Source organism: Paenibacillus aestuarii (assembly GCF_027789125.1).
In the GTDB taxonomy this organism is placed as follows: Bacteria; Bacillota; Bacilli; order Paenibacillales; family NBRC-103111; genus Paenibacillus_E; species Paenibacillus_E aestuarii.
Map to the genome: position 1 here is coordinate 115,344 of NZ_JAQFVF010000020.1, position 57,671 is coordinate 173,014.

The 57,671-nt window shown below is 46.9% G+C and carries 60 protein-coding genes (2 of these 60 cut by a window edge); 59 read left to right on the plus strand and 1 reads right to left on the minus strand.

The features are described 5' to 3' along the window. The 3 genes in view from O9139_RS06205 to O9139_RS06215 are tightly spaced (each overlapping or abutting the next) and all read left to right on the plus strand, a layout consistent with a single transcriptional unit that may run on beyond the window. Positions 1–316, plus strand: partial view of a serine/threonine-protein kinase gene (locus O9139_RS06205; protein WP_270878587.1) — the final stretch only. Its footprint begins 1,547 nt before the window's first position; only the last 316 of its 1,863 coding nucleotides appear in the window; its start codon lies beyond the left edge, outside the window; it ends in the stop codon at positions 314–316. After that, positions 313–636 (plus strand): EscU/YscU/HrcU family type III secretion system export apparatus switch protein, encoded by a 324-nt coding sequence (locus O9139_RS06210; RefSeq protein WP_270878588.1) that lies wholly within the window; start codon positions 313–315, stop codon positions 634–636. The genes O9139_RS06205 and O9139_RS06210 overlap by 4 nt, the downstream gene beginning before the upstream one ends. Then, positions 633–1,025 (plus strand): YraN family protein, encoded by a 393-nt coding sequence (locus O9139_RS06215; RefSeq protein WP_270878589.1) that lies wholly within the window; start codon positions 633–635, stop codon positions 1,023–1,025. The genes O9139_RS06210 and O9139_RS06215 overlap by 4 nt, the downstream gene beginning before the upstream one ends. Before the next feature lie 43 nt (positions 1,026–1,068). Here the strand turns inward: O9139_RS06215 and O9139_RS06220 are convergent, their stop codons facing one another. Continuing rightward, positions 1,069–2,637, minus strand: a complete 1,569-nt coding sequence (locus O9139_RS06220) for a YifB family Mg chelatase-like AAA ATPase (protein WP_270878590.1) — start codon at positions 2,635–2,637, stop codon at positions 1,069–1,071. A gap of 184 nt (positions 2,638–2,821) precedes the next feature. On the opposite strand from O9139_RS06220, the gene O9139_RS06225 reads away from it, so the two are divergent. The 56 genes from O9139_RS06225 to O9139_RS06500 all read left to right on the plus strand — a co-directional run. Beyond that, the gene (locus tag O9139_RS06225; RefSeq protein WP_270878591.1) at positions 2,822–3,079 is read left to right on the plus strand and encodes a hypothetical protein; all 258 of its coding nucleotides are present in this window, start codon (positions 2,822–2,824) and stop codon (positions 3,077–3,079) included. Positions 3,080–3,355: 276 nt separating this feature from the next. After that, positions 3,356–4,516, plus strand: coding sequence for an ADP-forming succinate--CoA ligase subunit beta (gene sucC, locus O9139_RS06230; RefSeq protein ID WP_270878592.1), 1,161 nt, complete (start codon positions 3,356–3,358; stop codon positions 4,514–4,516). Positions 4,517–4,564: 48 nt separating this feature from the next. Further along, the gene (gene sucD / locus O9139_RS06235; RefSeq protein WP_270878593.1) at positions 4,565–5,497 is read left to right on the plus strand and encodes a succinate--CoA ligase subunit alpha; all 933 of its coding nucleotides are present in this window, start codon (positions 4,565–4,567) and stop codon (positions 5,495–5,497) included. A gap of 115 nt (positions 5,498–5,612) precedes the next feature. After that, a complete protein-coding gene (dprA, locus tag O9139_RS06240; RefSeq protein WP_270878594.1) occupies positions 5,613–6,704 on the plus strand; it encodes a DNA-processing protein DprA in 1,092 nt (363 codons plus the stop codon). Positions 6,705–6,773: 69 nt separating this feature from the next. Further along, positions 6,774–8,876, plus strand: a complete 2,103-nt coding sequence (topA, locus tag O9139_RS06245) for a type I DNA topoisomerase (RefSeq protein ID WP_270878595.1) — start codon at positions 6,774–6,776, stop codon at positions 8,874–8,876. 13 nt (positions 8,877–8,889) lie between these two features. Next, a complete protein-coding gene (gene trmFO / locus O9139_RS06250; RefSeq protein WP_270878596.1) occupies positions 8,890–10,191 on the plus strand; it encodes an FADH(2)-oxidizing methylenetetrahydrofolate--tRNA-(uracil(54)-C(5))-methyltransferase TrmFO in 1,302 nt (433 codons plus the stop codon). 232 nt (positions 10,192–10,423) lie between these two features. Next, positions 10,424–10,978, plus strand: a complete 555-nt coding sequence (gene hslV / locus O9139_RS06255) for an ATP-dependent protease subunit HslV (protein ID WP_270878597.1) — start codon at positions 10,424–10,426, stop codon at positions 10,976–10,978. Between the two features lie 78 nt (positions 10,979–11,056). Continuing rightward, a complete protein-coding gene (gene hslU / locus O9139_RS06260) occupies positions 11,057–12,454 on the plus strand; it encodes an ATP-dependent protease ATPase subunit HslU (RefSeq protein WP_270878598.1) in 1,398 nt (465 codons plus the stop codon). A 38-nt stretch (positions 12,455–12,492) separates the two neighbouring features. Then, positions 12,493–13,278, plus strand: coding sequence for a GTP-sensing pleiotropic transcriptional regulator CodY (gene codY, locus O9139_RS06265; protein WP_270878599.1), 786 nt, complete (start codon positions 12,493–12,495; stop codon positions 13,276–13,278). 239 nt (positions 13,279–13,517) lie between these two features. After that, complete coding sequence (flgB, locus tag O9139_RS06270; RefSeq protein WP_270878600.1) at positions 13,518–13,925, plus strand: flagellar basal body rod protein FlgB; 408 nt, start codon at positions 13,518–13,520, stop codon at positions 13,923–13,925. A gap of 6 nt (positions 13,926–13,931) precedes the next feature. Continuing rightward, positions 13,932–14,381, plus strand: coding sequence for a flagellar basal body rod protein FlgC (gene flgC, locus O9139_RS06275; protein WP_270878601.1), 450 nt, complete (start codon positions 13,932–13,934; stop codon positions 14,379–14,381). Between the two features lie 19 nt (positions 14,382–14,400). Next, on the plus strand, positions 14,401–14,709 hold the full coding sequence (gene fliE, locus O9139_RS06280; protein WP_270878602.1) for a flagellar hook-basal body complex protein FliE: 309 nt from the start codon (positions 14,401–14,403) through the stop codon (positions 14,707–14,709). Positions 14,710–14,752: 43 nt separating this feature from the next. Beyond that, positions 14,753–16,336 carry a flagellar basal-body MS-ring/collar protein FliF gene (fliF, locus tag O9139_RS06285; protein ID WP_270878603.1) on the plus strand — a complete coding sequence of 528 codons (1,584 nt, stop codon included), beginning with the start codon at positions 14,753–14,755 and terminating at the stop codon, positions 16,334–16,336. Positions 16,337–16,348: 12 nt separating this feature from the next. Then, positions 16,349–17,365, plus strand: coding sequence for a flagellar motor switch protein FliG (gene fliG / locus O9139_RS06290; protein WP_270878604.1), 1,017 nt, complete (start codon positions 16,349–16,351; stop codon positions 17,363–17,365). Beyond that, complete coding sequence (locus tag O9139_RS06295) at positions 17,358–18,191, plus strand: FliH/SctL family protein (protein WP_270878605.1); 834 nt, start codon at positions 17,358–17,360, stop codon at positions 18,189–18,191. Before fliG ends, O9139_RS06295 begins: the two co-directional genes overlap by 8 nt. After that, positions 18,191–19,516, plus strand: a complete 1,326-nt coding sequence (gene fliI, locus O9139_RS06300) for a flagellar protein export ATPase FliI (protein WP_270878606.1) — start codon at positions 18,191–18,193, stop codon at positions 19,514–19,516. Before O9139_RS06295 ends, fliI begins: the two co-directional genes overlap by 1 nt. A 9-nt stretch (positions 19,517–19,525) precedes the next feature. Next, a complete protein-coding gene (gene fliJ / locus O9139_RS06305; protein ID WP_270878607.1) occupies positions 19,526–19,969 on the plus strand; it encodes a flagellar export protein FliJ in 444 nt (147 codons plus the stop codon). A 22-nt stretch (positions 19,970–19,991) separates the two neighbouring features. Further along, a complete protein-coding gene (locus tag O9139_RS06310) occupies positions 19,992–20,915 on the plus strand; it encodes a MotE family protein (protein WP_270878608.1) in 924 nt (307 codons plus the stop codon). A 24-nt stretch (positions 20,916–20,939) separates the two neighbouring features. Beyond that, positions 20,940–22,418, plus strand: coding sequence for a flagellar hook-length control protein FliK (locus O9139_RS06315; protein WP_270878609.1), 1,479 nt, complete (start codon positions 20,940–20,942; stop codon positions 22,416–22,418). Positions 22,419–22,459: 41 nt separating this feature from the next. Beyond that, complete coding sequence (locus O9139_RS06320) at positions 22,460–22,903, plus strand: flagellar hook capping FlgD N-terminal domain-containing protein (protein ID WP_270878610.1); 444 nt, start codon at positions 22,460–22,462, stop codon at positions 22,901–22,903. Further along, positions 22,900–23,289, plus strand: coding sequence for a TIGR02530 family flagellar biosynthesis protein (locus O9139_RS06325; protein WP_270878611.1), 390 nt, complete (start codon positions 22,900–22,902; stop codon positions 23,287–23,289). The genes O9139_RS06320 and O9139_RS06325 overlap by 4 nt, the downstream gene beginning before the upstream one ends. Positions 23,290–23,380: 91 nt before the next feature. Beyond that, on the plus strand, positions 23,381–24,199 hold the full coding sequence (flgG, locus tag O9139_RS06330) for a flagellar basal body rod protein FlgG (protein WP_270878612.1): 819 nt from the start codon (positions 23,381–23,383) through the stop codon (positions 24,197–24,199). 60 nt (positions 24,200–24,259) lie between these two features. Beyond that, positions 24,260–24,481 carry a flagellar FlbD family protein gene (locus O9139_RS06335; protein ID WP_270878613.1) on the plus strand — a complete coding sequence of 74 codons (222 nt, stop codon included), beginning with the start codon at positions 24,260–24,262 and terminating at the stop codon, positions 24,479–24,481. Next, positions 24,481–24,966 (plus strand): flagellar basal body-associated FliL family protein, encoded by a 486-nt coding sequence (locus O9139_RS06340; RefSeq protein ID WP_270878614.1) that lies wholly within the window; start codon positions 24,481–24,483, stop codon positions 24,964–24,966. Before O9139_RS06335 ends, O9139_RS06340 begins: the two co-directional genes overlap by 1 nt. Before the next feature lie 35 nt (positions 24,967–25,001). Beyond that, entirely contained in the window at positions 25,002–26,000 is a 999-nt protein-coding gene (gene fliM, locus O9139_RS06345) for a flagellar motor switch protein FliM (protein ID WP_270878615.1), read from the plus strand. After that, positions 25,990–27,279: a flagellar motor switch phosphatase FliY gene (gene fliY / locus O9139_RS06350; protein WP_270878616.1), complete on the plus strand. Its 1,290-nt coding sequence runs from the start codon at positions 25,990–25,992 to the stop codon at positions 27,277–27,279. Before fliM ends, fliY begins: the two co-directional genes overlap by 11 nt. 27 nt (positions 27,280–27,306) lie before the next feature. Further along, positions 27,307–27,669: a response regulator gene (locus O9139_RS06355; RefSeq protein WP_270878617.1), complete on the plus strand. Its 363-nt coding sequence runs from the start codon at positions 27,307–27,309 to the stop codon at positions 27,667–27,669. Positions 27,670–27,720: 51 nt separating this feature from the next. Then, a complete protein-coding gene (locus O9139_RS06360; RefSeq protein ID WP_270878618.1) occupies positions 27,721–28,350 on the plus strand; it encodes a flagellar biosynthetic protein FliO in 630 nt (209 codons plus the stop codon). A gap of 44 nt (positions 28,351–28,394) precedes the next feature. Next, complete coding sequence (gene fliP, locus O9139_RS06365; protein ID WP_377524306.1) at positions 28,395–29,120, plus strand: flagellar type III secretion system pore protein FliP; 726 nt, start codon at positions 28,395–28,397, stop codon at positions 29,118–29,120. Between the two features lie 22 nt (positions 29,121–29,142). Next, positions 29,143–29,412, plus strand: a complete 270-nt coding sequence (fliQ, locus tag O9139_RS06370) for a flagellar biosynthesis protein FliQ (protein WP_270878620.1) — start codon at positions 29,143–29,145, stop codon at positions 29,410–29,412. Between the two features lie 12 nt (positions 29,413–29,424). After that, positions 29,425–30,222: a flagellar biosynthetic protein FliR gene (fliR, locus tag O9139_RS06375; protein WP_270878621.1), complete on the plus strand. Its 798-nt coding sequence runs from the start codon at positions 29,425–29,427 to the stop codon at positions 30,220–30,222. A gap of 16 nt (positions 30,223–30,238) precedes the next feature. Continuing rightward, positions 30,239–31,333 carry a flagellar biosynthesis protein FlhB gene (gene flhB / locus O9139_RS06380; RefSeq protein ID WP_270878622.1) on the plus strand — a complete coding sequence of 365 codons (1,095 nt, stop codon included), beginning with the start codon at positions 30,239–30,241 and terminating at the stop codon, positions 31,331–31,333. 44 nt (positions 31,334–31,377) lie between these two features. After that, complete coding sequence (gene flhA / locus O9139_RS06385; protein WP_270878623.1) at positions 31,378–33,411, plus strand: flagellar biosynthesis protein FlhA; 2,034 nt, start codon at positions 31,378–31,380, stop codon at positions 33,409–33,411. Further along, the gene (gene flhF / locus O9139_RS06390; protein ID WP_270878624.1) at positions 33,408–34,760 is read left to right on the plus strand and encodes a flagellar biosynthesis protein FlhF; all 1,353 of its coding nucleotides are present in this window, start codon (positions 33,408–33,410) and stop codon (positions 34,758–34,760) included. The genes flhA and flhF overlap by 4 nt, the downstream gene beginning before the upstream one ends. Beyond that, positions 34,753–35,625, plus strand: a complete 873-nt coding sequence (locus O9139_RS06395; protein WP_270878625.1) for a MinD/ParA family protein — start codon at positions 34,753–34,755, stop codon at positions 35,623–35,625. The genes flhF and O9139_RS06395 overlap by 8 nt, the downstream gene beginning before the upstream one ends. 42 nt (positions 35,626–35,667) lie before the next feature. Then, positions 35,668–36,774: a protein-glutamate methylesterase/protein-glutamine glutaminase gene (locus O9139_RS06400; RefSeq protein ID WP_270878626.1), complete on the plus strand. Its 1,107-nt coding sequence runs from the start codon at positions 35,668–35,670 to the stop codon at positions 36,772–36,774. 53 nt (positions 36,775–36,827) lie between these two features. After that, positions 36,828–38,906, plus strand: coding sequence for a chemotaxis protein CheA (locus O9139_RS06405; RefSeq protein ID WP_270878627.1), 2,079 nt, complete (start codon positions 36,828–36,830; stop codon positions 38,904–38,906). Between the two features lie 29 nt (positions 38,907–38,935). After that, positions 38,936–39,397 carry a chemotaxis protein CheW gene (locus tag O9139_RS06410; protein ID WP_270878628.1) on the plus strand — a complete coding sequence of 154 codons (462 nt, stop codon included), beginning with the start codon at positions 38,936–38,938 and terminating at the stop codon, positions 39,395–39,397. Positions 39,398–39,430: 33 nt separating this feature from the next. Next, complete coding sequence (locus O9139_RS06415; RefSeq protein WP_377524308.1) at positions 39,431–40,018, plus strand: chemotaxis protein CheC; 588 nt, start codon at positions 39,431–39,433, stop codon at positions 40,016–40,018. Then, a complete protein-coding gene (locus O9139_RS06420; protein WP_270878630.1) occupies positions 40,015–40,509 on the plus strand; it encodes a chemotaxis protein CheD in 495 nt (164 codons plus the stop codon). The genes O9139_RS06415 and O9139_RS06420 overlap by 4 nt, the downstream gene beginning before the upstream one ends. A gap of 3 nt (positions 40,510–40,512) precedes the next feature. After that, positions 40,513–40,941: a hypothetical protein gene (locus tag O9139_RS06425; protein WP_270878631.1), complete on the plus strand. Its 429-nt coding sequence runs from the start codon at positions 40,513–40,515 to the stop codon at positions 40,939–40,941. A 19-nt stretch (positions 40,942–40,960) separates the two neighbouring features. Next, positions 40,961–41,749 (plus strand): FliA/WhiG family RNA polymerase sigma factor, encoded by a 789-nt coding sequence (locus O9139_RS06430; protein ID WP_270878632.1) that lies wholly within the window; start codon positions 40,961–40,963, stop codon positions 41,747–41,749. Positions 41,750–41,778: 29 nt separating this feature from the next. Next, positions 41,779–43,188: a DUF342 domain-containing protein gene (locus tag O9139_RS06435; RefSeq protein ID WP_270878633.1), complete on the plus strand. Its 1,410-nt coding sequence runs from the start codon at positions 41,779–41,781 to the stop codon at positions 43,186–43,188. A 20-nt stretch (positions 43,189–43,208) separates the two neighbouring features. After that, the gene (locus O9139_RS06440; RefSeq protein ID WP_270878634.1) at positions 43,209–43,553 is read left to right on the plus strand and encodes a hypothetical protein; all 345 of its coding nucleotides are present in this window, start codon (positions 43,209–43,211) and stop codon (positions 43,551–43,553) included. Between the two features lie 39 nt (positions 43,554–43,592). Continuing rightward, entirely contained in the window at positions 43,593–44,210 is a 618-nt protein-coding gene (locus O9139_RS06445) for a hypothetical protein (protein ID WP_270878635.1), read from the plus strand. Further along, positions 44,203–44,718 carry a hypothetical protein gene (locus tag O9139_RS06450; RefSeq protein WP_270878636.1) on the plus strand — a complete coding sequence of 172 codons (516 nt, stop codon included), beginning with the start codon at positions 44,203–44,205 and terminating at the stop codon, positions 44,716–44,718. Before O9139_RS06445 ends, O9139_RS06450 begins: the two co-directional genes overlap by 8 nt. A gap of 274 nt (positions 44,719–44,992) precedes the next feature. Further along, positions 44,993–45,691 carry a 30S ribosomal protein S2 gene (gene rpsB / locus O9139_RS06455; protein ID WP_270878637.1) on the plus strand — a complete coding sequence of 233 codons (699 nt, stop codon included), beginning with the start codon at positions 44,993–44,995 and terminating at the stop codon, positions 45,689–45,691. 113 nt (positions 45,692–45,804) lie between these two features. After that, positions 45,805–46,455, plus strand: coding sequence for a translation elongation factor Ts (gene tsf, locus O9139_RS06460; protein ID WP_270878638.1), 651 nt, complete (start codon positions 45,805–45,807; stop codon positions 46,453–46,455). Between the two features lie 98 nt (positions 46,456–46,553). Next, on the plus strand, positions 46,554–47,279 hold the full coding sequence (gene pyrH, locus O9139_RS06465) for a UMP kinase (protein WP_270878639.1): 726 nt from the start codon (positions 46,554–46,556) through the stop codon (positions 47,277–47,279). Positions 47,280–47,282: 3 nt separating this feature from the next. Continuing rightward, complete coding sequence (frr, locus tag O9139_RS06470; RefSeq protein ID WP_270878640.1) at positions 47,283–47,837, plus strand: ribosome recycling factor; 555 nt, start codon at positions 47,283–47,285, stop codon at positions 47,835–47,837. A gap of 65 nt (positions 47,838–47,902) precedes the next feature. Further along, positions 47,903–48,679, plus strand: a complete 777-nt coding sequence (locus O9139_RS06475; RefSeq protein WP_270878641.1) for an isoprenyl transferase — start codon at positions 47,903–47,905, stop codon at positions 48,677–48,679. Between the two features lie 55 nt (positions 48,680–48,734). Continuing rightward, a complete protein-coding gene (locus O9139_RS06480) occupies positions 48,735–49,529 on the plus strand; it encodes a phosphatidate cytidylyltransferase (RefSeq protein WP_270878642.1) in 795 nt (264 codons plus the stop codon). 23 nt (positions 49,530–49,552) lie between these two features. Then, on the plus strand, positions 49,553–50,701 hold the full coding sequence (locus tag O9139_RS06485; RefSeq protein WP_270878643.1) for a 1-deoxy-D-xylulose-5-phosphate reductoisomerase: 1,149 nt from the start codon (positions 49,553–49,555) through the stop codon (positions 50,699–50,701). Positions 50,702–50,894: 193 nt separating this feature from the next. After that, entirely contained in the window at positions 50,895–52,154 is a 1,260-nt protein-coding gene (rseP, locus tag O9139_RS06490) for an RIP metalloprotease RseP (RefSeq protein ID WP_270878644.1), read from the plus strand. A 60-nt stretch (positions 52,155–52,214) separates the two neighbouring features. Continuing rightward, positions 52,215–53,663: a proline--tRNA ligase gene (gene proS / locus O9139_RS06495; protein ID WP_270878645.1), complete on the plus strand. Its 1,449-nt coding sequence runs from the start codon at positions 52,215–52,217 to the stop codon at positions 53,661–53,663. A 113-nt stretch (positions 53,664–53,776) separates the two neighbouring features. After that, positions 53,777–57,671 carry the 5' portion of a PolC-type DNA polymerase III gene (locus O9139_RS06500; protein WP_270878646.1) on the plus strand. Its footprint extends 416 nt past the window's final position, so only the first 3,895 of its 4,311 coding nucleotides appear in the window; the start codon lies at positions 53,777–53,779; the stop codon falls past the right edge of the window.

The window sequence follows — 57,671 nt, forward strand, 5'->3', positions numbered from 1 at the left end:
ATTCGATTTATCCATGAAAGCAATGGGCAATACGCTGCTCGATGTGCATGTCGTCAATAAAATCGTGAGCTTGAACATTCATAACGATCATCCGGCTGTCGCTGCGCTGATGGAGAGCTCCCGAGATGAGTTGACTGCGGCTATGAATAAAGCGGGCTATCAGTTTTTTTCATTAAAATGCTCGCCTTATCCAACCTTGACAGCCGGCAATGAGAACGACAGCACTGCCAAACCAGCGCAGTTGGATAGCAGCCGGGCGGATCTGCGTGCGCTTTATCAGCCGAAGACCTATAAAGGAGTGGATCTGCGCGCGTGAATCAACAAGAAAGACGAGGCCATAACGCCCAGCAGAAACCAGCCCCGATCAAAAAGGCGGTAGCCTTGAAGTATGCGCCCGAAATGCAGAAAGCGCCAACAGTCGTCGCCAAGGGCAAGGGGCACATGGCAGAATCGATCCTCCAGAAAGCCAAGGATAACGGTGTGCCGATTCAGGAGGATTCTTCGCTGGTCGAAGTGCTGTCTAAGCTTGACCTGGATCAGGAAATCCCACCGGAACTGTATCAGCTCGTGGCCGAAGTACTGAGCTTTATTTATCGCTCTGACAACCGGATGCGACAGATGAGGGAGCGGGTATGAATGATACACGTAAAGATAACCGGAAGCAGCTGGGCAATATGGGGGAAGCGCTCGCCGAATCATATCTTCGGGAGCGCAGCTACCTGATTTTGCACCGGAATTGGCGCTGCAAAATAGGCGAGATTGACATCGTTGCTGAAGTGGAGGGTATACTGGTGTTTGTGGAAGTGCGAACACGGCGGTTATCCGATCATTTGGGAACGGCCAAAGAATCCGTTGATCAGCGGAAGCAGCGCAAAATCAGGGACATTGCACAAATATATCTTCATGTTTTTAAAAAGTATGACACAAGGGTTAGGTTCGATGTCGTGACGGTGGAGCTACCCGCCAATAGCACTCCAACCTCTATGGGTACCCCCGTAATTTCACATATTGAAGGAGCTTTTTGATCCGTATGCCATTCGCTGGCTGTCAGGGTTGAAAAGCTCTTTTTTATATGCTCACGTGCGGAGATTGCTTCTTATCCAGATTACGATACTGGATCGCCTCGGCAACATGCTGCGGTTCGATCTGCGTGCATTGGTCCAGATCGGCAATTGTTAGGGCCAACCGCAGGATACGATCATGCGCGCGTGCGCTTAACCCCAGTGCGTCAAACGAAGCGTTTAACAACTGCTCCCCTTCGGCAGTCAACGCGCAAAACCGGCGCAGCAGCTTGCCGCTTAGTTCGTTGTTATAGCGGATGCCTGTGTCAGCATAGCGGACTTGCTGGGTCGCATGTGCACGCAAGACCTGCTCCAGCATCTCTTCGGATGACTGATGCAAGTTCCGCTCATGGAGCTGCGCATAGCTGGGCTTGGGCACTTCTACATGAAGATCAATACGGTCAAGCAAGGGGCCGGATATTCTCGAGCGGTAATGAATGATTTTTTGTGGGCTGCACGTACAAACGTGCTTGTCCGAATCTTCACCAAAAAAGCCACAAGGGCATGGATTCATTGCGGCCGCGAGGATAAATTGCGAGGGGAACGTGTAGACAGCACGGGCTCTGGCAATTGTCACACACCGCTCTTCGAGCGGTTGTCTCAGCACTTCTAGCGCACTGCGCGTAAACTCGGGGAGCTCATCGAGGAACAGGATCCCCCTGTGAGCGAGGCTCACCTCGCCGGGCTTGGGAATCGAGCCGCCTCCAGCCAAGCCTGCGGCGGAAATCGTATGATGCGGCGCGCGAAACGGGCGCTTGCGCATCAGCGAGCTCCGATCCGGCAGCTTGCCGGAGGCACTGTATATTTTTGTCACTTCGAGCGCTTCGCGGTCGTACATGGGGGGCAGGATTGTCGGCATCCGCTTGACCAGCATCGTTTTGCCTGTACCCGGTGGGCCGATAAGCAAGATGTTGTGCATGCCGGCAGCGGCAATCATCAACGCGCGTTTTACTTGATGCTGCCCGCTGACATCCGAATAATTATCATTGTAGAGGGATCGGGTATCTGCCGCTGGAGCAGTGGAAGACGGATCGTCGACTCGCGCTTTGAATAAGAAAGAAGTTTCTTCCATGCCGTTCCAATTTTTGAAATCGGCCAGCTTGGCTAGCGCATACACGTTCACGCCTTCGATGAGTGCTGCCTCTGCCGCATTCGCTTCAGGCAAGCAGATGCGTCGCATGCCTGCTTGCTTGGCCGCATGCACCATGGAAAGCACGCCGGGTACCGGGCGCAGCGCACCGTCTAGCGCCAGTTCGCCGATGAAAAGCGTGCGCTCAACGATATCTGCCGGCAGCTGTCCGGTGGTTAGGAGGATGCCCAGCGCGATCGCCAGGTCGAAGGAAGAGCCTTCTTTGCGCAAATCGGCAGGTGCCAAATTCACGGTGATTCGATCCAGAGGAAACGTAAATCCGCAATTTTTAATGGCGGATCGCACTCGTTCTACAGATTCCCGTACCGCACTGTCCGGCAATCCGACGAGATTGATCTGCGGCAAGCCGCTGGAAATATCCGATTCCACTTCAATTACTTGTCCTTCAATACCTTGCAGACAGGCACTCATCACTTTTCCATACATCAAAAAACACCTTCCAATCCACAGATTAGCTGCCGTTGGGCAAGCTTCGTTGGGAGTCAAGGTGCTTCCTTTTTCATCCATATAACTCAATTATATGCTCATCAGCTAAGAGGCGCAACAGGTAAAGGAAATGTTAAGGTTAAAAAGTCTAATTCATGCGCATAATGGTTTTTGAGGTGATATCATGGAGGAAAAACCATATTTTTGTCCAAATTGCCGTTCCAACCGTGTCAAGTTCAACGTAATTACAAGTTACGCCCAGTCCTTTATGAAGGATGCATTGACGGGGAATATTGTCGAATTCAAGGACCCCAATCCGATCCCCGAGCCGGAGGCAACAATACAATGTTTGGTCTGCAGCTTTACCGGTAATGAAATGCGGTTCATCAAACAAGCGGAGCGCGAGCCGCGCGTGAACACTTCAACGACAACATTTACTTGAAATTAATACCCTGACGTATTTTTCAAAAGTTTGAAAAATGCGTCTTTCTTTTGCCTAGAGTGATAGCTAAAGTTTTTCACAGTGAAAGGAAAATTCTACTGACTTCACGAAAAAAATAAGGAAACTGTCGAAAAAAAGTGATACAATGGTTAGGGCTTGTGAAGAAGTGTGATACTAATTCCGGCAGCAAGATTTACCGTGCACGCATATGATGGGATTGCACTTTTCCCTGTATAGCACGTCTAGAAAGTCCATACTGATAGGAGGATTTTGGAAATGAATATCCATGAGTACCAAGGCAAAGAAGTCCTGAGACAGTACGGAGTCAGCGTTCCTAAAGGCAAAGTTGCTTTTACTGTTGACGAAGCGGTACAAGCTGCTCAAGAACTTGGAACATCTGTCGTTGTCGTGAAGGCGCAAATTCATGCCGGAGGACGCGGTAAAGCAGGCGGCGTTAAAGTAGCTAAGAACCTTGATGAAGTACGTACATATGCTAGCGAAATTTTAGGAAAAGTTCTGGTTACCCACCAAACAGGTCCTGAAGGTAAAGAAGTAAAGCGTCTTTTGATCGAGCAAGGCTGCGACATCAAAAAAGAATACTATGTGGGTGTCGTTGTTGACCGTGCGACAGGTTCCGTAGTTATGATGGCTTCTGAAGAAGGCGGTACAGAAATCGAAGAGGTTGCTGAACATTCGCCTGAGAAAATCTTCAAAGAAGTTGTAGACCCTGCAATCGGCCTGCAAGCTTTCCAAGCGCGCAGATTGGCTTACAACATCAACATTCCTAACGAATTGGTTGGCAAAGCTGCGAAGTTCATGCTTGCTCTTTACAAAGCGTTCGTTGAGAAAGACTGCTCCATCGCTGAAATCAACCCATTGGTTGTAACAGGCGACGGAGATGTTATGGCTTTGGATGCGAAATTGAACTTCGATTCCAACGCTCTTTTCCGTCACAAAGATATCATTGAACTTCGTGACCTTGATGAAGAAGATGCGAAGGAAATTCAAGCTTCCAAATATGACCTGAGCTACATCGCCCTTGACGGCAACATCGGTTGCATGGTTAACGGTGCTGGTCTGGCGATGGCAACTATGGACATCATCAAGCACTACGGTGGAGACCCTGCGAACTTCCTTGATGTTGGCGGCGGCGCTACCAAAGAGAAAGTTACAGAAGCTTTCAAAATCATTCTTTCCGATGAGCAAGTAAAAGGTATCTTCGTTAACATTTTCGGCGGTATTATGCGTTGTGACGTTATCGCTGACGGTGTTGTTGCAGCAGCTAGAGAGCTTGGACTTTCCCGCCCGCTTGTTGTACGTTTGGAAGGTACTAACGTTGAGCTGGGCAAAAAGATTCTGAACGAATCCGGCCTGAACATCGTAGCAGCTGATTCCATGGCTGACGGCGCTCAAAAAATCGTTGCTTTAGTTAAATAATTAAACCCGAGCGGTTTTAAATAATAGAGTGGGATGTGAACAAAGATCATGAGTATTTTGGTTAACAAACATACAAAAGTCATTACTCAAGGGATTACCGGCGCTACGGGCTTGTTTCATACCAAAGGCGGTCTTGATTACGGCACACAAATGGTTGGTGGCGTAACACCTGGTAAAGGCGGCACGACAGTCGATATCACACTTGAAAACGGTGAACTGGTTAAACTTCCAGTATTCAATACTGTGATCGAAGCCAAAAAAGCAACTGGTGCAACAGCATCCGTTATTTATGTACCACCAGCTTTCGCAGCTGAATCCATCATCGAAGCGGTTGACGCAGATCTTGATCTCGTTATCTGTATTACAGAAGGCATTCCTGTTCTTGACATGGTTAACGTGAAGCGTTACATGGAAGGCAAGAGAACAGTTCTGATCGGACCTAACTGCCCAGGCGTTATTACACCTGGCGAGTGCAAAATCGGTATTATGCCTGGCTATATCCATACTCCAGGTCACGTAGGCGTTGTTTCCCGTTCCGGAACATTGACTTACGAAGCGGTTCACCAATTGACAACTCGCGGTATCGGACAATCCTCCGCAGTTGGTATTGGCGGCGACCCTGTAAAAGGCTCCGAGTTCATCGATATCCTCAAACGTTTCAACGAAGATCCAGATACGTATGCGGTTATCATGATCGGTGAAATCGGCGGTACAGCTGAAGAAGAAGCGGCTGAGTGGGTGAAAGCGAATATGACGAAGCCGGTTGTTGGCTTCATCGGCGGTAAAACTGCGCCTCCAGGAAAACGTATGGGCCACGCTGGCGCCATCATTTCCGGTGGTAAAGGCACTGCAGCTGAGAAAGTTGCGACAATGGAAAGATGCGGCATTCGTGTTGCTGCAACTCCATCGGAAATGGGTTCCACACTTGTTGCCGTTCTTGAAGAGAAAGGCATGCTGGATAAAGTTATCACCAAAAAATAATACCTTTTGTTGAAGGTAAGCAACCTTCCAATTTCCTCTTTTGAGGAATTTGGGAGGTTTTTTTGTTTTTCAGTGTTTAAACCATTTGTAAGAATGGGAAGGAGTGTATATACTTATGGATAATCGATACATTATTTTTGGTTTACATGAGCTGGAAGGCGTTGGCTGGAAAACGATCCTTCAATTGCTTAGCCGCTTTCCGGAACCCCAGGAGTTGTTTGAACTCTCCACCGAAGCGCTCCATGCAGCCGGTATTCGCAAATCGATTGCCGATTTGATTGCCAAGCGCTTCTCTCCATCCTTTATTGAAGAGCGGCTTCAGCTTTATGAACAACAATCCATTCACATTCTGACATTACTGGATGACGGTTACCCTCCTATTTTGAAAGAAATTGCGCAGCCTCCCTGGATTTTATTTTTCAAAGGCGATCCTTCCTTTTTGAACCAAAGTTTGCTCAGTATTGTTGGAACGAGGACGCCAACCCCGTACGGTAAAAAAATTGCGGAAAACTTGGCGATGGAATTATCTCAAGCCGGATTCGGCATCGTCAGCGGTCTCGCAAGAGGCATTGACAGTCAGGCTCACATCGGCGCTTTGCAGGGAACGAGCGGCACTGTAGCTGTCCTGGGATGTGCGATTAATCAGATATATCCCCGTGAGAATGCTTTGCTGTACCGTAAGATTGAGCAGCAAGGGGTGATCCTGTCCGAATATCCGATCGGTACTAAGCTCCATCCTGGGATGTTTCCGCAGCGCAACCGGATCATTGCCGGATTATCGCTTGGCGTCATGGTGGTGGAAGCCGCACCGGACAGCGGGTCTTTAATTACGGTGGAATTTGCGTTAGATGAATCGCGGGATGTTTTTGCGGTTCCCGGCTCAATCCACTCATCACAGAGTGGTGGTGTGCACAACCTGCTCAAGCAGGGAGCGAAGCTGGTTTCAAATGTGCACGACGTCTTGGAGGAGTATCCTTATTTGCTAAGGTCGGGCCAAATCGCTGTTCCTCACAGGTATGTTAAACTTCTTGATTTGAGTGTTGAAGAACAGCAAATTATGGCTATAATGTCTAATGAACCGATGAGTATCGACACTTTATTAGAGGTTAGTCAATTTACTTTTGGACATTTGCATGCAGTTCTGTTATCTTTACTTATGAAAAAGGCGATTAAACAGCTTCCAGGATCTACATACTTATTAGCATAGGCATTTCAAGAAGCTTTTCTTCTCGCCAATAGACTTTACCTTGAATGACGAGGGGAGGAAGGACGATCCATGGCGGATTCTTTAGTGATCGTGGAGTCACCGGCCAAAGCAAAAACCATCGGCAAATATTTAGGCAGCAAATACATCGTAAAAGCCTCGATGGGTCACATTCGCGACCTTCCGAAAAGCCAAATTGGTGTAGAAGTAGAACGTAACTTTGAACCTAAATATATTACGATACGTGGCAAAGGCTCTATTTTAAAAGAACTTAAAGACGCAAGCAAAAAAGTTAAAAAAATATATCTCGCAGCTGACCCGGATCGTGAAGGGGAAGCAATTGCATGGCATTTAGCTCATTACTTGGACGTCGGGCAGGATGAAGCTTGCCGGGTTGTCTTTAATGAGATTACCAAGGATGCGGTCAAAGACGCTTTCAAGACGCCGAGACGCATTAATCAGGATCTCGTCAATGCGCAGCAGGCTAGGCGTATTCTCGATCGCCTTGTTGGATATAAGATTAGCCCTTTGCTTTGGAAAAAAGTAAAAAAAGGTTTGTCGGCAGGACGCGTACAATCGGTTGCCGTGAAACTGATTCTCGATCGCGAGAACGAGATTAAAGCGTTTGAGCCCGAAGAGTACTGGTCTATCACAGCGGTTCTCGCTGCTGGTAAGACTACGTTCGAAGCGAAATATTACAGCATTCGCGGTGAGAAGAAAGAGCTCGGCTCACAAGAAGATGTGAACGAAGTATTGGCGGCTATGGGCGAAGGCCCATTCACGGTCCAAGAAGTGAAGGAGAAGGAACGGCAGCGCAACCCGTCTCCGCCTTTCATCACGAGCTCCATGCAGCAGGAGGCTGCCCGCAAGTTGAATTTCCGCGCTTCCAAGACGATGTCGGTGGCGCAGCAATTATATGAAGGGATTGACCTTGGGAAAGAAGGTACGGTAGGTTTAATCACTTACATGCGTACGGATTCGACCCGGATCTCGCCCGTTGCACAAGAAGAAGCTAAGGAATTTATCATTGGCAAATACGGAGCGGATTACTATCCGGAAACGCCTCGCCAATACATCAAGAAGAATGCCAACGCTCAGGATGCGCATGAAGGGATCCGTCCTACTTCCGTTATGCGTGAGCCGGAACAATTAAAGGAATTTCTGAGCAAAGATCAATACCGCCTGTACAAGCTCGTCTGGGAGCGTTTCGTTGCCAGCCAAATGGCTTCAGCGATTATGGATACGATGACGGTTGATTTGATGGCTGGCGAAACGGTATTCCGGGCTGCAGGCTCCAAAATGAAATTCCCGGGCTTTATGAAAGTGTACGTGGAAAGCAATGACGACGGTACAACGGAAGAAGATAGGCTGCTTCCCGCTCTGTCGCAGGGCGACTCTTTGCAAAAACAAAGCATGGAGCCGAAGCAGCATTTCACGCAGCCGCCACCTCGCTATACGGAAGCACGCCTTGTGCGCGCGCTGGAGGAGATGGGCATCGGGCGACCAAGTACGTATGCGCCAACGCTGGAGACGATTCAAAAACGTGGCTACGTAGCGATTGAAGAAAAGAAATTCGTGCCCACCGAGCTTGGCGAGCTTGTCATTCAATTAATGCAGGAATTCTTCCCTGAAATTCTTGATATCGAGTTTACCGCTCATATGGAAGAAGAGCTTGACTTTGTCGAAGAAGGCAAAGAAGATTGGGTGAAAGTATTGGATTCTTTCTATACATCCTTCGAGAAGCGTCTTGAAGTTGCTGAAGAAGAAATGAAAGAAATCGAGATCCAAGATGAAGTGTCCGACGAAATCTGCGAGAAGTGCGGGCGACCGCTCGTTTATAAGATGGGCCGCTTCGGCAAGTTCCTGGCTTGCTCAGGGTTCCCGGAATGCCGGAACACCAAGCCGATTGTCAAAGACATCGGCGTGACTTGTCCGACTTGTCATCAAGGAAAGATTGTCGAACGACGCAGCAAGAAAGGCCGTGTGTTTTTCGGCTGCGACCGCTATCCGGAGTGCGACTTTGTTTCCTGGGATAAGCCAGTGAGCAAACCTTGCCCGTCCTGCGGTTCCATGATGATTGAGAAACGCAGCAAGAACGGTGTTAACTTGCAATGTGTACAATGCGATTACAAAGAAGAGGTCAACGAAGATCAACAAGAAGAAGTGAAAGATTAGAGGTGTACTGATTTTGCCGGAATATCCTAGAGTGACTGTCATCGGAGCAGGATTAGCTGGAAGTGAAGCCGCATGGCAGATCGCACGTCAAGGCGTGCCAGTAACTTTGTACGAAATGCGCCCCGTGCGCAAAACGCCTGCTCATATTACCGATAAATTTGCTGAGCTCGTATGCAGTAACTCCTTGCGGGCAAACGGGCTTACCAATGCGGTAGGCGTTCTAAAAGAAGAGATGAGGAAACTGGATTCCCTCATTCTATCCAGCGCCGACAAGCATGCCGTCCCAGCTGGGGGCGCTCTCGCGGTTGATCGCGACGGCTTCTCCGAAGAGGTGACATCGGCGCTGCGCAACCATCCGCTGATCGAAGTGCGCAATGAGGAGATGCAATCCTTGCCGGAAGGCATTACGGTGGTAGCGTCAGGACCTCTGACGTCGCCCGCGCTATCCGCTCAATTGAAATCTTTGATGGGTGAAGAGTATTTGTATTTCTACGATGCGGCGGCTCCTATTGTGGAGAAAGAGTCCATTGATATGAATAAAGTATACCTTGCGTCTCGGTATGACAAAGGCGAGGCGGCTTACCTCAACTGTCCGATGACAGAAGAAGAATTCAATACGTTCTATGAAGCATTGATCTCGGCCGAGGTTGCTGAACTGAAAGAGTTCGAAAAAGAAATTTATTTCGAGGGCTGCATGCCGATCGAAGTCATGGCCAAACGCGGCAAACAAACCGTACTATTCGGGCCGATGAAACCGGTTGGTTTAATTAATCCGCACACTGGCAAAATGCCGCATGCTGTCGTGCAGCTGAGACAGGATAATGCAGCGGGAACGCTGTATAATCTTGTAGGATTCCAAACGCATCTAAAATGGGGCGAGCAAAAGCGTGTGCTGCAGCTCATTCCTGGACTTGAGAATGCGGAGTTTGTCCGCTATGGCGTTATGCATCGTAACACGTTTATCAATTCGCCTAAGCTATTGAACCCGACGTATCAGTCCAAGGGACGCGATAATCTGTTCTTTGCCGGACAGATGACAGGTGTAGAAGGCTATGTCGAATCTGCAGCTTCCGGATTGATTGCCGGGATGAATGCAGGACGAATGGCGAAGGGGGAATCGTGCTTGGTGTTCCCACCGGAAACGACACTCGGCAGTATGGCTCATTATATTACGACTGCTGATTTCAAACATTTCCAACCGATGAATGCGAATTTTGGTCTGCTTCCGGCATTACCGGAGCGGATTCGTAATAAAAAAGAGCGCTACGAGAAACTAGCTCAGCGCGCCTTGGAAAGTATTCAGAATTTTTTGTGAAATAATTCGTCTAAACTTGTATCGAAACCTGTCCCTGTGTTAAGATGATTATGTTTTGGAACTTTTAGCGAATGCAAGTGAATATTATTTTCATTTGATTGCCATATACATTGCCTCTAGATGCGGTCGCTTAATTTCGCAAGACCTCGCTAGAGGTTTATCTCATTTATAAGACAGAAAGAATCATTCGTACATGATAGGCCATGACTATGATTCCGAAGAGGTGGAGCCGATGGATCCGAAGGATGCAACATTTCATGCGACAACGATTTTTGCGATTCGTCATCAAGGTAAGGGAGCTATTGCCGGAGACGGACAGGTCACTTTTGGCAACAGCATGATTATGAAGGGTAGCGCCAAGAAGGTAAGGCGTTTATATAGAGGGAAAGTCATTGCCGGATTTGCTGGTTCCGTAGCAGATGCCATCACGCTGTTTGAGAAATTCGAAGGCAAGCTGGAAGAGCATCACGGTAACCTGCAGCGCGCGGCTGTGGAATTGACCAAGGATTGGCGTCAGGATCGTGTATTGCGCAGGCTTGAGGCGATGATGATTGTAATGGACTCAACCGGTTTGCTGTTATTGTCTGGCAACGGGGAGATTATCGAGCCTGACGACGGCATTTTGGCCATAGGTTCTGGCGGCAGTTTCGCTCTGGCGGCGGGCAGGGCACTGCATCGTCACGCATCTAATCTGAGTGCACGTGAAATCGCTCACGCAGCGCTGACGACGGCTGCCGAGATTTGTGTATTTACCAATCATAATATTATTGTAGAAGAAATCGAGTAGCGAGTGATCCTAAAACACTCACCGGAGTGAATGACACAAGTTTTGCATAGATGCAAAACTCTAAGGAGGGTAACTGAAGTGAACAACAGCTCCCTAACTCCCAGACAAATCGTCCAGGAATTGGATCGCTATATTATCGGGCAAAAAAAAGCGAAAAAGTCGGTGGCCATCGCTTTGCGCAACCGCTATCGCAGAAGTTTGCTGGATGAGTCCATCCGCGATGAGATCGTGCCCAAAAATATTTTGATGATCGGCCCTACCGGGGTTGGTAAGACGGAAATCGCCCGCAGATTGGCGAAACTCGTCGGCGCCCCGTTTATTAAAGTAGAAGCGACCAAGTTCACGGAAGTCGGCTATGTAGGCCGCGACGTCGAGTCGATGGTGCGGGATTTAATTGAAACGTCGATTCGGATGGTGAAAGCGGAGCGAACGGAGAAGGTGAAGGACCGTGCAGAGAAACTGGCCAATGAGCGCCTGGTTCATCTCCTGGTTCCTGCGCCAACTCGCGCTAAATCTCAGCGCAATCCGCTGGAAATGCTCTTTGGCGGCCAGAATCAATCCGAAGCGGAAGAGCCTGCCCCGGACCCGACGATTACATCGAAGCGTTCCCAAGTAGCCGAGCAATTGGCTCAAGGTAAATTAGAACAAGAAACCGTAGAAATTGAAGTTGAGGACACATCGCCATCGATGCTGGATATGCTTGCAGGCCAAGGGAATGAGCAAATGGGGATGAATATGCAAGAAATGTTCGGCAACCTGATGCCGAAAAAGATGAAGAAGCGCAAGCTGTCTGTTAAAGAGGCTCGCAAAGTGCTGACACAGGAAGAAGCTCAGCGTCTGATTGATATGGACGAAGTTATTCAAGAGTCGATCGCTCGCGCAGAACAATCCGGTATCATTTTTATCGACGAAATTGATAAAATTGCAAGCAGCAGTCGCGGTGGCGGTGGTCCGGATGTTTCACGTGAAGGTGTGCAGCGCGATATTTTGCCAATCGTTGAAGGTTCGACTGTGATGACCAAATATGGTCCGGTCAAAACCGATTATGTGCTGTTTATCGGGGCAGGCGCTTTCCATATCGCCAAACCGTCTGATTTGATCCCAGAGCTCCAGGGGCGTTTTCCGATTCGCGTCGAGCTGAGCAATTTGACATTGGATGATTTCGTATCGATTTTAACTGAGCCGAAAAATGCACTTACGAAGCAATATACGGCACTGTTGCAAACCGAAGGTATTTCCGTTGATTTCTCCGATGAGGCCGTGCGCGAGATTGCCCGGATCGCTGTGGAAGTGAATCAGAATACGGAAAATATCGGCGCGCGCCGTTTGCATACGATTTTAGAAAAGTTGCTGGAAGATTTATCTTTCGAAGCGCCGGAAATTACATTAGAACAGTTCGTCATTAATCCGGAGTATGTGCGTGAGAAACTGGGCGATATTGTCCAAAATCGTGATTTGAGTCAATATATTTTATAATGAATTCATGGATGGTTACGTAAGTAGGAGGCAGTAAGATGAGTTTATTGAACAAGACTAGAAGACTTAACCGTTTGCTTCAGAAGGAAGCAGGGAATGCGGTAAGTTTTATGGATATGGCAGAAGTGCTGAGGGACATTGTGATCGCCAATATATATGTAGTAAGCCGCAAGGGCAAAATCCTCGGCTACGCTCTGACCAATGATCCGATCTCTTCGGAAATGAATCAAACGATTTTGGTGGATAAGCGTTTCTCCGCGGATTCCAACAATCTTCTGCTCAAAATTGAAGAGACGTCTTCCAATGTTGAACCTGACAGTCCTTATTACTATTACACAGATCAAATGAGAGATATGTTTCCGTACACATATACGACAATTGTACCTGTAATCGGTGGCGGGGATCGGCTTGGAACGCTGGTGCTTAGCCGTAATGACGCGGCGTTCGTAGATGATGATTTGATCTTGGCGGAATACGGATCAACCGTGGTCGCTATGGAGATTCTTAGAGAACGGGCAGAAGAAATCGAAGAAGAAGCAAGAAGCAAAGCAGTCGTTCAAGTTGCAATTGGCTCTTTATCTTTCAGTGAGATGGAAGCTGTCGAACATATCTTTGAAGAGCTCGATGGCAAAGAAGGTCTTCTCGTCGCAAGCAAAATTGCCGACCGTGTAGGAATCACTCGTTCCGTCATTGTCAACGCGCTGCGGAAGCTGGAAAGTGCCGGTGTAATCGAAACGCGTTCGCTAGGCATGAAAGGTACTTATATCCGGATTCTTAATGAACAACTCATCCAAAGTATTGAGCAGCTGAAAACAAAACTTTAGTGACAAAACCTTTATATAACACTAGAAAGTCCTATCTGGTAAAAAGATAGGGCTTTTTTCTTATTGTATCTTAAGCTAATATCTTAGATGATTATTCATGTACCTAGACTTACATATTTCTACAATTTGGTCACAAAGCGAAGTAGTTTTTTATGAATAATGTCGAAATAAGAAGGAATCAAAACTGACATTGTTGAATATTATCACAGCCATTTATTTTAGAAAGTGGGTGTCTCACCATGTCTTTATTAGATAAACCAAGTTGGAACTTAATGGAAAGAAGCCTCGATGCGTCTGCACTTCGACAAAAGGTCATCGCGAATAACGTGGCTAACGTCGATACACCATACTTCAAGCGCTCTGATGTCCAGTTTGAAGAAATTCTTCAAGGTGAAATGAGTTCATCAACACAGTCTATACAAGGTTATCGGTCAGACCCTAGGCATTTTGTTATAGGCAAACAAGAAAATAATGTCATGCCTGAAATTAAAGCTGACGAAACGACAACGATTAACAATAACTTGAACAATGTTGATATGGATTATGAAATGTCACTTATGGCCAAGAATCAATTGAAGTACAACACCTTGATTCAGCAGATGAACAGCGAGTTTAAAAAAATGCGCACAGTCTTGGGAGGGAAATAATAAACGATGAGACTTACAAACGGGTTTGATATTAGTTCGTCTGCCCTCACTGCACAACGATTGAGAATGGACGTCATTTCTTCCAATATTGCGAATGCTGATACGACCAGAGCCAAAATGGTTAACGGCAAGTGGGTTCCTTACCAAAGAAAGTTAGTATCCTTCGAAACGAAGCCGCAACAGAGCTTTGAACAGACGCTGCAAGGCGCTATGGCGGATGGTACTGGAGAAGGTGTTCGCGTGAACAAGATTATTGAAGACACTTCCCCCCTGAAGCAAGTTTATAATCCAACGCATCCAGATGCGGACGCTAACGGATTCGTCTATATGCCCAATGTAGATGTCCTTAAGGAAATGGTTGATATGATTTCAGCAACAAGATCTTATGAGGCCAACGTAACTGCTCTGAATGCTAGCAAATCTATGATCACTAAAGCTTTAGAAATCGGTAGATAGATAATAGGAGGAACCGACGATGATCGACAAAATTAGCTATTCTCCAATGAATATTATGTCCCCGGTTAAGCCCAAAGCTAGTTCAGGTGAAGGTGCAGCAGATCTCGGGAAACAATTTGGATCCTTTCTCAATGATGCAGTGAACAACTTGAATGACCAACAAAAACAAGTTGATCAGTTGAACGAAAGCATTATCAAAGGTGAGCTTTCAGACGTTCATCAATTAACGATCGCTTCAGAGAAAGCTTCGTTAGGACTTGAATTGACCGTTCAGGTCAGAAATAAAGTTTTAGAAGCTTATCAAGAAATGATGAGGATGCAAGTTTAAAAGAACCAATGGCTACTAAACTATGAATGGATGAGGTGATATCGTGAATGAGAACTTGCTCCAATATTGGGAACGAGTAAGACAATATTGGAATCGATACAGTAGAACAACGAAAATCACCTTCATAGCGACGGTTTTCATTTTGGTTCTCACTGCTGGAATAATTAGTTACAACTTATCAAAAACTGAATATTCACTTGCCTATACCGATTTGCAGGCAAGTGACGCTGCTTCAATCAAGAATTATCTGGATACTGCCAAAATTCCTTATAAATTGAGTTCGGACGGCAAGAGTATCGAAGTGCCAAGCAATCAAGTCGCGAATGTGAAACTTGAAGTTGAATCACAAGGATTGAACAAGAATGGTTCGATCGGTTTCGGTGCTTTTAGTGACAAAAGTGCGTTCGGAATTACTGACAACGAATTTAAAGTGAAATATTTAAATGCAGTGCAAGGCGAGCTGCAGCAGCTGATTAATTCGAATCAAGCGATCAGCGGTTCCAAAGTATTGATTACACTCCCTGAAGACGGCGTGTTCCTCAAACCTGAGCAGGAAACAGCTTCGGCTTCGGTCGTTCTACAAATCAAACCAGGCTATACGATGGATCAAGGCAAGATTGACACGATTTACAATCTAGTATCTCACAGTATAAAGAACTTGCCTCTAGAAAATATCACCATCTCCGATCAATACGGTGAAGCTTTGAACTCTTCGAAGGTAACAGGTCAGACATCATCAAGCCTGGTAACAAGCCAGACGGATATTAACAATAATTTCCGCAATGATTTGCAAAAGAGCATTACAAATATGCTAGGAACCATGTTGGGTCGGGATAAAGTTATCGTTAATGTGTTCTCAACGATGAACTTTGACCAAAAGAAAAGTAAAGAGCAGCTCGTTACCGCTCCAAACCAAGTAGATCAACAAGGTTTGCAAATTTCATTGCAAGAAGCAACGGAGTCTTATCAGAGTGACGGCGGTGCGAGTAATGGTGGGGTTGCAGGGACGGGCTCAACAGATGTGCCAGGGTACCCGGGATCCTCTTCCACGGGAAAGTCGAATTCTGAGAAGAACAGCAAAACCGTTAATTACGAAGTAAACCGGATCACGAATGACATTGTTTCAACGCCTTATGTAGTGAAGGACTTGAGTATCAACGTCGGAATCGAACCTCCTGTGAAAGATGATCCGAATTCATTGACACCAGAAACAAAAGCTGCGGTGCAAGCTGCACTGGTGAATATTGTAAGAACAGCTTTGGCTGATAATAAAGTCACTTATACAGACGCTGATTTGCAGCAAAAAGTTACAGTTATCGCGCATTCTTTTGTCCGTCCGACAGATGTTACAGCGTCAAGCACATCCAAGTACTTGACTTACGGCGGATTGGCGGTAGCCGCGCTCGCATTAGGGGCGATCGGTGGATTTGTATGGAGAAGACGCAAAAAAGCAGCAGAGCAATTGGAAGAAGAATTGAACATGCCGGCTAAGAAAGCTGAGATGCCGACGATTGATATTGAAAGTGTCAATAATGAAAATCAAGTCCGCAAGCAGTTGGAAACACTCGCCAAGAAACGGCCTGAAGATTTTGTCAACTTGCTTCGTACTTGGTTAGTAGATGAATAGAGGTGCACATGTATGGCCAAAGCTTCTCTGCAAGGTTTAACCGGACGTCAAAAGGCCGCCATTCTTTTGATTAGTTTAGGACCTGAGGTGTCTGCTCAAATTTTTAAACACTTGCGTGAAGAGGAGATTGAGCAGTTAACGCTGGAAATCGCGAATGTCAGAAAAGTTGACTCTTTGGAGAAAGATTCGATTCTTGCAGAATTCCATCAGATTTGTTTAGCTCAAGAGTTTATTTCGCAAGGCGGTATCGCCTATGCCAAAGACATTTTGGAAAAAGCACTGGGTTCGCAAAAAGCTTTCGATATTATCAACCGCTTGACAGCTACGTTGCAAGTTAGGCCTTTTGATTTTGCACGAAAAGCAGATCCAGCACAAATTCTTAACTTCATTCAGAACGAAAACTCACAAACCATCGCTTTAGTCTTATCCTATTTGCAGCCAGATCAAGCATCCATTATTTTATCTTCGCTGCCACAGGAGAAACAAGCGGATGTTGCTAAACGGATCGCGTTAATGGACAGCACTTCACCGGAAGTAATCAGTCAGGTGGAGCGAGTCCTCGAGCAGAAACTGTCCGCAACCGTTACGCAAGACTATACGAATGCAGGCGGTATTACGTCCATCGTTCAAATTTTGAACGGAGTCGACCGTGGTACAGAACGTACCATTCTTGATTCACTCGAAATTCAAGATCCGGAGCTGGCGGAAGAGATCAAGAAACGGATGTTTGTCTTCGAGGATATTGTCAATATCGACAACCGTTCTATTCAGCGTATTATCCGTGACATTGAGAACGCTGATTTGCAGCTTGCGCTTAAAGTGGCGAGTGAAGAAGTGCGCGATGCCTTGTTCAAGAATATGTCCAAACGTATGGCCGAAACTTTCAAAGAAGAAATGGAATTTATGGGTCCTGTTCGCTTGCGTGACGTTGAAGAAGCGCAAACGCGGATTGTTGCCACGATTCGCCGCTTAGAAGAATCCGGTGAGATCATCATTGCCCGCGGTGGAGGAGACGATATTATTGTCTAATGTCATTAAATCCTTTTCTTACATTCCCATGGATGATCAGAAAGTTGTCAAAGTTCTGGCCCCCGCTCAGTTGTTTCGCAACGGCTTGAATGGCGAAAGTGACGAAACTGGCTTGACGCCGGAAGAACAGCAAGAACTAGATCAGGCAACAAGTCTCAAAAATCAAATCTTGCAAGACGCGGAATCCTTTGCCAATGATCAGATTCAACAGGCAATGCAGGAATGCGCCGCGCTGCGTGAACAAGCTGATAGCGAGATTCAAGCGTGGTGGGAGCAACGTCGTTCCGAAGATGAAGAGCTCGTTAGACACGCGAAGCAAGCTGGTTTTGATGAAGGCTATCAGCAGGGAGCTATGCAAGTCGAGCAAGAGCTTCGCCAAGAATACAGTGATATGCTCCAGGAGGCCAGCTCGGTCTTAGAGCAAGCCTATAAACTCAAGCAGCAAATCATTCAAGAATCAGAGCCTTTCCTAATCGAGTTAAGCACGTCTATCGCTGAAAAGGTGATTGGTCGCCAACTTGGTATGAATCCTGAATGGGTGCTGGAGCTTGTCCAAAAAGTGCTCTCGCGACGTCGCGAGAAAGGAATTATTACATTGTGTGTGACACCGTCACAGTTTGCCTATATCCAGGATGCTCGCGAGGAACTGCTGACATCCATTGATTCACAAGCGGAATTAGAAATTATTCCTGACGCATCTGTTCAAGACCATGGCTGTGTGGTCAGATCTTCCTATGGAAGCATTGACGCCAGAATCGATACCCAACTGAAAGAGATCAAAGCTGTGCTACAGCAATTGGCCAATCAAAGTGAGGGGATGGACTGATGCAGATTTCCGTGTCGGCAGCAGAGAAGTACAAGGAATTGCTTAATTCGATTGATCCTATACGCGTTAACGGGAAAGTCACGCAAGTCATTGGTCTGACCGTTGAGTCGGAAGGACCTGACGTAAGCATCGGTGATCTTTGCTACATTTATCCGCATAAATCGTCCAAACCGTTAAAAGCAGAGGTCGTTGGATTCCGCAGCAATAAAGTTGTGTTAATGCCTTTAGGCGAGTTGGATGCGATAGGCCCAGGTTGTGACGTGGTTGGTACAGGCAAGCCTTTAACTGTCCAAGTCGGTCACGAGCTTCTCGGCAAAGTGCTCGATGGACTAGGTCAGCCGCTGGACGGATCGTTCTTGCCTTCAAGAATGGCACATTACTCGACGAATAATGCGCCAAGTAATCCGCTAACGAGACCGCGCGTTCTACATCCAATTTCTGTAGGCGTTCGCTGCATTGACGGACTTCTGACAATCGGTAAAGGTCAGCGTGTTGGTATTTTTGCCGGATCTGGTGTAGGTAAAAGTACGCTGATGGGCATGATCGCCCGGAATACATCCGCTGATGTCAATGTGATTGCGCTAATCGGTGAGCGGGGACGTGAGGTTCTCGATTTCATCGAGCGCGACCTCGGTCCTGAAGGACTTGCTAGATCTGTCGTCATCGTCGCCACCTCGGATCAGCCTGCATTAATTCGGATCAAAGGTGCGATGATCGCAACCAGTATTGCCGAATATTTTCGTGACCGTGGGCTGAATGTGATGATGATGATGGATTCGGTCACACGTTTTGCGATGGCGCAGCGGGAAGTTGGTCTTGCCGTTGGCGAGCCACCGGCTACACGAGGGTATACACCTTCCGTTTTTGCCATGCTGCCGCGGTTGCTCGAACGTTCGGGTACAGGACCCAAGGGCTCGATTACGGCGTTTTATACGGTCTTGGTTGATGGAGACGACATGAATGAACCGATCGCCGATGCCGTTCGAGGGATTCTCGATGGCCACATTGTGTTAAACCGGAATATTGCCAGTAGAGGTCATTATCCGGCGGTGGATGTGCTTTCAAGCGTCAGCCGTGTCATGAAAGAAATCGTTCCTACGGAACATATGGATGCAGCCAACGAACTCAAGAGTCTGCTTTCTATATATAAAGATTCGGAAGACCTTATTAATATTGGGGCGTACCAGAGAGGTTCTAATCCTAGTATTGATGCAGCGATTGAAAATATTCAGTCAATCTGGGATTACACGAAGCAAAAAACGACTGAAAAGCTAACTTTCGACGAAGCACAAGAACGGTTGATTCGCGAATTTTCTAAGAAATGAGGGGCTTAAGTGAAGTTCCGGTATTCTTTTCAACAAATTGTGGATCTGAAAAACAATGAAAGAACGCAGGCGGAGTGGGTTCTGTCCGAAGCGATTGGCTGTTTACGGAATGAAGAGACCCATCTTCAAAATTTATTTGAGGAGAAGACGCAAATTCATAATCATATGGTAGACGCGGCGGTGAACTCCACTTCGATATCGGATGTTAGGCTCTTGCAAAATTATTTAAATCATCTCGATCAGCAGATCTCCCGCAAACACCAAGATATTAAAAACGCCAAGCAAGTCGTTGATGTCAAGCAAGAACATCTTTCGCAGCGCATGCAGGATGAGAAGGTATGGACGAAAGCCAGAGAGAAAGCTTATCAGCAATTCCAAGCCTTCGTAGCGAAAAAAGAACAGGAATCTCTGGATGAAATGGCTACCAATCGTTTTAGACGATTATCGTATTGAAGCATGAAGGAGGGATGTGGTGATGGCCGAAACGAACCCGGAAGGCGCATCCTATAGTGTCCTTGAACGTATATTAATCTGGTTTGTAATCCCATTTGTATTCACGGCGGTTCTTCTCTTCGTTTTGTTGTCGATTTTCGATTATGATATCAAGAGCAACGTTCAGAAGGCACTGCACAATACCCCGCTTATTGGAAGTGTTGTGCCTGCGCCTAAAGAGAAGGCAGATGCCGCCGCTAGCTCCTCCGGTACCCCGCAAAACGCAGCGGATGCGCTTAAAAGCAAAGATGATGAGGTTGCTAAGCTTAACGCCAAGGTTGCTGATTTGGAAGCGGCGCTGAAGAAATCGGATGGAACAACGGAAAGCAAAGATCAGGCGTTGAAAGATGCGCAAGCGCAGATCGCAGATCTGGAGGAGAAGTTGAAGGGCAAGACGCAATCCGAAGAAGACTATGAGAAACAGATTACAGACCTGGCTAATCTATACGCCAAAATGACACCAAGCAAAGCAGCGCCAATTATAGAGAATCTGACACCAAAAGAAATGGTTCTCGTGTTCTCGATGATGAAGGCAGATGCCCGCGGTGCAATCATGGAGAAAATGGATGCCAAAAAAGCGGCGGAGGCTTCAATTGGCTTGAAAGACGTCGTGCCTGTTCGCGACAAGGAAATTGCCGCACTCCAGGAGCGTTTAGCGACCAATGGTTCAGCGGATCCATCCAAATCGACGACTGGCGTAAGCAAAGGAGATCTTAGCACAACTTTCGCGAATATGGCGCCGAAGAGCGCAGCCAGCGTACTGCTTGAGATGTACAAATCGAACCCGGATAAGGTGTTAACGATTTTAGGCGGTATGGATAACGCCTCCCGTTCCAAAGTTCTAACGTCCATCTCGGATGCGGATAAGCAAGCGGCGGCAGCGATCACAGCCAAAATTGCGCAATAACGATCCCAGGTTTCATGAAGGGAGGTGAAAGAAATCGACGTACAAATGCCAATTGCAACTCCCGCCAGCGCTCCAACTGCTTCCGGTTCTAACACGCAAGCTGCTGTTCCTGCAGGCAAAGGCAAAGCGACAGGCAGCATGACTAATTCTTTTACACAGCTGCTTAATGGACAGATCAATGCTCAAACTGATACAGATCCAGCCGAAACTTCGGATCAGGCAGCTTCAATGGCAGGACTGCTGCAAATGCTGCAATGTCTAATCAACCCGCAGCAAAATCTGCAGTTGGATGATGCGAATGCACACGCAGGAGAGACACAAGCACAGCCTGTGTCTGAGATGCTCCTGCAAGCGATGAACAACAACCCGGCTTTAGCAGGGCAATTATTGAAAGATCCACAGATGAAACAGTGGTTTGAACAAGCGGAACAACTGCTAGTCTCTTTGCTGAACACTTCAGGACAACCTGTATTCACGCTGCCATCGGGTACTGATGCTCAAGGTGAAGATGCTTTGAATCTGCAAGCTCAGAATACGCTGCTAACACTTGCTACTTTAACCAAGCAACAGCCAGACAATCCGATTTTGCAATATTTGAATCAAAATTTGGAGCAATCCATAGAGCCTGTACTTCCGCAATTAGCGGCAAGCTTGAAAGCAGATGCAAAGTCAGCTGAAGTGAATGACAACTTGAGGCAAACTGTTGAAGAGTTGCCAAACGCCGGGAAGAGTGAAGTTAATGCGGGCCATCTACATACAATCCGCAAACATGCAGCGAATGCGAATTTGCAACAACAAATAGAAGTTTCGGCTAACACGATAGCTCAGCCTATTGTCAAATCCAAGCTTGAAATGCTGGCGCTAAAAAATGCGATGAATGTTCCTGTCTTACAACCTCCTGGTGAAGAAATTCAACCTGCAGCGCAGCAAGAATTGACAACGGACACTTCGACGACTACAAACCCGATGATGTCGCTGACTGATCTGCAAAAAGCGCAGCTAGCTGCAACGCCTTTAGAGAAATCCGCTGTCCCAACAATGAATGCGGCGAACTTCACTGGAGAAATGACCGAACATGTGTTGAAGAACATGAAGATTACACTGGCTGGCGGCATCTCAGAAGCCAAGATCTCATTATTCCCGAAAAACTTAGGGCACATCGATGTCAAACTAACGATGCATGATGGGCAGCTAGTTGCTCATTTTGCGGCGGAGACATTAGCCGGCAAACAAATGCTGGAAAGCCAGCTCCCGCAATTGAGACAAGCCCTTCAATCACAAGGACTCCAGGTTGAGAAGTTGGAGGTTACCCAAAATGCGGAGATGCAATCGAGTATGTTCCAAGACGGGCGTCAAGGACAATCTTCGAACCAATCCCAACGGCAAAGCAAAGACCGCAGCATCGATTTTGAAACAGACTCTGGCGACTTTAATGAAGAGATTGAGAAGACTGCTCAAACCCGCGCCGCTGTTTATGGGAACTCCATGGATGTGATTGCTTAATCAGATCATCGATGTCAAATCGGGCAACGGGAGGTGAAACTATGGCGACAAATCCAATTGTTGGTAATGTGTCTGATATTATAAATACCAATAAGAACGCAACAACGACGCAAAAAGACGGTAGTACGATGGGCAAAGACGATTTTCTCAAGATCCTGATTACGCAGTTGCAAAATCAAGATCCGACACAGCCTTTGCAGGACAAAGAGTTTATCGCCCAGATGGCGCAGTTTACGTCCGTTGAGCAGTTGACGAATATGGCAAGTGAAATGAAGCTGATGCGTCAATCGTTAGGCTTTGTCTCCGGGATGATCGGTAAATCGATCACTTGGGACTCCACGGATTCTTCGGGAGCGACGGTTGAAAAATCGGGTGTTGTTGATTCCATCACGTTTAAAGACGGGAATCAATACGCCAATGTGAAAGGAGAGGAAATTTCGCTGGATAAGCTCAAGAAGATTGAGAATCCGGTAGAAAGCCAATGACGGAGCGAATAACGATTGGTCAGCTTTATCCAAATACGATTCCTCCAGCGTCTCCGAGACGAGCATCAAATGATCAACAGACGGCAACAGCACCTAGACAATCTACATTTCAAAAGCTTCTTCAGGATCAATATGTTCGCTTCAGCCATCATGCGGAGGCTCGACTTCAAGAAAGAGGCATTCAACTTCAAGACGAGCAATTGAACAAAATCAGCACGGCTATCGATAAAGCAGCAGCTAAAGGTGCCAAAGACGCCCTCATGCTGGTAGGTGGCAATGCGCTTATCGTTAATGTTCCTAATCGCACGGTGGTGACGGCGCTAGACGGGAACTCAATGGAGGAACATGTGTTTACACAAATTGACAGTGCAGTAATCATTTCGTAATACCCAGGCTGGACCTAACTAGGAAGCCTGGAGCTGTGGATCGATGGAAGCAGCTCATATTAATTGAAGATCTATTAGGAGGCCATCTTACATGTTAAGATCTTTATACTCAGGCGTATCAGGTATGCGCGGTTTTCAGACAAAATTAGACGTAATCGGCAATAATATTGCTAACGTAAATACGATCGGTTTCAAAGGCTCGCGCGTAATGTTTAAAGACATTTTGAGCCAAACTGTTTCCGGCGTTAGTGCTGCGGATGATCAACGTGGCGGTGTGAATGCGCAGCAAGTGGGTCTAGGTGTTAGTATGGCGTCTATCGACACTGTTCATACTGCAGGCAGTGCGATGACAACGAATGTTGCTACCGATTTGCGGATCAATGGTGACGGCTTTTTCGCGGTAGGTACAACAGATCAAGTGGATGCGCCATATTTGACAAGAGCTGGAAACTTCACTTTGGATGCGGACCGCAATCTAGTAACGACTGACGGACTTCACGTCATGTCCCAAGAAGGCGGACCCGTTGTGATCCCGGATGGTGTCGTATCGTTCTCGATCGCTCAGAACGGCGATATCATCGGCGTAAACGCTGATGGCACTACAGCATCGACCGGACAACATATCGCAGTAGTAAAAGTACAGAACCCGGCCGGTCTGGAGAAGATCGGCGGTAACATGTACCGCATGACTGCGAATGCAAATCCGGGTGGAGAGATTACTAAGGTTTTACCTGGAGATACTGAAACCGGCGTTGGAACACTCGTTTCTGGTCAACTGGAAATGTCCAACGTTGATTTGACTGGCGAGTTCACAGAGATGATCGTTGCTCAACGTGGTTTCCAAGCCAACTCCCGTATCATCACGACATCGGATGAAGTGCTTCAAGAGATTGTTAACCTCAAGCATTAATAATTAAAGCCAACTAGCAGGGGGAGACGCTCTCCCCCCGACTGGTTGCAGGAGGATCACATGATTTCTCTCACACGCTTAAATGGGAAGCCAATCGTTCTGAATGCTATTTTAATTGAAATGATTGAAGAGACCCCGGATACGATGATCACTTTAACAACCGGCAAAAAGATCACGGTCCTAGAAAAAGCGGAGGTTGTAGTAAGCTTGGTGCGAACCTACATGCAGGAGATTGGCTCGATCCGGGCCACAATTAAGTCCAAGGATATGGAGGGCTCGTAGTGTTTAAGAACAAAGTTTTTATCCTTATCGTTTCGATTTTGATTGCAATCACATTGATTTTGACTGCTGCATTCGTATTGTGGAATTTTATGGAAAAGAACAGCGCGTCGAAGGAAAGCTCTGGCCAAGCTCAATCCGTAGCTGCTAATGTGAAGCCGACCAAAGCGCCATCCGCGGAGACAGTGAAAGCTAATACTTCGGTTATTAAGGACATATTGACGAACTTGTCCGGCAGCCAGAACTTTATTAAAATCAGCTTTGCGTTTGAGATGGAAAATAACAAGGGAAAAGCTGAGTTCGATAATTTAGTGGACTCCGCTGTAAAAGGTATTATCGTGCAGACGCTTGGCGATATGACCAAAGATCAAATTGAAGGCAGCAAAGGTTCAGATGCACTGACTGCTACGCTGATGAACAAATTGAACCCAGAGCTTCATGAAGGTAAAATCAAGCAAATTTGGATAACCGATAAGGTCCTGCAGTAACTCGCTAATGAACATGCTTTGAGGAGGTGACTCTAATGGTTGATGTATTGTCGCAAAGTGAGATCGATGCCTTGCTTGCTGCTTTATCCTCCGGTGAAATGGATGCCGATGAGCTCAAAAAAGAGGAAACGCAGAAAAAGGTAAGGGCATACGACTTTAAACGAGCTGTACGATTTTCAAAAGATCACATACGAAGCTTGACCCGTATTCACGAGAACTTTGCGCGTTACTTGACGACTTATTTCTCCGCGCAACTTCGTACGTTCGTTCAAATCAACGTTGTTCAGGTTGAACAATTGCCCTACGACGAATTTATTCGCTCGATCCCGAAAATGACCATCTTGAACATCTTTGAAGCAGAGCCTTTAGAGGGTCGAATGGTGCTTGAGGTTCATCCTAACGTTGCTTTTGCGATGTTGGATCGTTTGCTAGGGGGAGCAGGAACGACTCCTACGAAAATTAGTGCCTTAACAGAAATTGAAACCATCGTTATGGAACGTATTTTTAGCAGAGCTTTCGATAGTCTGCAGGAAGCTTGGAAGACCGTTGTTGACATTCAGCCGCGTCTGGAGGCACTTGAAACGAATCCGCAATTTATGCAAATTGTATCGCCGAATGAGACGATTGCGTTAATCTCGCTCAGCACCAAAATTGGTGATACAACGGGGATGATCAATTTATGTATCCCACACGTTGTTATCGAACCGATCATGCCGCGACTTTCCGTCCACCACTGGTTTGTATCGCAAAAGAAAACGAGAGCGCCGGAAGAAGTGGATGCTTTACAATCCCGCTTGGAAAAAGCCAAGCTGCCCATTATTGCAGAATTGGGTACATCGCAAATTTCGATTCATGAGTTTCTCAACCTGAGCGTTGGCGATGTTATCCCACTGCACAAACCTGTCGAAGATTCGCTTCAAGTCAAAATTGGCGAGAAGCTGAAATATCTAGGGAACCCTGGTAGTGTAAAAGGGAAGATGGCCGTACAAATCACTCACATCGTACAAGAAGGAGAAGTAGATCATGACGAGTAATAATCGGGATTATTTGTCTCAGGAAGAGATTGATGCATTGTTGAGACAATCGTCGGAAGACACCTCACTCTCGTCCTCTCAAGGGCATCCAAAAGTGGAGGACTTCCTGTCTTCTCTAGAGCAAGATGCACTTGGTGAGATTGGCAATATTACGTTCGGCAGTGCTGCCACAGCACTATCCACCCTGCTCGGCAAAAAAGTCGACATTACGACACCTAAGGTTTCTTTAATTGCAAAGGAAGAATTGGAAGCAGAGTTCCCTAAGCCGCATGTAGCAGTGCATGTGAACTATGTCGATGGCTTTGATGGGATCAATTTGCTCGTGATCCAAACGAGGGACGCCCAGGTCATTGCTGACCTTATGATGGGTGGCGATGGAACCGGCGGCGACGAAACCTTGAGTGAAATTCACGTAAGTGCCGTCCAAGAAGCTATGAATCAGATGATGGGATCTTCCGCAACATCGATGTCTACCATCTTTAATCGATTTGTCAATATCTCCCCTCCAGGAATCGACATATTAAATTTGTCGAAAGGAGAAGGAAAATTACCTGATGAGGACGTATTTATTAAAATATCGTTCCGACTGACAATTGGCGATCTGATTGATTCCAACATCATGCAGTTGTTGCCTGTTGCTTTTGCCAAAGAAATGGTCTCGATTCTCATGGGAGGAGCCAGCGATTCCGTTGTGGAAGCTGCGCCGACCGCGCAAGCGGCTCCTGCGCCAGCAGCACCGATGCAAGAGGTGCAGACGCCGCCTTCAGCTCCGATGATGCCGCAGCAGCCTGTTTACGAGCAGCCTATGCATATGCAGCAGCCGGTCTATGAGCAACCGATGTATCAACAACCGCCAATGGGGCAACCGATGTATCCGCCACAGCAGCCGATGTATCCGCCTCAGCAACCCATGTACCAGCAGTCGCCAGCCGCATATGGCGGAATGCCGAACCGCAATGTAAATGTGCAACCGGTACAATTTGGCAACTTGCAAACGAACGCTTTGGGGAATACAGATGATACGAACCTGAATTTACTACTGGATATCCCACTGAAAGTCACAGTAGAATTGGGGAGAACGCACAAGGTGATTAAAGACATCTTGGAACTTTCCCAAGGATCGATTATCGAATTGGATAAGCTGGCAGGCGAACCTGTGGACATTTTGGTGAATAATAAGCTGATTGCCAAGGGCGAGGTCGTCGTTATCGATGAAAACTTTGGGGTTCGTGTTACCGACATTGTCAATCAATGGGAACGAATTCAAAAGTTACAATAACTTTAATCCTAGGGGGATTGTTTACTAATGGCAAACCGTATTTTGATCGTGGATGACGCTGCTTTTATGAGAATGATGATTCGTGATATTTTGACAAAGAATGGGTATGATGTTTGTGGCGAGGCGAATGATGGCGCACAAGCAATTGAGAAATACAAAGAGTTAAAGCCGGATCTGATTACAATGGATATCACGATGCCAGAAATGGACGGCATTCAAGCTTTGAAAGAAATCAAGAAACTTGAGCCAAGCGCTAAAGTGATTATGTGCTCCGCGATGGGTCAACAAGCGATGGTTATTGATGCAATTCAAGCTGGCGCTAAAGATTTTATCGTTAAACCATTCCAGGCTGACCGTGTTATTGAAGCCATTAAGAAGACTCTCGGTTAACCGTTACATTCGGTCTCGATGGAGTCTGACATCAACCGAAAGGGTGCGACCATGAAAAGACTTCAATCGAAACAACTGTTAACTGTAGTAATAAGCTTCCTGGCATTCCTATACACTCAAGCGTTATGCTTCGCGGATACCGAACCAGGACAAGGAGTGCCTGGTCTCGACTCCACGGGCAGCAGCGCGGCAAGTTCATTCGCAATGATTGTGAAAGTCATCTTTTTTCTTGTATTGATTATCCTTCTGTTTTTCGTATTGATTAGGTTTATTGGGAACAAGAATAAAGGTACGTTCTTTGGGAATCCGGTCCGTTCATTAGGCGGAGTTCCACTTGGCCAGAACAAGTCGATTCAAGTTGTAGAAATCGGTCATTCTCTCTTCGTAGTTGGCGTCGGTGATAATATCCAGTTGTTGGATAAAATCAATGACGCCGATGAAGTGGCCTACATCACAGAGCTGCTTTTGTCATCTCAGGAACAGCGTAATGGTTATCTTTCCATCGGTAAATGGTTAAGCAAGCTTCCGAACCGGAAGAAGGATGTGGAAGAGGAGATGGAGATCACCTCTTCATTTCAACAAGTGTTCCATGACAAGATGCAAAGGGTGACAAGTCGAAACAAGAACGTCGAAGAATGGCTCTCAGAGAAAAAACAAACAGATCGGTTGAATGACGAATGAAGAGAAGCAAAATTGTTGTTATCGTCTTGATGTTGGTGATTTCCATGCTGACATTGTCACTCTCGGCTTCTGCCGCAGAGACTGACCCGAACAACCCGATTCCAGGATTGAACGTGAATATCGGAGCTGGAGGGACCGGGGGCTCCTCAAACACGGTAACTCTTTTACTATTGTTGACCGTACTTAGTCTAGCGCCATCATTTCTAATATTGATGACGAGCTTTACCCGGATTGTGATAGTGCTCGGTTTCGTTCGCACCTCGCTTGGCACGCAGCAAATGCCGCCGAATCAGGTCTTGGTCGGATTGGCTTTGTTTTTAACGTTTTTCATTATGTCCCCAACATTAGGACAAGTGAATGAACAAGCGCTACAGCCTTACTTGAAAGGCGAAATTAACCAGACACAAGCTTTCCAAAAAGCGAGCGCGCCGATGAAAGAATTCATGTTCAAACACACACGGGAAAAAGATTTGAAACTATTTTTGGATTACACAAAAGCAAAGGCGCCTACTGGCGTTCAGGACATTCCGCTAACTTCGCTGGTTCCTGCCTATGCGATCAGTGAATTAAAGTCGGCGTTTCAAATGGGCTTTATGATATTCATTCCGTTCTTAGTCATTGACATGGTGGTTTCCAGTACCCTCATGGCGATGGGGATGATGATGCTGCCGCCCGTTATGATTTCACTGCCATTCAAAATATTACTATTCATACTTGTGGATGGCTGGTATCTCGTGGTGAAATCATTACTGCTCAGCTACAGCACATGATCAAACATATGGAGGTCATCTCATGGGTTCGGAATTTGTTATTCGAATAGCCGGTGAAGCGGTGTACACAGTGCTTAAGACGAGTGCTCCTATGCTTATCATCGGACTGGTAGTCGGGTTAATTATCAGTATTTTTCAAGCGACGACACAGATTCAAGAGCAGACACTAGCATTCGTGCCCAAAATCGTGGCCGTGCTGTTGTCCATCTTGATTTTCGGTCCGTGGATCATGAATACGTTGGTTGACTTTACTTATAATTTGCTGAACAACCTTTACAAATTCGTTGGATAGGCTGTGAAGGAAATGGAATTGTTTTTTCAAGTTTTTCCTGCCTTTCTGCTGATTTTTTGTCGAATCACCTCATTTTTTGTTGTCGTTCCCGTGCTGTCATCAAGAAATGTGCCTATGACATTGAAAATCGGTCTATCGCTCTTCTTATCTTTTATTGTCTTCTCAACAATAGGATTGAAGCAGCCAATCGTTATAGACGGTCAATATGTCTTAATGATTATTAGAGAAATGCTAGTCGGCATTTTACTCGGTTTTATTGGTTACATTTTTTTCACAGTTGTTCAAACCGCGGGTTCTTTCATGGACATGCAAATTGGTTTCAGTATGGCGAGTGTTATTGATCCCCTAACCGGTACGTCCTCTCCTATGCTGGGCAACTTGAAGTACATGGTTGCGATTCTGCTTTTTCTGTCCTTCGATGGACATCACATGTTTATTCGCGCGATCATGGATAGCTACAATTGGATTCCGCTTAATAATCAATTGTTCGATCGAATATACAGTGGTCAAATATCAGATTTTTTGTTTCAATCGTTTTCCAAAATGTTCTACCTTTCATTTCAACTTGCCGCGCCAGTCATTGCAGCACTGTTCTTGACGGATTTAGGCTTGGGTTTATTAACCCGCGTCGCTCCGCAATTCAACATATTTGTCATCGGCGCGCCTTTGAAATTGATACTAGGTTTGGCTTTACTGATGGTGTTGTTCCCGGAGCTCATTAGCCAGTTCCAAACTTTATTCTCTACGATGTTTGATTACATGGAGAAGCTGCTGCAGCTCGTTAGCGGCGCACAACCCACATCTCCTTAAGTTTAGGAGGAAGATCGTGTCCCAGCAATTTCGCTTGCAGTTGGATTTGCAATGGTTTGCCGGTGAGAAGACAGAGCCGGCGACGCCAAAGAAAAGACATGAAGCTCGAAAAAAAGGCCAAGTTGCAAAAAGTATGGATCTACCGGCGGCGTTTATCTTGTTGTTCTCTTTCATGTCGTTTCTCATGTTTGGCAGCTATATGAAAGAGAAGATCATCAACATATTTCGTAGTATGTTAGAAAAAGATCTGGTTATGGACGTGACCATGGGGAATGTCCAAGTGCTTTTTGCAAATCTCGTGAAACAAGGATTTTTGATCCTGGCCCCATTATTCGTGATTGTAGTCGTTATCGCGGTATTAGGTAATTACGGTCAGATTGGTTTCATGTTCATCGGCGAACCGTTAATGATGAAATTCAGCAAGATTAATCCACTTTCTGGATTCAAAAAGATGTTTTCCATGCGAACGGTCATCGAATTTCTGAAATCGGTCTTGAAAATGAGTATTATCGGTTACGTTGTGTACACGACTTTATTAGGTGAGAAGGACAAGCTTTTTGGTCTCGGTCACGCACCGATCGAAAGTACTTTTACGTACATTGCATCGGTTACATTAAACTTAGGCATTAAAATAGGTGCCGTGTTAATCGTCTTGGCCATTTTTGACTTCATTTACCAGAAGTATGAATTTGAAAAGAGTATCAGAATGTCGAAGCAAGACATTAAAGATGAATATAAGAAAAGCGAAGGGGATCCGCACATCAAAGGAAAGATTCGTGCCAAGCAGCGCCAAATGGCAATGCAGCGCATGATGCAGGAAGTGCCCAAAGCGGATGTCATCATTACGAACCCGACACACTTTGCTGTTGCGCTGAAGTATGATGCGAAGAATATGCAGGCGCCGACGGTCATTGCCAAAGGTACGGATTACATGGCTTTGAAAATACGGGAGATCGCCAAGCAGCACGGTGTCATGACTATGGAAAACAAGCCGTTAGCACGAGCTATCTACGCCCAGGTCGAAATTGGGGAAGCAATTCCTGCGGAGCTGTTCCAAGCAGTAGCGGAAGTGCTGGCTTACGTATATAAAATTAAAGGAAGAACGAATTAAGTCGTTACTATTTTCGGATCGAGCAGGAAGGGAGGTACAATCAGATGAAGTTTAGAGATGTAGCAGTTCTGGTGGGCATTATCGGTATCGTATTAATGATGGTTGTACCGGTTCCTATCCCTTTATTAGATTTTCTGCTAATCATTAATATCTCTGTTGCGTTAATGATTATTCTGGTGGGCATGAATACGAAAGAAGCCCTGCAATTTTCCATTTTTCCTTCCTTGCTATTAATAACAACCTTGTTCCGTCTGGCGCTTAACGTCTCGACGACACGGAACATTTTATCGCACGCAGAAGCAGGTAACGTGGTCAGAACTTTTGGTTCTTTTGTTGCCGGGGGCAACATTGTCGTAGGATTTGTCGTATTCCTCATACTTGTCCTTGTTCAATTCATCGTGATAACCAAAGGTTCTGAGCGTGTTGCCGAGGTTGCAGCAAGATTTACACTCGATGCGATGCCTGGTAAGCAGATGAGTATTGATGCAGACTTGAACGCAGGCCTGATTAATGAGGCTCAAGCGCGTGAGCGAAGACAAAAGATTGAGCGTGAAGCGGATTTTTACGGTGCGATGGATGGTGCCAGTAAATTCGTTAAAGGGGATGCGATCGCGGGTATTATCATCCTCGTCATCAACCTCTTAGGCGGATTCATTATCGGGATGACGCAGAAGGGCATGTCCTTTAATGAGGCGCTGGAAACCTTTTCGATTTTGACCATCGGTGACGGTCTCGTCAGCCAAATTCCTGCGCTGCTGATTTCTACTGCGGCAGGTATTATTGTGACTCGTGCTTCTTCAGAAGGCAATTTGGGACATGACATTACGTCACAGATTACCGCGCAGCCGAAGCTGCTTTATATTGTTGCGGGAACGCTGGTCATACTGGGGATTTTCACACCGATTCACTGGTATACGACGTTTCCGGTAGCTTTTCTCTTAGCTTTTGCCGCTAACAAAATGCAAAAGAATCTGGACCAGAAGGCGATCCAGCAGGAGCAGCTGGTCGAGGAACAGCAAATCGAAGAAGTCCGCAGTCCCGAAAGTGTCATCAGCCTGCTGCAAGTCGATCCGATCGAATTCGAGTTCGGTTATGGACTTATCCCACTTGCGGACACACAGCAAGGCGGGGACTTGCTGGATCGTATTATTTTGATTCGTAGACAATGTGCGCTTGAGTTGGGCGTCGTGGTGCCGGTCATTCGAATCCGCGATAATATCCAACTTCGACCAAATGAATATATCATCAAAATTAAAGGTAATACCGTAGCACGCGGTGAACTACTGCTTAACCACTATTTAGCCATGAGCCCTGGTTTTGATGACGATTCGATCACAGGTATTGAAACAACAGAGCCGGCATTTGGATTACCAGCGATTTGGATTGATGAAGCAACAAAAGAGCGGGCAGAGCTTTCCGGATATACGGTTGTAGATCCGCCGTCCGTTGTTGCTACGCATTTAACGGAAATGATCAAGAAGCATACGCACGAGCTGCTTGGCCGACAAGAAACCAAAGCGCTCATCGACAATGTGCGCGAAACGTATCCGGCCCTTGTGGACGATTTGATTCCTTCCGTGCTATCCGTAGGCGATGTGCAAAAAGTGTTAGGGAAGCTGCTAAGGGAAAAAATTTCAGTACGAGACCTGGTTACCATTTTAGAAACGTTAGCGGATTATGGTTCCTATACGAAAGATCCGGAAATATTAACAGAGTACGTGCGACAGGCGTTATCGCGCCAAATCACGCAACAGTACACTTCACCAGGGGATTCGTTGAAAGTGATTACAGTTGGACCATCGGTCGAAAAGAAAATTGCAGATTCAGTTCAGCAATCCGATCAAGGCAGTTATTTGGCTTTGGATCCTTCCTCTTCGCAAATTATTTTTCACCGCGTCAGCGAACAGGTGTCACGTTTGATTCAATCCGGACAACAACCGGTCATCTTGACTTCACCAACGATCCGGATGTACTTGCGGCAGCTGCTTGAGCGAACTTTACAAGACATTCCGGTATTATCATACAGTGAACTGGAGCCAAGCGTTGAAATTCAGAGCATGGGAGTTGTCAATCTATGAGGGTAAAACGGTATGTTGTTGATTCCATGCCTGATGCTCTTCAAAAAATACGCGTCGATCTGGGCAAGGATGCGATCATTATCAATACCAAAGAAATCCGCACAGGCGGATTTCTAGGCATGTTCGGCAAGAAAAAAATTGAAGTTATTGCCGCTATCGATGCCGGCTCCGGTGCAGCTAGCACCGATTCCGCCAAATCGTTGCAGGCGGCTGCGGCCAAAGTGCAAGCACCGGTTCGACCGGTTCAACCGGTTCAACCGCAGCGAGAGCAAGCGTATCAATCCGATTTTCCGGAAGTTCCGGATGTTCTGGCTGCGGTGGGAGCAGCGCCCTATAAAGAGTCGAATAGGATGCCTCCAGCTCATGGAGCTGCTTCCTTGTATTCCCCCCAAGTCTATACCTCAACACCCAATGCATCCGTTAATCCTGTAACGCCTATGGTTACTACTGCACCAGCAAGGGCAAATGTTAAAGAAGACATGCTTATGGAAGAAATGAAGCAGATGAAAGAAATGATGCGCAAATTGACATTGTCGAACGCAGCTTTGGAGTTGCCGGAGCCGTTGAAGAAGCTGGAACAACTACTGTTGGATCAAGAAGTGGACCCTAATCTAGTACAGCAACTGATCGAGGAAGTTATCGCGGAGCACGAGGAGTTGCAAACCGAAATCACGGACGATTCTGCACAACGCGCCATTCGCAACAAGCTGAATGTCATCATTCATTCGAATCATAGCAAGCGAATTGCCACTTCGACGCGGGTTGTTCACTTTGTCGGTCCGACAGGCGTGGGTAAAACGACGACGATAGCCAAGTTAGCCGCAGAGCAGGTACTTAAATATCAACGTAAAGTCGGTTTCATTACTTCCGATACGTATCGTATTTCTGCGATTGAGCAGCTGAAAACTTACGCAACCATTTTAAATGTACCTATAGAAGTTGTCTTTTCGCCGCAAGATTTAACAAAAGCCTTTCATAATTTGGCACATTGCGATGTTATATTTATGGATACGGCTGGAAGGAATTTCAGAAACGAAATGTACGTTTCCGAACTGAATGCGCTACTGAAGTCTCAAGGTGAAAGCGAAACGATACTGGTGTTAAGTTTAACGACGAAATATCGAGATATGAAAGCAATCACGCACAATTTCAATAAATTTAAGCTCGACAAAGTGTTATTTACGAAAATGGATGAAACGGACTCCTTCGGAGCTATTATCAACTTGGTTCATGACTTCTCGCTTCAGCTTTCCTATGTAACCAACGGTCAAAACGTACCGGATGACATTACTGAATTGAACGAGCATGAAATCATTGATCTTATAATGGAGGACCGCAGTCATGAATGACCAAGCCCAAGGGTTACGGAACCTGGTACAACACCAAAATGAGAAAAGTACGAGGACGACCAGGATTATCACCGTGACTAGCGGGAAGGGAGGTGTAGGGAAGTCTAATTTCACACTGAACTTTGCACTTTCCCTACAAGCTCTAGGCTACAAAGTAATCGTCTTCGATGCTGACATCGGTTTAGCCAATATCGATGTGCTGATGGGCATTTCTTCGCAACATAATTTATACCATCTCTTGAAAAAAGAAAAGTCGATCTGGGAGATCATCCAAAAAGGTAGCAATGGCATTGAGTTTATTGCCGGCGGATCAGGCTTTACTGATCTGGTCCAATTATCGGATGATGAGATGAATTATTTTGTAGAGCAAGTGACGCAGCTTCATGGTTATGCCGACTATATCATCTTTGATACAGGTGCAGGCTTATCCAAAGAAACGCTGAATTTCATTCTTGCTGCAGAAGAAACGATCGTCGTTACGACGCCAGAACCGACATCGATTACGGATGCCTATGCCATCATCAAAATGATCAGCAGCATGGGACATCCTGTCAACTTTAAACTGGTCATAAACCGGGTGACAGATGCCAAAGAAGGTAAACAAACGGCCGATAAAATCAGCCTGGTGGCCAAACAATTTCTGGATTTGGATATTCCATCCATCGGGTATTTAGAAGATGACCAAGCCGTCTCCAAAGCAGTTCGCAAGCAAATTCCTTTCACCATTGCTTTTCCGAATTCGATAGCGGCCAAGAGTGTTCGGCTTATTGCTGAGAATTATGTGAAAGGGATCAAACCTTCTGATGCAGCGGGGCGCTCCGGCATTAAAGGTTTTTTAAACAAAATGTTGAAGCTGACAAAATAAATTCAACGAGTCATAAGTAATTGATCATAAGGGGGGATCAGCATGGCACCTTACCAGATACTCGTCGTAGATGACTCCGTCTTTATGCGCAAAATTATTAGTGATCTGATCACTGAAAATCCGCAATTTAATGTCATTGGCACCGCCAAAAACGGTAAAGAGGCTGTAGAACAGGTCAAACTTTTAAAGCCGAACGCTGTGACGATGGACATCGAAATGCCGGTGATGAACGGTCTAGAAGCACTGCAACAAATCATGACGGAACAACCGACTCCGGTCATTATGCTAAGCTCCCTCACGCAAGAGGGAGCGGCGGAAACGATCAAAGCGCTCGAATTGGGGGCTGTTGATTTTATCGGTAAGCCTTCTGGCTCCATCTCTTTGGATTTATATAAAGTGAAGCAAATGCTTCACGAAAAGCTGCAAATTGCTGTGAAAAGTAAGATGCGTTCGCTTCATCCATCTTCGCCTCCAAGAATCATTCAGCCGCCTGCACAGAGGAGCATTCCGGAAGCGGCTAAGCTGCCTGAGGTGAAACTATCGGCAAGAGTAGGCGCGAGTGTGACGCATTTTGATCATTTGGTTGCGATAGGGACTTCTACGGGAGGTCCACGCGCACTCCATCAAGTGATCTCTAACATCCCGGCTGACTTTCCAGCGCCAATTCTTATCGTTCAACACATGCCGCCGAATTTCACGAAATCACTGGCACAGCGCTTGAATGATATTTCACATATAAAAGTCGTTGAAGCGCAAGATGGGGATATCCTTCATATTGCAACTGCTTATATTGCTCCTGGCGGTTGGCATATGACAGCATACAAAGACTCTTCTAAAATTTACAAGATACGTTTAACGAAAGAAGAGCCCCGATCCGGACATCGACCTTCTGTGGATGTCATGTTTGAGTCGTTGCTGGCAATGGACGAGCTTAAACGCCACATAGTCCTAATGACAGGAATGGGGAGTGATGGTGCCAAAGGCATGCTGGCTTTGAAGCAAGTAGGGGCCATTACGACAATTGCTGAGTCTGAAGAGACATGTGTTGTGTATGGAATGCCTAGAGCGGCTGTCGAACTTAAAGCTGCCATGCATGTGCTGCCGCAGCAAGATATAGCTTCCAAGATTGCACAAGCCGTACTGACTTAAATCGACCGAAGCAATGCAAGTTACATATTGATCCTTTATGGGGGTGTATGGTTTTGGAACTCAGTCAATATTTATCGATGTTCATCGACGAGTCGAGAGAACATCTGCAGGCCATGAACGAAAACCTGCTTAACTTGGAAAGTAATCCGCAAGATATTAGCATTGTTCACAATATTTTTCGTTCTGCCCATACGTTAAAAGGGATGTCCGCAACGATGGGATTTGAGGATCTTGCTTCTTTGACGCACGAAATGGAGAATGTGCTGGATTTAGTCAGAAACCACAAGTTGGAAATGAATCCTTTTATCTTTGATTGTATTTTTAAAAGTCTGGATTCACTAGAATCCATGGTAGAAGATATTATTCAAGGTGGCACAGGCAAAGCGGATGTGACGCAAATCGTAGCAGCATTGCGGTCCATCGTAACCGGAGATTATAACAAACCGCAAGCCGCCGCAGCTGCCAAAGTGGAAGATCCAGTGAAAGGAATTGACCTGGACGAGTTTCAGTACTCTATTTTGGAGCAATCTATCGATGCCGGCTTTCTAGTCTTCTACGTCGAAGTGAGTGTTCAAGAGAATTGTGTCTTGAAAGCTGCACGAGCTTACATGGTCTTCGATGTGTTGGAACGAAACGGCGAAATTGTGAAAGCTACGCCTTCCGTACAAGAAATCGAACAAGAGAAATTCGACCGTACGTTCTCCTTATACTATATTTCCAGGGTAGATCAAGCAACTTTGGAAAAAGAGATCTTGAGCGTATCGGAAATCGAATCTACGGTCATCATCACGGTTGATAAAGAATCGCTAACCGAAATGTCGCGTCCGAAAGCGGAAGTGGAAGCAGGCAGACAAGAAATTGCAGCGGCCGTGGCAACAGCAGCGAATATGGCTGATGGACTGGCTGCCGCGCCTGCACCTCTGCCGGCAGCGAAGGCTGCGGCTAAACCTGCTGCAGCAGCAGGCGGCGGCGTGCCGATCGCCAATCGCACGATTCGTGTAGATATTGAACGTCTGGACGCGTTGATGAACTTGTTCAGCGAGCTGCTCATCGACCGTGTGCGGTTGGAGCAGTTGGCCAGCGAAGTCAAGCGCAACGATTTGACGGAAACTGTCGAACACATGTCCAGAGTGAGCAGTGACTTGCAGAACATTGTGTTGAAGCTGCGCATGGTGCCGGTAGATTCCGTATTCAACCGTTTCCCGCGGATGATCCGAGATTTGGCCAAATCGCTGGATAAGAAAGTCGATTTGATTATTACAGGAGCGGAAACCGAGCTTGATCGTACGGTCATCGACGAAATTGGCGACCCGCTTGTCCATTTGCTCCGTAATGCAGTGGATCACGGGGTTGAGTCCATCAGCGAGCGCTTGGCTGCAGGCAAAAGCGAGCATGGAACGATCCATCTCCGCGCCTTCCACAGTGGGAACCACGTTTTCATTGAGATCGAAGAGGATGGACGTGGTATTTACCGCGAGAAAGTGCTGAAAACTGCATTGAAAAATGGTCTCGTAACACAGGAACAAGCGGCTAAGCTCAGTGACTTGGAAGTCTATAACTTGCTGTTCGAATCAGGATTCAGTACGGCTGATAAAATTTCTGATATTTCCGGCCGTGGCGTAGGTCTTGATGTGGTAAAAACGAAAATCCAAATGCTCGGCGGTCATGTTCAGGTTGATTCCAAGCCAGGACTCGGAAGCAAGTTCTCGGTTCAACTGCCGTTGACGCTGTCGATCATTTCCGCGATGCTGGTTCGCCTTGGCAGTGAGAAATATGCGATTCCGTTGTCTTCGATCGTCGAGACATCTGCGATTCAAAAATCACAAATCCGCAATATCCATGGAAACAAAATGGTGGACTACCGCAACTCGGTCATTCCGCTCGTTTCTCTCAGCTCGCTGTTCGAAGTTCCTGATTTCAATGAAGATCTGGAAGAAGAGACAGAGATCGTTGTTGTTCGCAAAGGTGACAAACAAGTTGCGCTTATGGTTGATGAATTCATTGGCCAGCAAGAGATCGTATTGAAATCTTTGGGTAATTATATGACTGGATTGTTCGCCATTTCCGGGGCTACGATTTTAGGCGACGGACAAGTAGCTTTAATTATTGATACGAATGCACTTATCAAATAGGCTAGCTATATATTTAGGGAGGGTTTAGCGTGGGAGAAGAAAAAAAGGTCATCGTATTCGCACTAGGGTCTGAAGAGTACGGGGTAGAGGTTGAGAAAGTAAGAACGATTGAAAGAATGCAGCCAATGACGCGTGTTCCTAAAGCGCCTGAGTTTATCAAAGGTGTAATCAATCTCCGCGGTGTTGTCATTCCGATTATCGATCTGCGCGCAAGATTTGGCCTGGAACTCAAGGAATATACAGATGCAACACGGATTATCATCGTATCCGCCGGTGAATTTGAAGTCGGCTTGATCGTAGACACGGCTAATGATGTCATTGATATCGACTCCGATCACATCGATAATCCGCCAGAAGTGGTTGGCGGCATTCGTGCCAAATATTTGGACGGCATTGCCCGTGTCGGCGATTCCAGACTGTTAGTGCTGCTCAATCTGGAGCAAGTTCTTGACCGTCAAGAAATTCAGCAATTGGAAAGAGCTGAACAATAAGTGAACCCTTTTGTTGAGTTTGCAGATTTTCAGATGGATGTACTTAAAGAAGTGGGGAATATCGGCGCAGGGCATGCAGCGACTGCGCTTTCCACCCTGCTGGACAAGCCCATCGATATGTTAGTTCCGAAAGTGCGCATGCTACCTTTTGAAGAAATTTGCGAAAGCGTGGGTGGAGCGGAGACGGTCGTTCTTGCCATTTTTCTGCGAGTTGAAGGGGATGCGCCAGGTAATATGTTTTTCATTATTCATCTGGAATCTGCCAAAAATATGCTTCGGGATTTAATCGGCCTCAACGTGCAGGATGATGAGACGTATTCCGAGTTGGAGCTATCCGCATTGAATGAAATTGGAAATATTTTGGCGGGGTCGTATCTTTCCTCGTTGGCAGATTTTACACAACTGAATATGCAGCCGACAGTTCCTTCGCTTGCGATTGATATGGCCGGCGCGATTCTAAGCTATGGCTTGCTGCAATTCGGGCAAATGGGCGACCAGGCTTTACTTATTGATACGAAATTTTTGGAGGGGGAAAATGAAGTACAGGGGCACTTTTTCCTTATTCCTGATCCAGAGTCATTCGAGAAGATCTTTTCAGCACTAGGAGTAGGAGCTCCATGAGCTTAGACAATTTGATTAAAGTTGGCATGGCTGATTTAAATGTAGCCCACAACACAGGCGTGCTCAAAACAACCGGTTTAGGATCATGTGTTGGCGTTACCCTGTTTGATAGCCGCACGAAGGTTGCAGGAATGGCGCATGTCATGCTGCCCTCTTCAGATATTGCTCGCGAAGGCACTATAAACTTAGCCAAATATGCGGACACTGCGATACCTGAATTAATTGCCCGTATGCAGAAACTTGGTGCTCAAGTAAGCCGGATGGAAGCCAAGCTAGCCGGAGGCGCCCAAATGTTTGCTTTTGCAGGAAATAATGATACGATGAGAATTGGACCGAGAAATGTAGAATCTTGTAAAGAAATGTTGAATAAGTACGGTATTCCAATCAAAGCTGAGGATACGGGGGCGAACTACGGACGAACAATTGAATTTAATTGTGAATCCGGTGTTCTAGTCATACGCAGTGTCCAACAAGGAGTAAAGGAAATTTAACGTATGTTTGGAACGATTCGAATCAATTTTATCGTAGCTGCTCTGGCGGCAGTCCTGACTTTTGCTCTCTCGATCAGCAACAATTTGCTGCTGACGACCTGCTTGAGAAGCTTATATAGCTTTATCATTCTTTTTGTGTTGTCATTTGTATTTCGCTGGGTTGTCGGATTTATGATTCATCTGGATAACGCCAATCCTAAACATGTGAATGAAGAACCTGCACAACCTGCGGTTGGACAGACGCTGGATCTGACAACGCCGGATGAAGATGCGGAGACAAGGGAATTGCTCAAAGCCAACATGAATGCAGTTCCTTCATCTCCAGCCAATGACACACAGTTTTCACCACTGAACCCACCTAAGCTCGTCAGCAAGAATAATTTGGATCCAGAACAACTGGCTGGTGCCTTAAGACGTTTGTCAGAAGACTAAGGATGGTGAAACGTAAGACATGATCGAACAAAAACAACTACAACTGGCGAATATCGAGCTTTGGAAGCAGTGGAAGGAGCAGGGTTGGGTCCCTGCGAAACAGTCACTTATCGAAAGCTACTTACCTTTGGTCGATTATGTTTCTGGACGTCTTGCCATTGGCTTGCCCAAAAGCGTCTCCAAGGAAGATTTGTCTAGCTATGGCGTTATGGGACTCATTGATGCCGTAGAGAAGTTCGACTATGAACGGGGTTTGCAATTCGAGACTTACGCTTCATGGCGGATTCGCGGCGCGATAATTGACGGCCTCCGCCAAGGGGACTGGGTTCCCCGTTCCATTAGGGATAAGGCGAAAAAGGTTGAAGATGCGTATCAAAAGCTGGAGCAGCAATATTTGCGGTCCGTTACAGATGCCGAAATGAGCGCATACTTACAGATCAGCGAGCAGGAATTTGTACAAATGCTGCAGGATATTTCCATTACGACGATATGTTCCTTTGATGATCCGATTCGGGAAGAAGAATCCGAAACACGACTTTCGTTGATCATTGACGAAAAGGCCAAAAATCCCGATTTTAAAGTCAATGAATTTTATCTAAAAGAAACATTAGCCAAAGCCATTGACAAGCTAACGGAGAAAGAAAGAACGGTAGTGTCCTTATTTTATTTTGAAGAACTATCTTTAGGTGAAATCGCCGAAGTGATGAGCTTATCGCCTTCCCGGATTTCTCAATTGCATTCCAAGGCTATTCTTCGTCTTAAGGGAGCCCTGGGGCGCTTTAAAACACAGCTTTTTCAAGATACCTAATTTGAAGGACATGAAAGGGTGGTATGTCCATGCTTGAGAGGAACATGCCTTTAGAACATTACATCACGATTTCCATCTCGGACGATAAATTGTCAGCGTTTCTACTGATCAACGAGTTACAAGAAGACATCATTTTATCCATAGGTCAACTCGAAGAACAATTAAAGGCGCATCAGATCATCCATGGCTTAAACCTCCCCATGATTGCTCAAGTCGCCGCATCACCAAAAAGCTATGTTGGACAAAAATTAGAAATTGCCAAAGGCACTGTGCCGCAGCAAGGTCAAGACGGTTACATCCAATATATGTACGATCTCGAGAACGAAGATAAAAAACCGCTGGAGCTTGAAGACGGCAGGGTAAATTATAAAGAAGTCATCTCGCTGCACAATGTGAAAAAAGGACAACTGATCGCCCAAAGGTTTCGGGCTACGGAAGGTGCTCCGGGCAAAGCGGTGACAGGTGAAGTGATCTTTGCGAAAGCCGGGAAAGAAGCCCGCTTTAAACTTGGCAAAAATGTGATCACGGACGCGAATCAAATGGGGCTTTATTCCGTCATGGATGGCATGGTCGTAAAGACAGACCGGGATAAAATTAACGTGTTCCCGATTTATGAAGTGAATGGGGATGTGGATTATAATATCGGGAATATTGATTTTATCGGGACTGTCGTGATTCGCGGCAATGTGCTCCCAGGCTTCAAAATTCGTGCATCCGGCGATATTCGCGTCACAGGCGGCGTTGAAGCGGCTGAGCTTGAAGCTGATGGCTCCATTGAAATCAATGCCGGCATCGTCGGTCAGAATAAGGCTGTTGTGAAAGCAGGGCATAACTTGAAAAGTTCCTTCATTCAAGATGCTGTTGTTGAAGCCGATAATGAGCTTACAGTTTCGCAAAGCATTATGCATTCCACGATTCGTGCGGGTAAAGCCGTCAACTGTGTAGGTTCGAAAGGGCTTATCGTCGGTGGAATCATTCAAGCGGGAGAGCGTGTGAAAGCAAGAACGATCGGTAACTCGATGTCCACCGCAACGGTGATAGAAGTAGGGGTACTGCCGGAGCTTCGCAACGAGCTGATTCAGCTTCGCGGCCAACTGAAAGTCCAGATGGAGAATCTAGACAAAACCGAAAAAGCTTTGACATTGCTCGATCAATTAGCCGCCGCAGGTCAGCTAGGGCCTGATAAAGTTGCGATGCGTATTAAGCTTAATCATACGAAGAAACAGGCTCTTGAGGAACAGAATATGATTAAGGACCGGATTTTGGAAATCGAGAAATCACTAGAGGATTCCGAGAATGCCAAAGTCGAAGTCATATCAACAATTTACGGTGGAGCTAAAATTGTCATCGGCCGTTATACGAAATTTATTAAAGATGCTTCGAATCGAGTGACATTCCGCTTAGTGGATAGTGATATCTCGATGACGGCTAACGTTTAATATGAAGGAGGCGCTGCTAAATGGATATGAAAGCCATTGATTTGCAGTTTGCCGTACATAAAAACGATGAAGCAGGCATCCGTCAAAATCAGTTAATGCAGAAGCCGCGCCAGGACGAGGCTTTATTGGAGAATCAGTCCCTGCAGATGACAGAACTTGAGCGAAGCCGAAGCAGTCGGATCGAAGAGAGCGCCAAGTCCAACATCAAGGATCAAAGAGAGAAAGAGCATAGCCAGAGTCATCATGGACATCAATCCGGGGCAAGTCACGTGGAGTCTGAACTAGCTGTACAATCGCATCACGTTTCCAATGTCGCTCAATCTGTCCATCCATACAAAGGGCATCATATCGACTTATCGCTCTAAGCATTTTATTTTATATAGAAAAAGGTGTTTGACTTGGACATGAAGCCTTGGATGTATGTCGTCCTTTTAGGGCTCGTCTTCATTGTTTACGCTCGCTTTATCCCTAAGAAGGAGCCGGCAGGCCTGGATAAAACGAACGTTGTTCAAGAAATCGAGGAAACGATTGAACATTTCGCCGCTGAAATGGATGAACAAAATCAAGCGCTTCTGGACTTGTTTTCCCGGACCAAGCAGGATTACGAAGTTGAGCTCGCCAAATTGGCGGGCCGACTGGAATCTCTCGAGAAACAGAAGCAAGAGCTTTCGCATGAGCTGACCAAAGTTCATGTGAACCAACAGCTTCATTCGAAGGCGGTCGGCACCGCCCAAGTCACAGGCGAGGCTTCGCTCGTGGAGGTGAACGCGGCTCCTACGGCTCCACCTCTTGTTCAAGCTCAGCTAACGAGTCCGCTTCCTGCCATCGAACCAGAAGTACCGGTTCCAGATCCAGAACCTCTCTATACCGGTTTAAGCATGAAGAGCCGTTATGCCGAATTATTCAGCCTGCATGAGCAAGGCAAAGGCGTTGAGGCGATTGCGAAGAAGCTGGGAATGAACAAGGGAGAAGTCACGCTAATTCTTCAACTTTCCAAGCAGGAGGAGCATTCCCGTGTTTAAAAACCGATTGTTTGTGTTCGGGCTTGGTTTTGGTATCATCGTTGGCGCTATCCTGTTGCAGGTTATGCTTGCGCGTCCGAGTGCAACGGATCAAAGCGGTATCAAGCCGGACGAAATGGATCCCTTGAAGCTCAAGGAGCAGGCCTCGAAATATTATCAGGTCTTCGAAAAAGATACGAAGGTCTATACGCAGGCTGAGCTCGATGCGAATGTCGCGCAAAAAGTCAAAGAAGAAACAGACAAATTAGCTGCCGCGCAACCAGCGGGTCAGCCGCAGCCTGCAGCGCCGACCGTGACGGTACGCAATGTGATCTATGTGCAGCCTAGTCTGGATGCAACCGCGGTAACGGATTTGCTGGAGAAGTCCGGCGTCATTTCCGACCGCAAAGCGTTTGAATCTGAAATGCAAAAGCAAGGTGGCGTTTATAAGATTCAAGCGGGCCCGCACATCTTTGAGGGCAAGTTGGAGATTCCACAGGTGATCGCCAATTTGATGACGCATCAATAAGACAGACCTACAAAACGATCTTTTGTGAGGTCTGTTTTTCATTTTCAAAAAGGTGTAAATCCGCATACCGACACGCTGCAGATGCGCCTACAATAGGGCAGATTAACGTACTCGACAAAAGGTTGCATCGCTAAATGAGTTATGGTATATTTATTCACGGTGTTAAAAACGCACGTCAGTCAATTTGCATATTGGTGCTTACTTTGGTAAGTTTTATGCGAAGATGCGACCGACGGAGGATACCACAAAAACCATTTTAAGGGAGGGATTGGAGATGGCAGTTATCTCCATGAAACAGCTTTTAGAAGCTGGCGTACATTTCGGTCACCAAACTCGTCGTTGGAACCCGAAAATGGACAAGTACATTTTCACTGAAAGAAACGGAATTTACATCATCGACCTGCAAAAAACGGTTAAAAAAGTTGAAGAAGCTTACAACTTTGTTAAATCCGTTGCTGAAGAGAATGGCACAATTCTTTTCGTAGGTACTAAGAAGCAAGCTCAAGACTCCGTAGCTGAAGAAGCTGAGCGTTGCGGCATGTACTTCATCAACCAACGTTGGTTGGGTGGTACATTGACAAACTTCCAAACGATCCAAAAACGTATCGACCGTTTGAAAGAACTTGAAAGATGGGAAGAAGACGGTACATTCGAAGTTCTTCCTAAGAAAGAAGTTATCATTCTCCGTAAAGAGAAAGATCGTCTTGAGAAATTCCTGGGCGGCATCAAGAACATGAAAGGCCTGCCAAGCGCATTGTTCGTTATCGATCCTCGTAAAGAGCGTATTGCTGTTGCAGAAGCTCGCAAATTGGGTATCCCAATCGTAGGTATCGTAGATACTAACTGTGATCCAGACGAAATCGACTACGTGATCCCTGGTAACGATGATGCAATCCGCGCAGTGAAATTGCTGACTGCAAAAATTGCAGACGCTGTTATCGAAGCACACCAAGGCGAGCAAACAACAGCTTAATTTATATGAATGAACAAAAGGGTGGTTGGAAGGTGTAACAGCCTGTCATCACCCTTTTTTTAAAAAGTAGTCATTACCTACATAACACAAACACTTTTGGGAGGTTCTTTTCCATGGCAGTAACAGCAGCTCAAGTAAAAGAATTACGTGAAAAAACAGGCGCAGGCATGTTGGATTGCAAAAAAGCGCTTGAAGAAGCAAACGGCGATTTGACAAAAGCTGGCGAGATCCTTCGTGAGAAAGGTCTATCCGCAGCAGCTAACAAAGCAGGCCGTATCGCAACAGAAGGCGCTGTAGAGTCCTACATCCACGCAGGCGGTAAAGTTGGCGTTCTTGTTGAAATCAACTGCGAAACTGACTTCGTAGGTAAAACAGACCAATTCAAAGCATTCTGCAGAGACATCGCAATGCACATCGCGGCTGCAAGCCCAACTTATGTGCGTCGTGAAGAAGTTCCGACTGAAGCTTTGGACAAAGAAAAAGAAATTCTTCGCAACCAAGCTTTGAACGAAGGCAAGCCTGAAAAAATCGTTGATAAAATGGTTGAAGGTCGCATCGGCAAATACTACGAAGAGTATTGCTTGATGGAACAAGCGTTCGTTAAAGATCCGGACAAAACGATCGAGCAATTGCTGAACGAGAAAATCGCAACGATCGGTGAGAATATCTCCATCCGTCGTTTCGTGCGTTTCGCACTTGGCGAAGGTCTTGAGAAAAAGCAAGAGAACTTTGCGGAAGAAGTTATGTCCCAAGTTAAACTCTAATAAGCAGTTACAAAGATGGAACACTTGGTGTTCCTTCTTTTTTAGCATTAAGCTCATATGCAAGACCTGTTTATGTATTGAAACGGAGGGTATTCAAGTTGGTGCAACCTTTTTATAAAAGAATCGTACTGAAATTGAGCGGCGAGGCGTTGGCCGGGCAGCAAGGTTATGGTATTGATTCTGAAGTTATTACCTCTATTGCGCAACAGGTAAAAGATGTCATCGATTTGAACGTAGAAGTAGCAATCGTCGTAGGCGGCGGCAACATCTGGAGAGGAATCGCAGGCAGTGAGAAAGGCATGGATCGGGCGACAGCTGACTACATGGGCATGCTGGCTACTGTGATGAACTCCTTGGCGCTGCAAGATGCGCTGGAAACGATGGATGTGCCGACTCGCGTGCAAACTTCGATTAACATGCAGCAGGTTGCTGAGCCTTATATCCGTAGACGCGCAATGCGTCACTTGGAGAAGGGCAGAGTGGTCATCTTTGCTGCTGGCACAGGGAACCCTTACTTCTCGACCGATACAACGGCAGCCCTGAGAGCTGCTGAGATCGAAGCGGAAGTCATTCTCATGGCCAAGAACAAAGTTGACGGCGTTTATTCGGCTGATCCGTTCAAAGATCCAACGGCCAAAAAGTATGAATCTTTGACTTACTTGGAAGTCATCAGCAACAACCTCGGTGTTATGGACTCCACAGCGTCTTCGCTGTGCATGGATAATAACATCCCATTGGTGGTGTTCTCGATTACCGAGAAAGGGAATATCAAACGCGTTGTCCTTGGCGAGAAAATTGGGACTACAGTTAAAGGGAGTGTCTAAACGATGCCACAAACGATTAAAAAGAACGCTGAAGAGCGTATGGATAAAGCCATTGGCGCATTAAAAAGAGATTTGAGCACGCTGCGTGCAGGTCGCGCTACACCATCGCTGCTGGATCGCGTACAAGTTGAGTATTACGGTGCAATGACGCCAGTGAATCAGCTTGCTAATCTGTCGACACCAGATTCCCGTTCCTTGATCATTCAGCCATGGGACAAAAGCTCCATGAGCGCGATTGAGAAAGCGATCATGAAATCTGATTTGGGTTTGACGCCTTCGAATGATGGAACAGTTATTCGTATCGTGATCCCGGCATTAACGGAAGAGCGCCGTAACGAACTGGTCAAAATGACCAAAAAGTTCGGTGAGGAAGCCAAAGTTGCCATCCGCAACATCCGCCGCGATGCCAATGATGAGATCAAGAAGCTCGAAAAAGCAGGGATCTCCGAAGATGAATCCCGTAAACATCAAGAAGATATTCAGAAGTTTACAGACAAATTCGTTGCTGAAGTTGAAAAAGTGCTAGCTGCTAAAGAAAAAGAGATTATGGAAGTTTAAATTAGATATGCCCCTAGGAATTTACTGGGGGTTTTTCAGCTTTCCTTATCCAGGGAGGAACGACAATGCTCAAACCGTTAAAGAAATGGTTAGGAAATGCAGCCAAAGAAGATTCGACTTCTAATATTCCTGACATTGATTTGGCAAACGTGCCTGCTCATGTGGCAATTATCATGGACGGCAACGGACGCTGGGCAAAGCAACGAGGGTTACCTCGAGTAGCCGGACATCATTCCGGTATGAAAAATGTGAAAAAAATTACGATGGCTGCAAACGACATCGGCGTCAAAGTGCTGACTATGTACGCTTTTTCGACGGAAAACTGGAAAAGGCCGAAGGAAGAAGTCGAATTCTTGATGAAGCTTCCTCAGGAGTTTTTTCCACTGGAAATCGAAGAACTTATAGAGAATAATGTTCGGATACGGATGACGGGATGGAAAGAAGGCTTGCCGGATTACACGTTGAAGGCGATTGAAGACGCCATTGAGCGCACGAAGGACAACACCGGACTCATCCTTAATTTCGCTTTGAATTACGGCGGCCGCAAAGAAATGATCGCAGGCGTGCATGATATTATCCGCGATGTGCAAAATGGCGTCCTGCAAGCTGATGAGTTGGATGAGGCCCGCTTTTCCAAGTACATGCTGACATCCGATCTGCCTGATCCGGATTTATTAATCCGGACGAGCGGCGAGCTGCGCCTCAGCAATTTTTTACTTTGGCAGCTTGCTTATTCCGAGCTTTGGTTCACCGAAGCCTACTGGCCAGAATTTACAGAAGCATTATTTATGCAAGCTATCGCCGAATATCAACGCCGCGCAAGAAGGTATGGCGGTATTTAACCGCTGGATCTGCGACGAAGATATTTTCGTTTGTTTTATTTAGGAGGAGTTTGCTTTGAAGCAGAGGATTGTCACAGGCGTGATAGCCGGTATTGTTTTCCTTACCTTACTAGTGCTTGGCGGGTATTGGTATGCCGGCTTAATTGTGCTGCTCTCGGTCATCGGGTACCGGGAATATATTCAAATGAACGGATTCACATCTCATAAATTATCCTCTTTCGTCGGATTGGTAGCTCTGCTTCTGCTAGCTGTCCCATGGGATATGCTGGGTATAACATTACCTGTCAATACGACGGCCATCATTTGGCTAGCCATGTTCGTCCTCCTGTTTATCACGGTTGCATCTAAGAACAAAATCACCATTGACCAAGTTGCGCTTATTTTGCTTGGCGCTATCTATATTGGGCTTGGATTTTATTATATGATCTCGACGCGAATTCCGGATCATGGATTGTTCTGGACAATCCTTATCTTTGTATGCATTTGGGCAACAGATTCGGGCGCTTATTTTGTCGGATCCATGGTTGGCAAACATCCACTATGGCCGCAAATCAGCCCGAAAAAGTCGATTGAAGGCGCAGTTGGCGGAATCGTCATTTCGATGCTTGCTGCACTGCTCTTTTCCTGGTATGCACCTGAATTGCTGCCTATTCAAACCGCACTTTTACTTGGCATCTCGATTGCAATCGTCGGTCAAATCGGTGATTTGATACAATCTGCTTATAAGCGGGTGAAAGGCATTAAAGATACAGGAACGCTGCTGCCAGGACATGGAGGCGTCTTAGATCGGGTGGATAGCTGGCTAATCGTATTTCCTTTTATTCATTGGCTAGGATTTATTCCCCACTAAACGCAGACTGAACGAGGTGTACTATGACAAAACGCATCGCGATTCTGGGTTCAACCGGATCCATCGGAACGCAAACGTTAGATATCGTCGCCAATGCTCCGGAACGTTTTCAAGTTGAAGCGATTTCCGGCGGATATAACAGTAAGTTGCTTATCGAACAGGCCAAACAATTTCAACCGAAGATTGTTTCGGTCGCGACGAAGGAACTAGCCGCTGAAGTTGCGCTTCATGTCCCTAGCCAAACCAAGGTTTACTATGGGGAAGAGGGGCTCTTGGAGGTTGCGGCGTCGACCGAAGCAGAACTGCTCGTTACCGCACTAGTCGGCAGTCAAGGTCTAAAGCCGACACTGGCAGCCATCGAAGCAGGCAAACAAATCGGCTTGGCTAACAAAGAAACGCTCGTTAGCGCAGGTCATATCGTCACGGAAGCGGCGAGAACGAAGGGCGTAGCGCTGCTGCCTGTGGATAGTGAACATTCCGCCATCTTCCAGTGCTTAAACGGCGAGAAGCGCGCCGAAGTTGCCAAACTGATCATTACAGCGTCCGGCGGTTCATTCCGTGATCGTACGCGGGAAGAGCTGGTCGGCGTCACTGTGGAGCAAGCGCTTGCGCATCCGAACTGGTCGATGGGCGCCAAGATCACTATTGATTCCGCGACGATGGTCAATAAAGGGTTGGAAGTGATCGAGGCCAGATGGTTATTCGACCTCCCGTATGATCAGATTGAAGTGCTGATTCATCCGGAGAGTGTAATCCATTCCATGGTAGAGTTCGTCGATCGCAGTGTCATGGCGCAATTGGGCAACCCTGACATGAGAGTCCCGATTCAATATGCGCTAACGTACCCGGACAGATTTCAGACACCGACAATTCCGTTGAAACTGGCGGCGATCGGCAAGCTGCACTTCAGAGAGATGGACTATGAGCGGTACCCATGCCTGCGCATGGCGTTCGAGAGCGGGCGTCAAGGCGGTACAACGCCTACGGTCTACAATGCGGCGAACGAAGTTGCGGTTGCCCGTTTCCTTAAAGGTGAAATTACTTTCTTACAAATTGAACAAGTGATCGAAGGCGCGTTGCAGAAGCATGAGTCGTTTGCAAACCCCAATCTGGCATTGATTGAGGAGCAAGATGCATGGGCTAGAGCATTTGCCGCCGCGATCCGATTTTAACGAAAGGAGAGCTAAGGTCAGCATGCAAGGTTGGCTCAGCTCTTTTTTCGCTCATAATCGCAAAGAACTACTGCCTTTGAGAGTCTAAATACCCCTTAAATATCGTATACTGTGCTAATAGGGGACAGCTTGTATTCGGTCCTTCAATAATGGTAATCTAAGTACATGCTAAGCTTGAAGGAGGAACTACGACTTGTCAGCTATAGAAGTTGCATTGAAAGTGATTTTGTTGTTTTTCGTATTGGTGACGATACATGAGTGGGGACATTTTTACTTTGCCAAGCGGGCGGGTATTCTGGTGAGGGAGTTCGCGATTGGCTTCGGTCCGAAGTTGTTTTCATATAAAAAGGGCGAGACTCGCTATACACTGCGGATTTTGCCGATAGGCGGTTTTGTGCGGATGGCCGGCGAAGACCCGGAGATCGTTCAAGTCAACCCTGGGCAAACGATTGCCGTACAATTAAACAAAGCGAATGAAGTTACATATTTATACATGGATCAATTGGATCGGCGCTCCAATGTTATTATCGGGGTTGTCGAACACATTGATTTGGAAAAAAGCTTATCCCTCTCGTTGGACGTTGACGGTGAGCGTGTGACGTATCCGGTCGACCGTCAGGCAATGATGGTGAGTAAAGGCGTCGAGACGCAAATTGCCCCTTATGACAGGCAGTTTGGCAGCAAGTCTGTAGGCCAGCGCGCGCTCTCGATCGTGATGGGTCCTGTCATGAACTTTGTTCTGGCGATCGTGCTGTTCCTAATCGTGGTCATCATGTCCGGTGTGCTTACGAATGTGAAGCTCGACTCCGTTATTGCGGGTAAGGCTGGAGAGAAAGCCGGATTGCACAAAGGCGATATTATCATGTCTATTGATAATCATCCAATCGGCGATGACCGGGAGAAGCTGGTCACGGCGATTCAGCAATCTGCCGGCAAACCGATGACATGGGTCGTGGACCGCGGCGGCAATCCGTTGACGCTGCAAGTGACCCCAGAGATGGAGAACGGTACGGGCAAGCTGGGTGTTGTCATCTCCGGTGACCGGAGAAACGCGTCGTTCGGCGAAGTGATCACGGGCACGTACCAGCAAGTGGTGGGCACAACGATCGGCATTGTTACGGGCTTGCAGAAGCTGGTCATGCTGCAGTTTAAGCTTGACGACTTAGGCGGACCAGTCCGGACGGCGCAAGTATCGGCGGAATTTGCCAAGCTGGGCATGACGTATTTGATTTCCTGGGCAGCTACGCTGAGCTTGTATTTGGGGATTTTCAATCTGCTGCCGATCCCGGCGCTGGATGGCAGCCGTCTGCTCTTTATGGGGCTGGAAGCGCTGCGCGGCAAACCAATTGATCCGAACCGTGAGAGCATGGTGCACTTCATCGGCTTTGCACTGCTGATGCTGTTGATGGTGGCGGTTACGTACAACGATATTTTACGATTAATCAAAGGCTAGTACATGGAGAGTTAAGGCTTACGAAGTTAGTATTTTACAAGAAGCTCTTAGGAGGACGGTATGTCGAACGATAAGCAGTTTGTTAAAGAAATTACACCTCAGGGAGAAGATTTCTCCCGCTGGTACATAGATGTAATTAAAAAAGCGGACTTGATGAGCTACTCGCCTGTGCGCGGATGTATCGTGTTCAAGCCGGACGGCTATGAAATCTGGGAGAACATCCAACGTGAGCTGGACAGCAGATTTAAGGAAACAGGTCATCGCAACGCCTATTTCCCGCTTTTCATTCCTGAGAGCTTTTTCCAGAAGGAAAAAGAGCACGTGGAAGGCTTCAATCCCGAGCTGCCATGGGTAACCGAAGCAGGCGGAGAAAAGCTTGAGGAGCGTTTGGCGATTCGCCCGACTTCCGAGACGATGATTGGTCATATGTACTCAGAGTGGATTAACTCCTATCGTGATCTGCCGCTGTTGATTAACCAATGGGCGAACGTTGTGCGCTGGGAGAAGCGGACGCAGCCGTTCCTGCGGACAAGCGAGTTCTTGTGGCAGGAAGGCCATACGGCGCACGAAGACGAGCAGGATGCACGCCGTGAAACGATGCAAATGCTCGAAGTGTACCGTGATTTTGCCGAGAACTTCCTGGCGATTCCGGTTATTGTCGGCCAAAAAACGCCATCCGAGAAGTTCGCCGGCGCTGTCGATACGTACTCTATCGAGGCGATGATGAAAGACGGCAAAGCGGTACAAGCGGGTACTTCCCATTATTTGGGGACGAACTTTGCGGTTGCTTTCGACATTAAGTTCCTTGACCGTGAGAACCAGCATCAATTCGCTCATACGACTTCCTGGGGCGTCAGCACGCGTCTCATCGGTGCTCTGATCATGGTGCACGGTGACGACCGTGGTCTTGCCCTGCCGCCGAAAGTAGCACCGACACAAGTGGTGATGATTCCAATCGGCCCGCCAAAAACGAGAGAGCAAGTCATTTCACGCGTGGACGAGCTGTATGCACAGCTGAAGCAAGCAGGCGTTCGCGTGAAAGTGGATGACCGCGCTGATCAAAGCCCAGGCTGGAAGTTCAATGAGTACGAAATGCGCGGTGTACCGATCCGCGTTGAACTAGGTCCTCGTGACATGGAAAATGGACAAGTTGTGCTTGTATCCCGTGTAACCGGCGAGAAAAAAGTTGTGGCTCAAGCGAATTTTGTCGAAGAAGTGCAAAATTTACTTGCTGAGATTCATCAGCAGATGTATGATAAAGCGAAGACATTCCGCGATGAGCACTTCGTTGCTGTCGATACGTTGGATGAGTTCAAAACCTTCCTCGAAGGCAAGCGCGGATTTGCTTTAGCAGGATGGTGCGGTTCTAATGCTTGTGAATCGCAAGTGAAGGAAGAAACCGGCGCAACGAGCCGCAACATTCCGTTCCAACCTGAGGTTACGAAGTCGACATGCCTTGTTTGCGGTGACGCAGCGAAGCACACGGTTGTTTTCGGCCGCAGCTACTAAGCAAGACCACATATAAGTAAACATAAGGGCAAACGGAATGCACCATCTCCTTTGCCCTTGTATTATTTAGGTAAGAAGTTTGAGGCAATGTAATCTTTACGGGGAGGATGTTCATGAGTAACTTGGCTGACAAACGGAATCGCTTTGAGCTCTTGATGCAGCAGGCAGAGATTCCGGCCGACATCATTCGGTCATTTTTTGCGGAAGGGTACATCGATCAAGTTGAAATTAGCCGAAAAAATCGCGACTGGACCTTTTATTTGGTAAAAAATGAATTGGTGCCACAGAACATATACCGTTCTTTTTGTAAAATGATTCAAGAGAAGTTCGCCCACATCGCGAAAGCTCGCTTTATTTGGCGCTTTGAGCAGGCGGAGGCATCCGCGGTCGTTGAAGAGTATTGGAGTCTCTTCCTGGAATGGCTGCAGCGCGAGGCGGCAGCAATCAACGGCTGGATGATGAAAGCGCGAATCGAGGTGCAAGGGCATTCCTTGACACTCATCATGCTGGATCAAATCGGGCTGGATCTGGCGAAGAAGAAGAACATCGATATGTTCATCCGCAATTTTTATCATCATTTTTTTCAAATCGAATTAACGGTGAAATATGCCGTCAGCTCCACCAGCGAGGTTGAAGCGGAGTACGAGAAGTTTGCGCAGCAGCGCGCTGAGCAGGAGCGAAACGTTACGCAAGAGATCATGATGTCGATTGCCGAGGAAGAGGAAACCTCTGAACTGCCGGAAGGCGAGCTCAAGCTGATGATGGGCTACGAGATCAAAGAGCCTCCTGTTCCGCTGAAAGACATCCGGGAAGAAGAGAAGAAGGTTACCGTGCAGGGAACGGTCTTTGGCCTCGACGTGAAAGAGCTGCGTAACGGCAGCACATTATTTACTTTTAACTTAACGGACTTCTCCGATTCCATGTCGATGAAAGTTTTTGCTAAAACCAAGGACGATGTGAAGATCATGAGCTTGCTCGCCAACGGCACGTGGATTAAAGCGCGCGGTAAGGTCGAATATGACCGTTTTATGCAAGTGCCAGAGCTGGTCATGATTCCGAACGACCTGGTCGAGGTGATGGCGCCGAAAGACCGCATGGACGATGCCGTAGAGAAACGTGTAGAGTTTCACCTTCATACGGCTATGAGTACGATGGATGCGTTGACGCCGGTTGATCAATATATTAAGACGGCCGCCAAATGGGGGCATAAGGCGATCGCCATCACGGATCACAGCAACATCCAATGCTTCCCTGAGGCTGGCAAAGCGGCCAAAAAGAACGGGATTAAAGTGATCTACGGGCTGGAAGCCAATGTAGTCAACGATTCGGTGCCGATGGTGATGAATCCGCGCGATATTGATATGAAATCGGCAACATATGTGATTTTTGACGTCGAGACGACGGGCTTATCCGTGACGAACAACAAGATTATCGAGCTTGCCGGCGTGAAAATGCAAGATGGCAAGGAAATCGACCGTTTCGCTACGTTCATCAATCCGCATGAGAAAATTCCTTACAATATTCAGCAATTGACCAATATTAATGATGATATGGTCAAAGATGCGCCGGATATTGAGCAAGAGCTGCCTAAATTCATCGATTTCGTCGGCGATGCCGTGCTTGTCGCGCACAATGCCCGATTCGATATGGGGTTTTTGCAAGCGAACTTGAAGCGCATGGGGCTGCCGGAAGTGACGAATTCGGTGCTGGATACGTTGGAACTGGCAAGATTCCTATTCCCTGCGATGAAAAATCACCGCTTGAATACGTTATCGGATAAATTCAAAGTCAGCCTGGACAACCATCACCGCGCGATCGACGACTCGATTGCCTTGGGTTTCGTGCTCTATAATTTGATTAATGAAGCGTATGACCGGCAAATTATGAGTTTAGCCAAATTGAATGATTATATCGGTAAAGACTTATCCAATCAGCGACCGTTCCATTGCTGTATCTATGCGCAAAATGCCATCGGCAAAAAGAACTTATTTCAACTTATTTCGATTTCGCATACGCAATATTTTAACCGTGTCGCTACGATTCCGAAGAGCGTTCTTGTCGCGCATCGCGAAGGCTTGCTAGTCACATCCGGTTGTGAGAAGGGCGAGTTTTTCGAAGCGGTGCTGAATAAATCGTTGGAAGAGGCTGAGCAGGTTTCTGAGTTTTACGATATTTTGGAAATACAACCCGTTAGCTATAACATGCACCTTGTGGATAAAGGGCTTGTCGGCAGCAAAGAGGACTTGGAACAGGCCGTCCGCAAAGTTTGTGAGATCGGTTATAAAACCGGCAAGCCGGTTATCGCGACAGGCAATGCGCATTACTTACACCCGCGCGAGAAGATGTGCCGGGATATTACGATCCACGGCATCACGGGCTTCAGTCCGCTCAAAGATATGAAGAAGCCGGACGCCCACTTCCGCACGACCAAAGAAATGCTGGAGGAGTTCAAGTTTCTCGGCGAAGAGAAAGCGCACGAGGTCGTTGTGCGCAACACGAATGAGCTTGCCGACCGCTTTGAGGAAATCCAGCTTTTCCCAGATCAACTGTTCACCCCTGTTATCGAGGGTGCCGACGATGAAATCCGCAACACTTGCTATGAGACAGCCAAGAGTTTATACGGCGATGAGCTGCCTGAGGTGGTGACCGCCCGCTTGGAGAAAGAGCTCGTTCCGATCATTAAATACGGCTTCTCCGCCAACTATTTGATTTCGGAACGTCTGGTCAAAAAGTCCAACGAGGACGGCTACCTCGTCGGTTCGCGGGGATCCGTCGGCTCATCCGTCGTCGCGATGATGCTTGGCATCTCTGAGGTTAACCCGCTGCCGCCGCACTATTTATGCTATTCGTGCAAAACGAGCGAATGGTTCCTCGACGGCAGTGTGCCGAGCGGTTTCGATTTGCCGAATAAAGTGTGCCCGAACTGCGGGGTAAATATGAAAGGGGACGGCCACGATATTCCGTTCGAAACGTTCCTGGGCTTTAAAGGGGACAAGGTCCCCGATATCGACTTGAACTTCTCGGGTGAGTATCAGCCGGTTGCCCATAACTATACGAAAGTACTGTTTGGGGAGAAGAGCGTATTCCGTGCGGGAACGATCGGTACGGTCGCGGAGAAGACAGCCTTCGGCTTCGTAAAGAAATACGAAGAGGAGTACGGGTATAAGTGGCGCGGCGCCGAGCTGAACCGGCTCGCTTCAGGCTGTACAGGAGTGAAGCGTAGCACCGGTCAGCATCCAGGCGGTATTGTCGTCGTCCCTGACTATATGGAAGTCGATGACATCACGCCAGTGCAATATCCAGCGGACGATCAGAACGCAGAATGGAAGACGACGCATTTTGACTATCACGCATTCGATGCCAATTTGCTCAAGCTCGATATTCTCGGACACGACGACCCGACCATGATGCGGATGCTCCAGGACCTCACCGAGGTTGATCCGACGACCATTCCGATGAATGATCCGAAGGCGATGAGCATCTTTAACTCCACGGAGGCGATCGGGGTATCACCTGAGCAAATTCGAACGCCGGTCGCGACATACGGGGTTCCCGAGATGGGCACGAAGTTCGTGCGTCAAATGCTGCAGGAGACGCAGCCGAGCTCGTTTGCTGACTTGCTGCAAATTTCCGGTCTTTCACACGGAACCGGCGTATGGCTCGGGAATGCGCAAGAGCTGATCAAGAAAGGGATTTGCAACATTAAAACCGTTATCGGCTGCCGTGACGATATCATGCTGTACCTGATTTACAAAGCAGGCATGGATGCCGGTCTTGCGTTTAAGATTACCGAGAGCGTTCGTAAAGGGAAAGGCTTGACCGACGAGTGGAAGGAAGAGATGAAGCGCTGCAACGTCCCTGCTTGGTACATCGAGTCCTGCGAACGCATCGAATACATGTTCCCTAAGGCGCACGCGGCCGCATACGTTATTTCCGCGGTAAGGACCGCCTATTTCAAGGTGTATTATCCGATCGCGTACTATGCGACTTACTTCAGCGTTCGTGCGG

Excerpts from the sequence above, each read along its gene's own strand:
- sucC (WP_270878592.1), top strand. The coding sequence starts at position 3,356 with ATGAATATCCATGAGTACCAAGGCAAAGAAGTCCTGAGACAGTACGGA.
- O9139_RS06360 (WP_270878618.1), top strand. The coding sequence starts at position 27,721 with ATGAAAAGACTTCAATCGAAACAACTGTTAACTGTAGTAATAAGCTTC.
- flhA (WP_270878623.1), top strand. The coding sequence starts at position 31,378 with ATGAAGTTTAGAGATGTAGCAGTTCTGGTGGGCATTATCGGTATCGTA.
- O9139_RS06430 (WP_270878632.1), top strand. The coding sequence starts at position 40,961 with ATGATCGAACAAAAACAACTACAACTGGCGAATATCGAGCTTTGGAAG.
- proS (WP_270878645.1), top strand. The coding sequence starts at position 52,215 with ATGTCGAACGATAAGCAGTTTGTTAAAGAAATTACACCTCAGGGAGAA.
- codY (WP_270878599.1), top strand. The coding sequence starts at position 12,493 with ATGAGTTTATTGAACAAGACTAGAAGACTTAACCGTTTGCTTCAGAAG.
- O9139_RS06335 (WP_270878613.1), top strand. The coding sequence starts at position 24,260 with ATGATTTCTCTCACACGCTTAAATGGGAAGCCAATCGTTCTGAATGCT.
- O9139_RS06395 (WP_270878625.1), top strand. The coding sequence starts at position 34,753 with ATGAATGACCAAGCCCAAGGGTTACGGAACCTGGTACAACACCAAAAT.
- frr (WP_270878640.1), top strand. The coding sequence starts at position 47,283 with ATGCCACAAACGATTAAAAAGAACGCTGAAGAGCGTATGGATAAAGCC.
- fliR (WP_270878621.1), top strand. The coding sequence starts at position 29,425 with ATGGAATTGTTTTTTCAAGTTTTTCCTGCCTTTCTGCTGATTTTTTGT.
- O9139_RS06215 (WP_270878589.1), top strand. The coding sequence starts at position 633 with ATGAATGATACACGTAAAGATAACCGGAAGCAGCTGGGCAATATGGGG.
- fliI (WP_270878606.1), top strand. The coding sequence starts at position 18,191 with ATGCAGATTTCCGTGTCGGCAGCAGAGAAGTACAAGGAATTGCTTAAT.
- flgB (WP_270878600.1), top strand. The coding sequence starts at position 13,518 with ATGTCTTTATTAGATAAACCAAGTTGGAACTTAATGGAAAGAAGCCTC.
- flgC (WP_270878601.1), top strand. The coding sequence starts at position 13,932 with ATGAGACTTACAAACGGGTTTGATATTAGTTCGTCTGCCCTCACTGCA.
- tsf (WP_270878638.1), top strand. The coding sequence starts at position 45,805 with ATGGCAGTAACAGCAGCTCAAGTAAAAGAATTACGTGAAAAAACAGGC.
- O9139_RS06320 (WP_270878610.1), top strand. The coding sequence starts at position 22,460 with ATGGCGACAAATCCAATTGTTGGTAATGTGTCTGATATTATAAATACC.
- O9139_RS06355 (WP_270878617.1), top strand. The coding sequence starts at position 27,307 with ATGGCAAACCGTATTTTGATCGTGGATGACGCTGCTTTTATGAGAATG.
- fliY (WP_270878616.1), top strand. The coding sequence starts at position 25,990 with ATGACGAGTAATAATCGGGATTATTTGTCTCAGGAAGAGATTGATGCA.
- O9139_RS06310 (WP_270878608.1), top strand. The coding sequence starts at position 19,992 with ATGGCCGAAACGAACCCGGAAGGCGCATCCTATAGTGTCCTTGAACGT.
- O9139_RS06220 (WP_270878590.1), bottom strand. The coding sequence starts at position 2,637 with ATGTATGGAAAAGTGATGAGTGCCTGTCTGCAAGGTATTGAAGGACAA.
- O9139_RS06415 (WP_377524308.1), top strand. The coding sequence starts at position 39,431 with ATGGATGTACTTAAAGAAGTGGGGAATATCGGCGCAGGGCATGCAGCG.
- O9139_RS06445 (WP_270878635.1), top strand. The coding sequence starts at position 43,593 with ATGAAGCCTTGGATGTATGTCGTCCTTTTAGGGCTCGTCTTCATTGTT.
- O9139_RS06400 (WP_270878626.1), top strand. The coding sequence starts at position 35,668 with ATGGCACCTTACCAGATACTCGTCGTAGATGACTCCGTCTTTATGCGC.
- O9139_RS06475 (WP_270878641.1), top strand. The coding sequence starts at position 47,903 with ATGCTCAAACCGTTAAAGAAATGGTTAGGAAATGCAGCCAAAGAAGAT.
- O9139_RS06420 (WP_270878630.1), top strand. The coding sequence starts at position 40,015 with ATGAGCTTAGACAATTTGATTAAAGTTGGCATGGCTGATTTAAATGTA.
- fliQ (WP_270878620.1), top strand. The coding sequence starts at position 29,143 with ATGGGTTCGGAATTTGTTATTCGAATAGCCGGTGAAGCGGTGTACACA.
- hslV (WP_270878597.1), top strand. The coding sequence starts at position 10,424 with ATGGATCCGAAGGATGCAACATTTCATGCGACAACGATTTTTGCGATT.
- O9139_RS06425 (WP_270878631.1), top strand. The coding sequence starts at position 40,513 with ATGTTTGGAACGATTCGAATCAATTTTATCGTAGCTGCTCTGGCGGCA.
- sucD (WP_270878593.1), top strand. The coding sequence starts at position 4,565 with ATGAGTATTTTGGTTAACAAACATACAAAAGTCATTACTCAAGGGATT.
- dprA (WP_270878594.1), top strand. The coding sequence starts at position 5,613 with ATGGATAATCGATACATTATTTTTGGTTTACATGAGCTGGAAGGCGTT.
- fliE (WP_270878602.1), top strand. The coding sequence starts at position 14,401 with ATGATCGACAAAATTAGCTATTCTCCAATGAATATTATGTCCCCGGTT.
- O9139_RS06485 (WP_270878643.1), top strand. The coding sequence starts at position 49,553 with ATGACAAAACGCATCGCGATTCTGGGTTCAACCGGATCCATCGGAACG.
- flhF (WP_270878624.1), top strand. The coding sequence starts at position 33,408 with ATGAGGGTAAAACGGTATGTTGTTGATTCCATGCCTGATGCTCTTCAA.
- topA (WP_270878595.1), top strand. The coding sequence starts at position 6,774 with ATGGCGGATTCTTTAGTGATCGTGGAGTCACCGGCCAAAGCAAAAACC.
- fliP (WP_377524306.1), top strand. The coding sequence starts at position 28,395 with ATGCTGACATTGTCACTCTCGGCTTCTGCCGCAGAGACTGACCCGAAC.
- rpsB (WP_270878637.1), top strand. The coding sequence starts at position 44,993 with ATGGCAGTTATCTCCATGAAACAGCTTTTAGAAGCTGGCGTACATTTC.
- fliG (WP_270878604.1), top strand. The coding sequence starts at position 16,349 with ATGGCCAAAGCTTCTCTGCAAGGTTTAACCGGACGTCAAAAGGCCGCC.
- flgG (WP_270878612.1), top strand. The coding sequence starts at position 23,381 with ATGTTAAGATCTTTATACTCAGGCGTATCAGGTATGCGCGGTTTTCAG.
- O9139_RS06225 (WP_270878591.1), top strand. The coding sequence starts at position 2,822 with ATGGAGGAAAAACCATATTTTTGTCCAAATTGCCGTTCCAACCGTGTC.
- fliM (WP_270878615.1), top strand. The coding sequence starts at position 25,002 with ATGGTTGATGTATTGTCGCAAAGTGAGATCGATGCCTTGCTTGCTGCT.
- O9139_RS06325 (WP_270878611.1), top strand. The coding sequence starts at position 22,900 with ATGACGGAGCGAATAACGATTGGTCAGCTTTATCCAAATACGATTCCT.
- O9139_RS06435 (WP_270878633.1), top strand. The coding sequence starts at position 41,779 with ATGCTTGAGAGGAACATGCCTTTAGAACATTACATCACGATTTCCATC.
- O9139_RS06440 (WP_270878634.1), top strand. The coding sequence starts at position 43,209 with ATGGATATGAAAGCCATTGATTTGCAGTTTGCCGTACATAAAAACGAT.